Source organism: Actinokineospora sp. NPDC051303, assembly GCF_055586285.1.
In genome coordinates this window covers 1-56884 of the sequence record NZ_JBVJIN010000004.1, presented here as the reverse complement: position 1 = coordinate 56884, position 56884 = coordinate 1, and the positions used below count along the sequence as shown (strand labels likewise).

The 56884-nt window shown below is 70.3% G+C and carries 50 protein-coding genes; 22 read left to right on the top strand and 28 right to left on the bottom strand.

What is annotated here, in order from left to right; translation table 11 throughout:
• The first annotated feature begins 105 nt into the window (after positions 1-105).
• The 9 genes from ACZ6SD_RS04710 to ACZ6SD_RS04670 all read left to right on the top strand — a co-directional run bounded on the left by ACZ6SD_RS04710 (position 106) and on the right by ACZ6SD_RS04670 (position 4743).
• Positions 106-948: a helix-turn-helix domain-containing protein gene (locus tag ACZ6SD_RS04710; RefSeq protein WP_465315539.1), complete on the top strand. Its 843-nt coding sequence runs from the start codon at positions 106-108 to the stop codon at positions 946-948.
• 1 nt (position 949) lies between these two features.
• Positions 950-1120 (top strand): DUF397 domain-containing protein, encoded by a 171-nt coding sequence (locus ACZ6SD_RS04705; RefSeq protein WP_465315538.1) that lies wholly within the window; start codon positions 950-952, stop codon positions 1118-1120.
• A gap of 94 nt (positions 1121-1214) precedes the next feature.
• On the top strand, positions 1215-1379 hold the full coding sequence (locus ACZ6SD_RS04700) for a DUF397 domain-containing protein (RefSeq protein ID WP_465315537.1): 165 nt from the start codon (positions 1215-1217) through the stop codon (positions 1377-1379).
• Positions 1380-1848: 469 nt separating this feature from the next.
• Positions 1849-2325 (top strand): YbaB/EbfC family nucleoid-associated protein, encoded by a 477-nt coding sequence (locus tag ACZ6SD_RS04695; RefSeq protein WP_465315536.1) that lies wholly within the window; start codon positions 1849-1851, stop codon positions 2323-2325.
• A gap of 2 nt (positions 2326-2327) precedes the next feature.
• A complete protein-coding gene (locus ACZ6SD_RS04690; RefSeq protein WP_465315535.1) occupies positions 2328-2642 on the top strand; it encodes a type VII secretion target in 315 nt (104 codons plus the stop codon).
• Positions 2639-3340 (top strand): WXG100 family type VII secretion target, encoded by a 702-nt coding sequence (locus ACZ6SD_RS04685; protein WP_465315534.1) that lies wholly within the window; start codon positions 2639-2641, stop codon positions 3338-3340. Before ACZ6SD_RS04690 ends, ACZ6SD_RS04685 begins: the two co-directional genes overlap by 4 nt.
• Positions 3341-3348: 8 nt before the next feature.
• On the top strand, positions 3349-4011 hold the full coding sequence (locus ACZ6SD_RS04680; protein ID WP_465315533.1) for a hypothetical protein: 663 nt from the start codon (positions 3349-3351) through the stop codon (positions 4009-4011).
• Positions 4008-4361: a DUF6086 family protein gene (locus ACZ6SD_RS04675; RefSeq protein WP_465315532.1), complete on the top strand. Its 354-nt coding sequence runs from the start codon at positions 4008-4010 to the stop codon at positions 4359-4361. Before ACZ6SD_RS04680 ends, ACZ6SD_RS04675 begins: the two co-directional genes overlap by 4 nt.
• Before the next feature lie 46 nt (positions 4362-4407).
• Positions 4408-4743, top strand: coding sequence for a hypothetical protein (locus ACZ6SD_RS04670; protein WP_465315531.1), 336 nt, complete (start codon positions 4408-4410; stop codon positions 4741-4743).
• Between the two features lie 40 nt (positions 4744-4783).
• Here ACZ6SD_RS04670 and ACZ6SD_RS04665 read toward each other — a convergent pair whose 3' ends face one another.
• The 14 genes from ACZ6SD_RS04665 to ACZ6SD_RS04600 all read right to left on the bottom strand — a co-directional run bounded on the left by ACZ6SD_RS04665 (position 4784) and on the right by ACZ6SD_RS04600 (position 21097).
• Complete coding sequence (locus ACZ6SD_RS04665; protein WP_465315530.1) at positions 4784-5203, bottom strand: Imm1 family immunity protein; 420 nt, start codon at positions 5201-5203, stop codon at positions 4784-4786.
• Complete coding sequence (locus ACZ6SD_RS04660; RefSeq protein WP_465315529.1) at positions 5203-5652, bottom strand: DddA-like double-stranded DNA deaminase toxin; 450 nt, start codon at positions 5650-5652, stop codon at positions 5203-5205. Before ACZ6SD_RS04660 ends, ACZ6SD_RS04665 begins: the two co-directional genes overlap by 1 nt.
• A gap of 119 nt (positions 5653-5771) precedes the next feature.
• Positions 5772-7112 carry an NtaA/DmoA family FMN-dependent monooxygenase gene (locus ACZ6SD_RS04655; RefSeq protein WP_465315528.1) on the bottom strand — a complete coding sequence of 447 codons (1341 nt, stop codon included), beginning with the start codon at positions 7110-7112 and terminating at the stop codon, positions 5772-5774.
• Entirely contained in the window at positions 7112-8239 is a 1128-nt protein-coding gene (locus tag ACZ6SD_RS04650; RefSeq protein WP_465315527.1) for an LLM class flavin-dependent oxidoreductase, read from the bottom strand. Before ACZ6SD_RS04650 ends, ACZ6SD_RS04655 begins: the two co-directional genes overlap by 1 nt.
• Before the next feature lie 113 nt (positions 8240-8352).
• Positions 8353-10203 carry an FAD/NAD(P)-binding protein gene (locus ACZ6SD_RS04645; RefSeq protein WP_465315526.1) on the bottom strand — a complete coding sequence of 617 codons (1851 nt, stop codon included), beginning with the start codon at positions 10201-10203 and terminating at the stop codon, positions 8353-8355.
• Positions 10204-10330: 127 nt separating this feature from the next.
• A complete protein-coding gene (locus ACZ6SD_RS04640; protein ID WP_465315525.1) occupies positions 10331-11107 on the bottom strand; it encodes an IclR family transcriptional regulator in 777 nt (258 codons plus the stop codon).
• 26 nt (positions 11108-11133) lie between these two features.
• On the bottom strand, positions 11134-11526 hold the full coding sequence (locus ACZ6SD_RS04635; protein ID WP_465315524.1) for a rhodanese-like domain-containing protein: 393 nt from the start codon (positions 11524-11526) through the stop codon (positions 11134-11136).
• A 101-nt stretch (positions 11527-11627) separates the two neighbouring features.
• A complete protein-coding gene (locus ACZ6SD_RS04630; protein WP_465315523.1) occupies positions 11628-12233 on the bottom strand; it encodes a TetR/AcrR family transcriptional regulator in 606 nt (201 codons plus the stop codon).
• A 14-nt stretch (positions 12234-12247) separates the two neighbouring features.
• Positions 12248-13405: an acyl-CoA dehydrogenase family protein gene (locus ACZ6SD_RS04625; protein WP_465315522.1), complete on the bottom strand. Its 1158-nt coding sequence runs from the start codon at positions 13403-13405 to the stop codon at positions 12248-12250.
• A complete protein-coding gene (locus ACZ6SD_RS04620) occupies positions 13402-15378 on the bottom strand; it encodes an acetyl/propionyl/methylcrotonyl-CoA carboxylase subunit alpha (RefSeq protein ID WP_465315521.1) in 1977 nt (658 codons plus the stop codon). Before ACZ6SD_RS04620 ends, ACZ6SD_RS04625 begins: the two co-directional genes overlap by 4 nt.
• A gap of 5 nt (positions 15379-15383) precedes the next feature.
• Positions 15384-16982 (bottom strand): acyl-CoA carboxylase subunit beta, encoded by a 1599-nt coding sequence (locus ACZ6SD_RS04615; RefSeq protein WP_465315520.1) that lies wholly within the window; start codon positions 16980-16982, stop codon positions 15384-15386.
• Positions 16979-18166, bottom strand: coding sequence for an acyl-CoA dehydrogenase family protein (locus ACZ6SD_RS04610; protein WP_465315519.1), 1188 nt, complete (start codon positions 18164-18166; stop codon positions 16979-16981). The genes ACZ6SD_RS04615 and ACZ6SD_RS04610 overlap by 4 nt, the downstream gene beginning before the upstream one ends.
• Entirely contained in the window at positions 18121-19719 is a 1599-nt protein-coding gene (locus ACZ6SD_RS04605; RefSeq protein ID WP_465315697.1) for an acyclic terpene utilization AtuA family protein, read from the bottom strand. The genes ACZ6SD_RS04610 and ACZ6SD_RS04605 overlap by 46 nt, the downstream gene beginning before the upstream one ends.
• A 589-nt stretch (positions 19720-20308) precedes the next feature.
• Positions 20309-21097 (bottom strand): TIGR03084 family metal-binding protein, encoded by a 789-nt coding sequence (locus tag ACZ6SD_RS04600; RefSeq protein WP_465315518.1) that lies wholly within the window; start codon positions 21095-21097, stop codon positions 20309-20311.
• 78 nt (positions 21098-21175) lie between these two features.
• Here ACZ6SD_RS04600 and ACZ6SD_RS04595 point away from each other — a divergent pair, with 78 nt between their 5' ends.
• Positions 21176-21664, top strand: a complete 489-nt coding sequence (locus ACZ6SD_RS04595) for a GNAT family N-acetyltransferase (protein ID WP_465315517.1) — start codon at positions 21176-21178, stop codon at positions 21662-21664.
• A gap of 9 nt (positions 21665-21673) precedes the next feature.
• Here ACZ6SD_RS04595 and ACZ6SD_RS04590 read toward each other — a convergent pair whose 3' ends face one another.
• From ACZ6SD_RS04590 to ACZ6SD_RS04565, 6 genes are all read right to left on the bottom strand, one after another.
• Positions 21674-23026 carry a type I glutamate--ammonia ligase gene (locus ACZ6SD_RS04590; protein ID WP_465315696.1) on the bottom strand — a complete coding sequence of 451 codons (1353 nt, stop codon included), beginning with the start codon at positions 23024-23026 and terminating at the stop codon, positions 21674-21676.
• A gap of 502 nt (positions 23027-23528) precedes the next feature.
• On the bottom strand, positions 23529-25247 hold the full coding sequence (locus ACZ6SD_RS04585) for an IucA/IucC family protein (RefSeq protein ID WP_465315695.1): 1719 nt from the start codon (positions 25245-25247) through the stop codon (positions 23529-23531).
• Positions 25248-25288: 41 nt separating this feature from the next.
• A complete protein-coding gene (locus ACZ6SD_RS04580; protein ID WP_465315516.1) occupies positions 25289-26572 on the bottom strand; it encodes a lysine N(6)-hydroxylase/L-ornithine N(5)-oxygenase family protein in 1284 nt (427 codons plus the stop codon).
• Entirely contained in the window at positions 26569-28038 is a 1470-nt protein-coding gene (locus ACZ6SD_RS04575) for a pyridoxal phosphate-dependent decarboxylase family protein (RefSeq protein WP_465315694.1), read from the bottom strand. The genes ACZ6SD_RS04580 and ACZ6SD_RS04575 overlap by 4 nt, the downstream gene beginning before the upstream one ends.
• A gap of 129 nt (positions 28039-28167) precedes the next feature.
• Entirely contained in the window at positions 28168-29121 is a 954-nt protein-coding gene (locus tag ACZ6SD_RS04570; RefSeq protein ID WP_465315693.1) for an LLM class F420-dependent oxidoreductase, read from the bottom strand.
• A 146-nt stretch (positions 29122-29267) separates the two neighbouring features.
• Positions 29268-31382: a S9 family peptidase gene (locus ACZ6SD_RS04565; protein WP_465315515.1), complete on the bottom strand. Its 2115-nt coding sequence runs from the start codon at positions 31380-31382 to the stop codon at positions 29268-29270.
• A 797-nt stretch (positions 31383-32179) separates the two neighbouring features.
• Between ACZ6SD_RS04565 and ACZ6SD_RS04560 the strand changes: the two genes are divergently transcribed.
• Entirely contained in the window at positions 32180-33019 is an 840-nt protein-coding gene (locus ACZ6SD_RS04560; RefSeq protein ID WP_465315514.1) for a S1C family serine protease, read from the top strand.
• Positions 33020-33086: 67 nt separating this feature from the next.
• On the opposite strand, the gene ACZ6SD_RS04555 is transcribed toward ACZ6SD_RS04560, so the two are convergent.
• The 3 genes from ACZ6SD_RS04555 to ACZ6SD_RS04545 form a co-directional block, all read right to left on the bottom strand.
• A complete protein-coding gene (locus tag ACZ6SD_RS04555) occupies positions 33087-33551 on the bottom strand; it encodes a hypothetical protein (protein WP_465315513.1) in 465 nt (154 codons plus the stop codon).
• Positions 33552-33757: 206 nt separating this feature from the next.
• Positions 33758-35236: a CoA-acylating methylmalonate-semialdehyde dehydrogenase gene (locus ACZ6SD_RS04550; protein ID WP_465315512.1), complete on the bottom strand. Its 1479-nt coding sequence runs from the start codon at positions 35234-35236 to the stop codon at positions 33758-33760.
• On the bottom strand, positions 35233-36522 hold the full coding sequence (locus tag ACZ6SD_RS04545; protein ID WP_465315511.1) for an aspartate aminotransferase family protein: 1290 nt from the start codon (positions 36520-36522) through the stop codon (positions 35233-35235). Before ACZ6SD_RS04545 ends, ACZ6SD_RS04550 begins: the two co-directional genes overlap by 4 nt.
• 96 nt (positions 36523-36618) lie before the next feature.
• Here ACZ6SD_RS04545 and ACZ6SD_RS04540 point away from each other — a divergent pair, with 96 nt between their 5' ends.
• Both ACZ6SD_RS04540 and ACZ6SD_RS04535 read left to right on the top strand, forming a co-directional pair.
• The gene (locus tag ACZ6SD_RS04540) at positions 36619-38214 is read left to right on the top strand and encodes a PucR family transcriptional regulator (protein WP_465315510.1); all 1596 of its coding nucleotides are present in this window, start codon (positions 36619-36621) and stop codon (positions 38212-38214) included.
• A 29-nt stretch (positions 38215-38243) separates the two neighbouring features.
• Positions 38244-39167: an aldo/keto reductase gene (locus ACZ6SD_RS04535; RefSeq protein WP_465315509.1), complete on the top strand. Its 924-nt coding sequence runs from the start codon at positions 38244-38246 to the stop codon at positions 39165-39167.
• On the opposite strand, the gene ACZ6SD_RS04530 is transcribed toward ACZ6SD_RS04535, so the two are convergent.
• The gene (locus ACZ6SD_RS04530; protein ID WP_465315508.1) at positions 39164-39775 is read right to left on the bottom strand and encodes a TetR/AcrR family transcriptional regulator; all 612 of its coding nucleotides are present in this window, start codon (positions 39773-39775) and stop codon (positions 39164-39166) included. The genes ACZ6SD_RS04535 and ACZ6SD_RS04530 overlap by 4 nt on opposite strands.
• Positions 39776-39892: 117 nt before the next feature.
• On the opposite strand from ACZ6SD_RS04530, the gene ACZ6SD_RS04525 reads away from it, so the two are divergent.
• The 6 genes from ACZ6SD_RS04525 (at position 39893) to ACZ6SD_RS04500 (ending at position 46468) form a co-directional block, all read left to right on the top strand.
• Complete coding sequence (locus ACZ6SD_RS04525) at positions 39893-40507, top strand: flavodoxin family protein (protein ID WP_465315507.1); 615 nt, start codon at positions 39893-39895, stop codon at positions 40505-40507.
• The gene (locus ACZ6SD_RS04520) at positions 40504-41529 is read left to right on the top strand and encodes an NAD(P)H-dependent flavin oxidoreductase (RefSeq protein ID WP_465315506.1); all 1026 of its coding nucleotides are present in this window, start codon (positions 40504-40506) and stop codon (positions 41527-41529) included. Before ACZ6SD_RS04525 ends, ACZ6SD_RS04520 begins: the two co-directional genes overlap by 4 nt.
• A gap of 148 nt (positions 41530-41677) precedes the next feature.
• On the top strand, positions 41678-43240 hold the full coding sequence (locus ACZ6SD_RS04515; RefSeq protein ID WP_465315505.1) for an NCS1 family nucleobase:cation symporter-1: 1563 nt from the start codon (positions 41678-41680) through the stop codon (positions 43238-43240).
• Positions 43233-44075: a nitrilase-related carbon-nitrogen hydrolase gene (locus tag ACZ6SD_RS04510; protein ID WP_465315504.1), complete on the top strand. Its 843-nt coding sequence runs from the start codon at positions 43233-43235 to the stop codon at positions 44073-44075. Before ACZ6SD_RS04515 ends, ACZ6SD_RS04510 begins: the two co-directional genes overlap by 8 nt.
• 1 nt (position 44076) lies before the next feature.
• Positions 44077-45462: a dihydropyrimidinase gene (gene hydA, locus ACZ6SD_RS04505; protein ID WP_465315503.1), complete on the top strand. Its 1386-nt coding sequence runs from the start codon at positions 44077-44079 to the stop codon at positions 45460-45462.
• A 10-nt stretch (positions 45463-45472) separates the two neighbouring features.
• Positions 45473-46468, top strand: coding sequence for a TIGR03842 family LLM class F420-dependent oxidoreductase (locus ACZ6SD_RS04500; RefSeq protein ID WP_465315502.1), 996 nt, complete (start codon positions 45473-45475; stop codon positions 46466-46468).
• Here ACZ6SD_RS04500 and ACZ6SD_RS04495 read toward each other — a convergent pair.
• Positions 46465-47316 carry a PPK2 family polyphosphate kinase gene (locus tag ACZ6SD_RS04495; RefSeq protein ID WP_465315501.1) on the bottom strand — a complete coding sequence of 284 codons (852 nt, stop codon included), beginning with the start codon at positions 47314-47316 and terminating at the stop codon, positions 46465-46467. The genes ACZ6SD_RS04500 and ACZ6SD_RS04495 overlap by 4 nt on opposite strands.
• Positions 47317-47456: 140 nt before the next feature.
• Between ACZ6SD_RS04495 and rocD the strand changes: the two genes are divergently transcribed.
• The gene (gene rocD, locus ACZ6SD_RS04490; RefSeq protein ID WP_465315500.1) at positions 47457-48686 is read left to right on the top strand and encodes an ornithine--oxo-acid transaminase; all 1230 of its coding nucleotides are present in this window, start codon (positions 47457-47459) and stop codon (positions 48684-48686) included.
• 406 nt (positions 48687-49092) lie between these two features.
• On the opposite strand, the gene ACZ6SD_RS04485 is transcribed toward rocD, so the two are convergent.
• The 3 genes from ACZ6SD_RS04485 to ACZ6SD_RS04475 form a co-directional block, all read right to left on the bottom strand.
• Positions 49093-51972, bottom strand: a complete 2880-nt coding sequence (locus ACZ6SD_RS04485) for a helix-turn-helix transcriptional regulator (RefSeq protein WP_465315499.1) — start codon at positions 51970-51972, stop codon at positions 49093-49095.
• 197 nt (positions 51973-52169) lie between these two features.
• Positions 52170-52574, bottom strand: coding sequence for a hypothetical protein (locus ACZ6SD_RS04480; protein WP_465315498.1), 405 nt, complete (start codon positions 52572-52574; stop codon positions 52170-52172).
• Positions 52567-52953 carry a hypothetical protein gene (locus tag ACZ6SD_RS04475; protein ID WP_465315497.1) on the bottom strand — a complete coding sequence of 129 codons (387 nt, stop codon included), beginning with the start codon at positions 52951-52953 and terminating at the stop codon, positions 52567-52569. The genes ACZ6SD_RS04480 and ACZ6SD_RS04475 overlap by 8 nt, the downstream gene beginning before the upstream one ends.
• Before the next feature lie 150 nt (positions 52954-53103).
• Here ACZ6SD_RS04475 and ACZ6SD_RS04470 point away from each other — a divergent pair, with 150 nt between their 5' ends.
• Both ACZ6SD_RS04470 and ACZ6SD_RS04465 read left to right on the top strand, forming a co-directional pair.
• Positions 53104-55248, top strand: coding sequence for a CHAT domain-containing protein (locus tag ACZ6SD_RS04470; protein WP_465315496.1), 2145 nt, complete (start codon positions 53104-53106; stop codon positions 55246-55248).
• Positions 55241-56713 (top strand): esterase/lipase family protein, encoded by a 1473-nt coding sequence (locus ACZ6SD_RS04465; protein ID WP_465315495.1) that lies wholly within the window; start codon positions 55241-55243, stop codon positions 56711-56713. Before ACZ6SD_RS04470 ends, ACZ6SD_RS04465 begins: the two co-directional genes overlap by 8 nt.
• Positions 56714-56884: the final 171 nt, after the last annotated feature.

Below are 56884 nucleotides of genomic sequence, written 5' to 3'. Positions count from 1 at the left end.
TCCGGTAGTCTTTGCTCTGGTGTTACGGGGTTGCCCGCCCGATGCGACCAAAGCTAGGCCCTTGTCCGCAGTGACAGAAAGCGCGAAACGGGAGAGTGCATCGACATGGGTGGAAAACACCGGCCAGGAAACCCGAGAGACCGGGCTCTGGGGTCCGATCTGCGGGCCATCAGGGAGCGGCTTGGGCTCAGCTTGTCGCAGGTCGGCGGCAGGTTGAAGATGCATGAGGCGACGCTGAGCAGGTTGGAGCGCGGCCAGCGGCATATTTCATCCGAAACGGTGATGGCCTTGGCCATCATCTACGACCTCCCCTTGGAGAAGCGGGAGGAACTGGTGTCGCGCGCCAAGCAGCCGTCGACCCTGGGATGGTGGGACCGCCCACCAGCAGGCGTGTCGACTGAGCTAGGAGCACTGGCCTCATACGAACACGAGGCCACCCGGATGACCGACTGGAGCCCTGGCATCATCCCCGGACTACTCCAGACTCCGGAGTACGCCGAAGCGGTCATGCGCGAGTGGGGAGTGCCGGAGAACGCCCTCCATGTCCGTCTTGGCGCCCGCAGGCAGCGGCAAGAGTTGCTTGCCCGCCGCCACGTCGACTACACAGCGCTCATCGGACTCGCTGCGCTGTCCAACCAACTGTGCGACAGGGAAGCCTTCGCCACCCAACTACGCCACTTGGTGCGCATGTCCCGCCAAGAAGGCGTCGAAGTGCGGATAGTCGAACAACCGACCGCTCTGGCCATGGGCGGCTGGTACCTCATGACGTTCGAGCAAGCAGGACCCGCAGTGCTTGTCGAGCACCACGAGTCATCGACCTTCCTCTTCGATGAGGAGACCGCCCCCTACATCGCGGCCAAGCGCAGACTGACCAGTCTGGCTCTGTCAGTGCGGGCAACGCAAGATAGGCTCGAAGCCGAGATCGAACGAGTGCTCATCGGAGGATGAAGTGCAGCACGACCCCTTGCGCTACAAGAAGTCCAGCCGCTCCGGCGGCAACTCCAACTGCGTCGAAGTAGCGCACACCCTCACCCACCTACGCGACAGCAAAAACCCCACAGGCCCCGCGCTGCGCGCTGACGCCCACCGCCTGATCCACCACATCCGCACCACCCACTAACCCCCGAATGCCCGCTCCCCAGCGAAGGCCGCCTCCACTACGTTCAACGCGGTGAAGGCGGCCTTCACTGACTTCCACACCTCCAGGAGCCTCCATGCCCCCCTTGCGCTACAAGAAATCCACCCACTCCGGCGTCAACTCCGACTGCGTCGAAGTAGCCCACACCCTCACCCACCTCCGCGACAGCAAAAACCCCACCGGCCCCACCCTCCGCGCCGACGCCCGCCACCTGATCCACCACCTCCGCACCACCAGGTAACCCTCACCGCGAAGTCGGCGCGGACTCACGGGGCAGTCGCGGGTTGGATATCGCAGTAGGGGTAAAGCGCGGTACGCGCGTTGTCAGCGGCCTCGGGCAGGTGCCACCGCGCGGTGACCCAGTTTTCCCTGCCGGGATTCGCGCACCCGCCCCCCAGGGTGCCGCTGCTGTCCCGAAACAACGCGACCGGAGCCCACCCCACCAGCGGACGACAACTTGTCGACGCCGTCACGAAGCGAATCTGATCTTCGTCTGACAGTCATCGGCCAAGGCGTGAACCGCCTCAGTGCCCGGCCCGCGAACTCATACTCATCCACCTCGCGCACCGTGCCCGAAGCTCTACCTATCTCGATGTTTCGGGAGCCTCGAACCCGCGTTTCGTCCTGCCGCGTTTTGCTGTCAGCGGTGTCCTTGGCCCGCTACACCCCCTGCTCGACGCAGGGCAGACCGTGAGGTGAAGCGGGGGGACATGGGCGGGGACATCCTTGATCCGGAGGGCGCCCGTGAGCGTTTGGCGGCGTGGCAGGGGCGGATCGACAAGTTGGCCTCGGACACCCAGGCGATGAGTGATCGGTTGCGGGAAGTGCGGGTCACGGTGGGTGATCCGGGCGGGTTGGTCGAGGTCACGGTGGATTCGACTGGCTCGTTGGTGGATTTGCGGTTGACCGATCGGATCGGGCGAGCGGCTCCGTCCGTGGTCGCGGGGACGATCATGGCCACGCTGGGCGAGGCACGGAGTCGGGTGGCGGACCGGTCGCAGGAGATCGTGGCGGAGACGGTGGGCGCGGAGTCTCCGGCGGGGCGGGCGATCGCGGAGAGTTTCGGGCGGTTGCGCGGCGGGCAAGCCCCGGAACCCTTCTCCAGCCCCGTTTCTGATTCTGGCGGCTCTGCTGACGGTGCGGACGACGAGGGTTATGACGTGCGGTCGGATCTGGGGCGGTGGTGAGTGTGGCTGAGGGGTTCGACGTCGATGTCGAGCAGATGCGGGCGCATGCGGGCAACCTGGACGCGATCAAGGCCCGGTTCGGGGCGGTGCGGTCGGCCAGTGCGCATATCGCGGGGGACGAGCGGGCTTATGGGGTGTTGTGCGGGTGGATTTCCGGTGTGTTGGAGGACAAGCACGCCCGGCAGGACGAGTTGATCGCGTACGTGGAGGAGAACCTGGCGTTGGCCGCGGAGTCGTTGCGCGCTGGCGCTGAGGCGTACGCGGCGGTGGAGGACACCAACACCGGGTTGATCGGCTCGGCGGGTGGTGGGCTGTGACTGACGGCTCGTTGGTGGCCCCGGTTGAGTCGTCGCGGGAGGCGTGGACGGGCTCGGGGCTCGCGGACAGCATCGAGGGGCTGGTCGACGCGATCAAGTCCGAGGGCTGGGTCGATGACGTGTTGGCCGGGGCGGGATTGGCCGTGGAGGTCGCCGCGTCGGCGCTGGACCCGATCAGCGCGTTGCTGGCCAACGGGCTCGGTTGGGCGATGGAGTACTTCGACCCGCTGCGCGAGATGCTCGACGAGTTGACCGGGATGCCCGACGTGGTCGCCTCCCACGCCGCGACATGGAACAACATGGCCACCGAGTTGCACGCCATGGCCACCGACCTGGGCGCCAGCCTGGCCGAGGACCTGCCCGACTGGAACGGTCGGGCAGCGGAGGCCTACCAGGCGATGATGGCCCACAACGTCGAGGCCATCGGCGGGTTGGCGGCGATCTCCGCGGCGATGTCCGCGGCCACCGAGGGCGCCGGGGGCCTGGTCGAGATGACCCGCGAGATCGTGCGGGACCTGATCGCGGACCTGGTGGCACGGGTGATCGTGTGGGCGGCCGAAGCGATCTTCGTGGTCACCATCCCGGTGGTCGCCGCCCAAATCGTCGCCGCGGTCGTCAAGTGGGCTGGACGCATCCTCACCTACACCACGGCCCTGGTCACCAGCCTGACCAACCTCACCAAACTCCTCAACGGATAGCGGCGACCATGGCGAAACTCCTCGCGATCCTCGCGCTCCTCATCCGCTTCGCCCTACACAACAAGAAGCCCGGTGGCGACAGCCCCGGCAACGCCGCCAAGCCCGGCGGCAAGCCTGTGCAACCCGCCACCGGGGTGACGAGCGCCCTGGATAACACTCAAGGCATCGCCGAGCGCGGCAGGTCGGGCAGCGCTGGAGGCCGCGGCGGCGGGCATGGGGGCGACCGCGAGGGCGGGCAACCTCAACCGCACAACCCGGCCGAGCCGCCACCGGGTGTCACGTTTGACGACCCGAGGCGCCCGAACCTTGGCAGTGACGGCAAGTACTACATCAGGGACGGCGTGGATCACGATGTCCCCATCGATGAGCCGGGCAATGTCTCGCGGACGATCACGGACATCGACCGGCCCGAGGACGGCGTGCTGTGGGAAGAGAAGTCCGCGACCACCGCGGGCGACGTCGACAAGTGGGTGAGCAAGCAGGTCACCAAAAAGATCGAGTCGTACATCGAGGCGCGCCAGCACATCGCGGGCTACGAGCAGGCGCCGGTCGGCATCGAGTTCACCAAGGCGGGGGCCGACCCGGCGTTCCGGGCCGCCGTGGAGAAGGCGATCGCAGACCTTCGGGTCAAGCATCCAGACGTGACCATCTTGGTAAAGTGGGCAGAATGAGCTACGTATTCGATATCGGCGACGACACGGTGTGGAGCCCCTCGCTGCAAGTGGGCGACCTCTATGTTCGTTTTCTGCGAGAAGCCGCGGAGACGCTGGGGCTTCCGACCGGTCTGACGGCGATCGCGTCGGACATGTACGAGATCGACATCGATCTGTACGAGAACCTCGTGAAGAAGCTGTTCACGACCTATTTCTCCAGCGGCCACCCGGTGCTGCGCGGCCTGGTCGGAGCCATCCTGGCCCCGTCAGTGGTGGTCCTTGAGCGCGGCGGAAGGCCACTGAGCCCCGGTTCACTGGAGGAAAGGGAGTACATCGATCAGGCACGCGGCTTGTCGATGGCCAGATGACCGCGCAAGTCAGCCGCTGCTCCGGCGTTCTCGTCATTGCTCCGATATGAGGTACTCAGAACCCGAGCCGATCAGCCCCGAGGAGTTCCAAGCGGTTCTTAAGTCCGGCCAAGGACAGGCGATCGCCAAGGCGCTTGTGGGGTTGGCGTGCTATTCGCCGGACTGGCGATGGGTGCAGGAAACCTGCCTCACCCTCCTTGATCACCCCGACCCCGGTGTTCGGGCGGTCGCCATAACGTGTCTGGGGCATGTGGCACGTATTCACGGCGAACTAGACAAGACCCGAGTCGTCCCGCGGTTGCAAGCACTCGTCCAGGACCCAAACCTCGGCGGCAGGGCTGAGGACGCCCTTGAAGACATCGCCACTTTCGCCGGGCGCTGAACCGGGCCGCCAGGCCGACGAACGCGACCAGGGTAGATACTCACTCGAACATCGACTCGATTTCCGCGGCACCCTTCCACCGAAGACAAGCGGGACGCTCACCGGTCGCCATAAACTCGGCAAGGGCCGCGTAAACAGTTTCCACATGAACTTCCGCACCCGGAGGCACCGGCGTGTCGTGCAGTCCAGCCAGATGGTAGGTCTGCCAAGCGGCATTACCCCCTTCCGCGGGCACCAACCGCGCAGACTCGTCCACCCACATCAACGCACCGATTTCGTTGTGCACCCCCACCTTCAACGTCCTCTCCCCACCCGGCGAGTCGACAGAACCCGCGCTGACCGCCCACATCCAGGGGATTTCAACACCGTCCTCGTTCAACTGCCGAATCGCCGCCACCAAGTCGACGTCAGCGGGAATCCGGTCAACATGCAGGAATGGAAGCTCAATAATAACGCTCATCACACCGCCTTACCCTGATAGACTCTCTTGAAGGGATTTCCACCCGCGTCCGTTCCTAGCACCGTCAGCGTAGACCCACAGGGAATAAAGTCGGAAAGAACCCAATGACACCCCTTTGCCATTCCCGGTTCCGACCCACAAGGCGCGTGATTGATCGTGACTTTCGCGGACCTTCCGCCGGATTTGACCATCATGACGACGGCTTTCATCTCGACGTGGTTGAGCACGAACTCGGCATCCCTTTCGATCTTCAACAGCCTGGCTCGCTTGGCGACCTCCATCGTCCACGGGTCCTGGGTCGTCGCCGACATCTCACCGTAGGACCTCCCATCGATCTCCACCACGCCCGTCATCGGCGAGTTGCGCTTGCCCCGGCGCACCCTGGGCGAAAGATCATCGGAGTACGGCAGCGCGTCCTCGGGGTAGCGGTCACCATGCCGGTTCACCACTTCCGGCAAACCCCGCCGACACTGGTGGCCGCGCCTGCGGCGCCGACAAGCTCCCAGTGATCGTCAGCGTCGTGGCCAGTTCGACCATCTGGACAAGCCGCCGGTTGGGTGGAAACGGCTCAGTCGACGGAATCCAATCCCAAGTGATCCCGCAGTGTCGTCCCGGTGTAGTCCGTCCGGAAAGCGCCGCGTTCCTGTAGCAATGGCACAACACTATCCACGAACTCGTCCAAGCCTGCGGGCACGATATGCGGGACCAGGATGAAACCGTCCGCCGCGTCCCGTTGCACAAGGTCGTCAATGGTGTCCGCCACGGTCTTCGGCGATCCCACAAACGTTTGCCGCGCGGTGACCTCAATAGCCAAATCACGGATCGACAGGTTCTTCGCCTCCGCCAGTTCCCGCCAGCCCCGCACAGTCGCCACCGGGTCCCCGTACATGCGCACGCTGGCCCGGCCCCGGGCGATAGCAGGTTCCCCCACGATCGGATCGACGTCGGGCAGTGGCCCGTCCGGGTCATAAGCGCTCAGGTCGCGGTTCCAGACCTGTTCCAGCAAAACCAAGGCCGTCGCGCCGCTCACCTGCTGGCGTCGCACCTCGTAGGCCCGGTCCGCAGCCTCGGCGTCGGTGTCACCCAGCACGAAAGTGGCGGCGGGCATCACCACCAACTGGTCGGGCCTGCGGCCGTAGCGCGGCAGCCGGGACTTCACGTCGGCGTGGAAGGCTTGGCCCGCTTCCAAAGTCGCGTGTCGGCTGAAGATGGCGTCGGCGGTGGCCGCGGCGAACTCGCGGCCCTCGTCGGAGTCGCCCGCCTGGAAGATCACCGGCCTACCCTGGGGAGAACGTGGGACGGCGAAGCGGCCAGAGATGTCGAAGTGCTCGTCGGTCACCGAGAACGCGCCAGCGTTGGGGGAAGCCAAAAAGGCGCCGCTCTCCTTGTCGGCCAAGACCGTCCCCGCGGGCCAGGAGTCGAACAAAGTGCTTGCGGCGTCGAGGAAAGCGCGGGCGCGTGAGTAGCGCTGGTCCTCGGGCAAAAACCCGCCGCGGCGGAAGTTCTCGCCGGTGAAGGCGTCCCAGGAGGTGACGACGTTCCACGCGGCGCGGCCCGCCGAGAGGTGGTCGAGGGTGGCGAACTGGCGGGCGACCTCGTAGGGCTCGTTGAACGTGGAGTTGATGGTGCCCGCGAGACCGAGCCGGTCAGTCACCGCCGCCAGCGCCGCCAGCACGGTGAAGGTGTCCGGCCTGCCGACGACGTCGAGGTCGTGCAGGCGCCCGTTCTGCTCCCGCAGGCGCAGACCCTCGGCCAGGAAAAGGAAGTCGAGCTTGCCGCGCTCAGCCGTGCGCGCGAAATGGGTGAACGAGGAGAACTCGATCTGGCTGCCGGACGCCGGGTCGCTCCAGACCGTGGTGTTGTTGACGCCGGGGAAATGCGCGGCGAGGTGGATCGGCTTGCGGGGCATCAGGCTCCCTCCGAGCGGGCATACCGGTTCGCGGGCCGGGGCAGGCCCAGGAGTTCGCGCAGCGAGCCGGGCTCGCCGGTGGCCGCGGGGCGCAGCGGGGCCAGCGCCTCGGTGATCGCGGTCAGGTCGTGCGGGATCGCGGCCGGACGCAGGCGCACGCCGTCGATTCCGGCGGCGTGCCAGTCGAGGATGAGGGCGGCCAGGTTGTCCGGGGTGCCGGTGAAGATCGCGGCGTCGGAGGTGATGGCGGCGCCCGCCACCTCGTCCAAACGGGCTTTGCGGGCCTCGGCCGCCGCGGTGGTGTCATCGAGGAACACCACCAGGTCGGCGAAAACCAGCGGAGACCGCACCGCCGTGGCCAGCGTCGCGGCCTCGCCGACGTCCCTCGGTGTGACGAAAGCCAGGTCGGCGACCTCCCCCGCGAGCCGGTGCGACTGCTCGGTGTGGCTGAGCACGGCCACCAGCGGCTGCCCCTGCGGCGGGCGCGGCGTGATCGACGGGCCCTTGACGGCGAAGAAGCGGCCCCGGAAGTCGATGTGGTGCAGCTTGTCGCGGTCGATGAAGCGGCCGGTGGCGGTGTCGCGGATCTCCGCGTCGTCCTCCCAGCTGTCCCACAGCGCGCGGATGACCTCGACGTACTCGCCCGCCTCCGCGAACAACTCGGCCAGGTCGTCGGGCGCGGCCCGCCTGCCGAACAGCCGGGCGTCGGCCGCGCTCGGCGCGACCCGCACCCGCACGCCCGCCCGGCCGCCGGTCACGTAGTCCAGGGTCGCGATGGCCTTGGACGCGTGGAACGGCTCGGTGTGCGTGGTGACCACGGTGGGCAGCAGCCCGATCCGGCGGGTGAGCGGGCCGACCCGCGCGGCGATCAGCACCGAGTCGAGCCGTCCCCGCACCTGGTCCACCCTGTCGTCGGGCTCGCCGTCGCGCGAGGTGGTCTGGATGCCAAGCGAATCCTCGATGGTGACCAGGTCCAGCCCGGCCCGGTCGGCCGCGGTCACCAGGTCCGCCCAGTACGCGGCGGTGAACAACTCACTCGGCCGCGCGTCGGGCTCCCGCCACGCCGCCGGATGCCACCCGGCCCCGTCCAACGCGAGAGCCAAATGCGGCCACTGGATGATGGTCATAGGACGCCTTTCCACTCAGGTCAAGCACGAGTGCGCCGCGGCCGACGCGTCCACCTCGAACCTCGCCGCGCTGACCGGCGCCCGCCGGGCGAACAGCGCGCGCAGGTAGGCGATCACCGGGACGCTCCGAGGATGTGGCGGGCGAGCGCGTCGTTGCGGCGCAGGGCGATGGCGTTGGTCTTCGGGCGGGAGAACGCGGCGGCGCCGCGGGCGCTGGTGTGCGGGCCGACGGCGTGGCGGCGGGGGTGCGGGCGGCCCTGGGCGTCGACCAGGCGCAGGTCTTCGGTCACCTGAATGCGGCCGGTGGAGCGCCCGCCCGGCAGGATCTCGGCGACGAGGTCGCCGCGGTCGCGCAGCGCCCGGACGAGCGGGTCGGTGGCGCGCTCGACGCCGGGTTCCGGCAGCCGGGCCTCCACCAGCGCGGTCGCGGTCACCCGCTCAGGAAGGGCGGGGCTGCCCGCGACGAACCGGCCGGTGTCGGTGTCGGCGCGCACCCACAGGTCGGGGCCCGCGAAGTCCACGACGCCCGCTTCCGAGAGCGCCAGAAGTTGCCGCAGGCGGGGACCGGGCGGACCGCTGGCGTAGTAGCTGAAGAAGCCGAACCACCAGCCGTCCACCTCGCTGATGAACTCGTCCGTGGCGCCACCCGCGGCCACGACGGCGGCGAGTTGACCGAACGCGGACAGCATCGCCAGGAAAGCGCCCAGGTCCGCGCTGAACCGCTGGTCGGCGCGGCGGTCGAGGTCGGCGCGAATGTGGGCGCGCAGGTGCGCGGTGAACGCGGCCCGGTCACCGAAGGCCAGGCCGCGCAGCGGGCGGTCCAGCGCGGCGAGGTCCAGCCGGTCCTCGACGGCGGGGACGGCTTCGGCGACCAGGTCCCGGGGGTCGTCGGCGGCGGCGTACCGGCGCTCGAACTCGGCGAAGGGCATTCGGACGCGGTCGGGGTGGCCGGTGAACAGCTCGGTGTAGTAGCCCCAGCCGATGTCCTTGGCCATGAGCGGCCAGACGTCCCGCCGGAAATCCAACGGCTCGGCACGCGAAAGCAGGTCTCTTATCTCGTCTTGCCCGAAGAAGCGCGGCAGTTGGGCGCGCTCTCCACGCAGCGGATACTCCGGTTTGGCGCGGTAAGGCACGCCTCTACGCGAACCGACAATCAATTTCGGCTCCTTACCGGACGGCCGGTAAGCGAGACTGCCGCTCGGGCCGGTCTCGTACCGGCCGCCGCGGCCCTCGGTGAGTAGGACCATGAGGTCGATGAACGCCAGGCCGAAGCCGCGCACGAGCACGTCTTCGCCCGGTGCGAGCGCGGAAAGGTCGAGATCGGCGGTGTAACCGGGCGGCACATAGCGCAATCCGTTGGCCACGGCGAACTCCGCGAGCACGTCCTGTCCCCGGTCCGGCGTGGTGTCGAGGTGCCCCAGGGCGAGCACGACCCGGTCGACCACCAGCGGCTCGGCGCGGCCCGCGAGCCACACCGCCTGCCTGCCGCCCTCGGTGTCGGTGACGTCGAGCGCGGGCACGTCGTGCACCCGCAGCAGCACGGACGGCGGCAGGCCAGCCACCACATGCCGGAAAACCCAGTCCAGATAAGCGCTTTGCAGCCTGCGGGTCGGAAACGACGTCGGGGTGACCAGGCGCAACTCAGCGCGCAGCGCCTCGTCGGCGGTCGCCAACGCCTCCGGCGACGCGGCCCACTCGGCCAGCGAGGGGCCGGGCCGGATGGGGCCGTCGCTGGTCACCGACTCGTCGGTGAACATGGTGACGTCCTCGGGCATGGAGTTCATCCACAGCAACGGGGACTGATCGTGCCGCCACACCCGCCCAGGGCCCGCCGGATACGGGTCGATCAGGTGCACTACTAGTTCACCGGAAAACTCGGCGGCATTGGCCGAGAGCCGTTCGAGAAGCCCGATGCCGGACGGACCCGCGCCGATCACCGCGAGGGACCGTGTTTCTGCGGCCATGACGACCCTCCCCGGCAGCCCGCTGTCGCGTCTCTCTCTTCGACGTTAGGCACACTCGGGCCGCGACGGTCAGGCGTCCACTCCGTGGACTCTTACCACGGTAAGTCCACTGTGGAATAAGAGCGATTCAACGGTTCTGTAACAAGGGCGCAATCTTGGCGGCGGTAAGCGTAGATAGTTCGACCACTTGCTCGAAGCGGTCTTCGGTCAGCCGCACGGTAGGCCCTTGCACCGCGATCGCCGCCAAGACCCGCTCACCGGAATCCCGCACCGGCACCGCGACAGCGCGGACACCCGGCACGCGTTCCTCGTCGTTGAGCGCCCACCCGCGCTCGCGGACCGCCCGGAGTTCGGCGTGCAGCTCATCGGGCGAGGTGATGGTGTTCTGGGTGAGGCGCGCGAGGTCGCCGAGGTGCGCGATGGTCGCGGGCAGGTCGTCGTCGCCCGCGAGCAGGCACTTGCCCATGGCCGAGGTGTGCAGCGGCACCCGGGTGCCGCGCGCCTGGTCGAACCGCAGCGGCTGGCTGGAGGCCACGTCGAGCACCACCTGCACGTCCCGGCCCGCGCGGATGCCGAGGTTGACCGACTCGCCGGTAGCGGCGGCCAGCTCCTGCAACACCGGCAGCACCTGGTCGTAGCCAAGCTGTTCGGCGGCCCGCATCCCCAGCACGAGCAGCTCGGGGCCGAGCTGGTAGCGGTCGCCCCGGGGCGCCCGCATGAGCAGGCCGCCGTCTGTCAGCGCGCGGGTAAGCCGGTGCGTGGTGCTTACCGACAAGCCGGTAAGCCGGGCGATCTCGCTGACGCCCTTGGTGACCTCGCCGGTCTCGAAGCACCGCAGCACCGCCAACGCGCGCTCGATCGCCTGGGCGCCCGTCCGGCCGTTCTGCTCCCGCAGGTCAGACACCGGCGGATTCTGACACACCCACCCGGTCAGGTGATGCCGGGCAGCCCGCCGTCGGCGACCGGGAGCCCCTCGGCGTCCCAGGCGCGAAATCCCCCGATCAGGTCGATCGCGTTGCGCAGGCCCAGGTCGCGCAGGTCGCGCACGGCGAGGCTGGACGCGTAGCCCTCGTTGCAGTACACGATGACCACGCTGTCCTCGGTGATCTCCTTGATGCGGTCCGGGCACTTCGGGTCGAGCCGCCATTCCAGCACTATCCGCTCGACCGGTAGCGCGCCCAGGATCTCGCCCTCGGCCAGCCGGTTGTAGTACGGGCGGATGTCCACCATGAGGGCACCCTCCCGTTGCAGCCGGTAGGCCTTGACCGGATCGACGCGGTCGATCCGCGAACGCGCCTCGGCAAGCACGGCTTCGATGGACATCACACCTCCGGAGCGCCATCGCTGTCGTCGTTACCCCCTGATGGTGGCACGCTCCGGACCGTCACACTGCGCTTTCCACTTTGTGGAATGCCATGCCAACTTCAGCCGTCGTCCACGATCGCGGCCAGGGTGACGGCCCACTGGTCCAGGACCCGGCGGCGACGCTTGCCGTCGTCGGTGAGCAGGTTGGCCAGGCCCAGGCCGCGGGCCATGTCCAGGGTCGCCTGCACCAACTCCCGCACGCCGGGGCGGGTCTCATCGACGCCGAGCGCCGCGACGGTGAGCCGGTGCGCCTCGCGGCCGAGCTGCGCCTCCAGCGGGACGACCTGGGCGCGCAACTGGTCGTCCGACGACGCGGCGACCCACAGGTGCAGCGCGGCCCGGAACAGCTTGCTGGAGTACATCTCGCCGATGGCCCGCACGACGCACTCGATGCGGTCGCGGCCCGGCGGCAGGTTCGGCAGGCCGTCGCGCATGTGCGCCAGCCGCTCCTCGGTGACGTACTCGATGGCGGCGGTGAACAGGTCTTCCCGGGTCGGGAAGTGGTGCTGCGCCGCGCCCCGGGACACCCCCGCGCGCTCGGCGACCACGGAGACCGTGCTGCCCGACCAGCCGACGTCGGCGAGGCAGTCGACCGCCGCCGCCAGCAGCCGGGCCCGAGTGGCCCGGCTGCGGTCCTGACGGGGCTCCCGAACGGCCTCACTCACCGCGCTCTCACCTCTTAGTACGACTTGGGCAGCCCCAGGCTGAACTGGGCCACGAAGTTCAGAATCATCTCCCGGCTCACCGGGGCGATCCGGGTCAGCCGGGACGCCGCGACGAGGGCACCGAGACCGTACTCGCTCGCCAGACCGTTGCCGCCATGCGTCTGCACCGCCGCGTCGACCGCCTTCACCACGGCCTCGCCCGCCGCGTACTTCGCCATGTTCGCCGCCTCGCCCGCGGCCATGTCGTCGCCGCCGTCATAGAGCGCGGCGGCCTTCTGCGTCATCAGCTTGGCCAGCTCCAGCTCGATCTTGGCCTGCGCCAGCGGGTGCGCCACGGCCTGGTGCGCGCCGATCGGCTCCTTCCACACCGTGCGGGTCTTGGCGTAGTCGACGGCCTTCTCCAGCGCGAACCGGCCCATGCCCACCGCGAACGACGCGGCGAGGATGCGCTCCGGGTTCAGGCCTGCGAACAGCTGCATGAGCGCGGCGTCCTCGGAGCCCACGAGCGCGTCGGCGGGCAGCCGCACGTCATCGATGAACAGGGAAAACTGGTAGTCCGCCGAGACGATGTCCATTTCGATGCGCTGGTAAGTGAACCCGGGGGCGTCGGTGGGGACGATGAACAACGCGGGCTTGAGCTTGCCGGTCTTGGCGTCCTCGGTGCGGCTGACCACCAGCACCGCCTGCGACTCGTCCACGCAGGAGATGAAAACCTTGCGGCCGTTGAGAACCCAGGTGTCGCCGTCCCGGCTGGCCGTGGTGGTGAGGCGGTGCGCGTTGGACCCGGCGTCCGGCTCGGTGATGGCGAACGCCATCCGGACCGTGCCGTCGGCGAACCCGGGCAGCCAGCGCCGCTTCTGCTCGTCGGTGCCGTAGCGGGCGATGATCGTGGCGCAGATCGCGGGCGAGACGACCATCTGCAGCAGGCCCGTGCCCGCCGCGCCCAGTTCCTCGCAGACCGCGGCGAGGTCCCCGATGCCGCCCCCGCCGCCGCCGAACTCCTCCGGGACGTTGACGCCGAGGTAGCCGAGCCTGCCCGCCTCATCCCACAGCTCGGTGGTGTGGCCGCCGGACTTCGCGGCCTTGAGCGTGTACTCGTGGCCATACTTGCGGCCCAGTTCGGCCACGGCCTTGCGCAGCGCCTGACGCTCGTCGGACTCGGTAAAGCTCACGACTCCTCCTCGGCCCGCACGACGGCGAGCACTCGACCCACGTCCACCTGGTCCCCGGCGGCGACCGGCAACTCCGCGACCACGCCGTCGACGGGCGCATCGACGCGGTGCTCCATCTTCATGGCCTCCAGCCACAGCAGCGCCTGGCCCGCCGTCACCCGCTCCCCCGCCGCGACCGCGATCCGCACGACCGTGCCGGGCATCGGTGCCAACAGCGAGCCCGCCGCCACCTGCGCGGCCGGGTCGGGGAACCGCTCGGCGACGGCCAGCTCCACCGCGCCGAACGCCGAGTCCACACAGGACACTCCGGGATAGCGGGACACCGCGAAGCGGCGCAGCACCCCGCCGACTTCCAGCCGCACCTCACCCGGGTCAGCCGACACCAGCCGCACCCCATCGAAGCCCTCGGCGACCAGGCCCGCCCGGCTGACCCGGTAGCGGATCTCGTGGTCGCCGAACGTCTTCACCTGCGGCTGCGACACGACATTGCGCCAGCCGCCAGGAATGCGGCCGAGCACCCGCGCCGCCGCCCGGTTCGCCTCCGCGTCGGCCAAGGCGGCGGCCAACGCGGACAGCGCCTCGGCCTCCTTGTCCACCAAGGGTTCCGCGAGCACGGGCAGGCCGTGGCGGTCGAAGAACGCGGTGTCGGTGTCGCCCGCGAGGAAGGCGGGGTGCCGCAGCACGCGGACGAGCAGGTCGCGGTTGGTGCGGACGCCGTGGATTCGGGCCCGGGTCAGCGCGCCCGCCAGCGCGCGGGCGGCGGTGGCGCGCTCGGGCGCCCAGGCGATGACCTTGGCCAGCATCGGGTCGTAGTGCACGCCGACGACCGAGCCCGACTCGACGCCGGAATCCAGCCGCAGCCCCGAATCGCCTTCGCAGGCGAAGGCAGCCGTGACGCCGGGAACCTCGAACCGGTGCAGCGTGCCGCTTTGCGGGCGCCAGTCGTGCGCGGGGTCCTCAGCGTAGAGGCGGACCTCGATAGCGTGCCCCCGGCTTGCGGGCGGCTCAGCGGGCAGCGCGGCGCCCTCGGCCACCGCAAGCTGCCACCGCACCAAATCCAGTCCCGTGACGCACTCGGTGACCGGGTGCTCGACTTGCAGGCGGGTGTTCATCTCCAGGAAGTAGAACCGGCCCGACTCGTCGGCCAGGAACTCCACCGTGCCCGCGCCTTCGTAGCCGATCGCGGCGGCGGCCGTGCGGGCCGCGTCGAACAGCCGCTCCCGCATCCCTTCCGTCCGCTCCACCAGCGGCGACGGCGCCTCTTCCACGACTTTCTGGTGCCTGCGCTGGATCGAGCACTCCCGCTCGCCGACCGCCCAGACCGTGCCGTGCCGGTCGGCCATGACCTGCACCTCGATGTGCCGCCCGGTCTCCAGGTACGGCTCGCAGAACACGGTCGGGTCGCCGAACGCCGACGCCGCCTCCGACCGCGCCGCCGCCAACTCGCCTTCCAGGTCTTCGAGCCCGCGCACGACGCGCATCCCGCGCCCGCCGCCGCCTGCCGAAGCCTTGACCAGGACCGGGAGATCAGCCTCGGTCACCTCGTCTACTTGAGACAGAACGGGCACGCCAGCGTCGGCCATCAGCCGCTTGGACTCGATCTTGGAGCCCATCCGCTCGATCGCCTCGGCGGGCGGGCCGATCCAGGTGAGCCCGGCATCGATCACCGCGCGGGCGAAATCCGCGTTCTCCGACAGGAAGCCGTAACCGGGGTGGATGGCGTCGGCGCCCGCGTCGAGCGCGGCGCGGATCAGCAGGTCCGGCCGCAAGTACGTCTCACCGGGGGTGTTTCCGGGCAGCCGGACGGCGGTGTCGGCCTCACGCACGTGCGGGGAGTCCGCGTCCGCGTCGGAGAACACCGCCACTGTGGCCAAACCGAGGTCGCGGGCCGTGCGAAACACCCGCCGCGCGATCTCGCCGCGGTTGGCGACCAGCACGCTCCCGATCTGGTCCATCTGGGGAATCTGGCTCATGTCACTCACATCCGGAAGACGCCGAAGCCCTTGGCGCCCTCGATCGGTCCACTGTGGATGGCGGACAAGGAGATGCCGAGCACCGTGCGGGTGTCGCGCGGGTCGATGATGCCGTCGTCGTAGACCATGCCGGACAGGAACATCGGCAGCGACTCGGCCTCGATCTGGCCCTCGACCATCGCGCGCATCGCGGCGTCGTGCTCCTCGTTGTAGACCTGCCCCCGGCTTTCCGCGCCCTGGCGCATGACGATCGAGAGCACCCCGGCGAGCTGGGCCGGGCCCATGACCGCGGATTTCGCGCTGGGCCAGGCGAACAGGAAGCGCGGGTCGTAGGCGCGCCCGCACATGCCGTAGTGGCCCGCGCCGTAGGAGGCGCCCATGAGCACCGAGATGTGCGGGACCGTCGAGTTGGACACCGCGTTGATCATCATCGCGCCGTGCTTGATGATGCCGCCCTGCTCGTACTCCTTGCCCACCATGTAGCCGGTGGTGTTGTGCAGGAACAGCAGAGGTGTGTTCGTCTGGTTGGCGAGCTGGATGAACTGGGTGGCCTTCTGCGACTCCTCGCTGAACAGCACGCCGCGCGCGTTGGCGAGGATGCCGACCGGGTAGCCGTGGATCTGCGCCCAGCCGGTGACCAGACTGCTGCCGTAGAGCGGCTTGAACTCATCGAAGTCGGAGCCGTCCACCACGCGGGCAATGACCTCGCGCGGGTCGAACGGGACCTTGAGGTCGCTGGGCACGATGCCGAGCAGGTCTTCTGGGTCGTGCTCCGGCTCGGCGTAGTCGGCTTGCGGCGCTGGCCCCTGCTTCTTCCAGTTCAGCCGCGCCACGACGCGCCTGCCGAGCCGGATCGCGTCCCGCTCGTCCACGGCGAGATAGTCGGCCAGGCCGGACACCCGGGCGTGCATCTCCGCGCCGCCAAGGGATTCGTCGTCGGACTCCTCACCGGTCGCCATCTTCACCAGCGGCGGCCCGCCAAGGAAGACCTTCGCGCGTTCCTTGACCATCACCACGTGGTCGGACATGCCCGGCAAGTAGGCGCCGCCCGCCGTGGAGTTGCCGAAGACGACCGCGACCGTGGGCACGCCCGCAGCCGAGGCCCGGGTGAGGTCGCGGAACGTGCGCCCGCCCGGGATGAAGATTTCCTTCTGCGTCGGCAGATCCGCGCCGCCCGACTCGACCAGGTTGATGGTCGGCAGCCGGTTCTGCGCGGCGATGTCGGCGGCGCGGAAGCCCTTCTTCATGCCCCACGGGTTGATCGCCCCGCCCTTGACCGTGGGGTCGCTGGCGTTCACCAGGCACTCGACGCCTTCCACGACGCCGATGCCGGTGACCAGGCTGCCGCCGACCTGGTAGTCGGTGCCCCACGCGGTCAGCGGGGACAGCTCAAGGAACGGCGAGTCCGGGTCGAGCAACAGCTCGACCCGTTCGCGGGCCAGCAGTTTGCCCCGATCGCGGTGCCTGTTGACGTACTTCTCGCCGCCGCCCGCCACCGCCTTGGCGTGCTCGGCGTCCAGCTCGGCGAGCTTGTCCAGCATGGCGTCGCGATTGGCTTGGAAGTCGGGGCTGCCCGCGTCCACAGTAGACCGAATAACTGTCATGAGGTGTACCCCAATCGCTTGGCGGCGAGGCCGGTCATGATCTCGTTCGTGCCGCCGCCGATGCCGAGGATGCGCATGTCCCGGTAATGTCGCTCCACTTCGGACTCCCGCATGTACCCGATGCCGCCGTGCAACTGCACCGCCTGGTGCGCCACCCATTCGCCCGCCTCGACGGCGGTGTTCTTGGCGAAGCACACCTGGGCGATGACGTCCTCGCCCGCGAGGTGCCGCACGGCGACGTCGCGGGTGTAGGCGCGGGCGACGTCGATCTTGCGGGCCATCTCGGTCAGCGTCGTCTGCACCGACTGCCGGGAGATCAGCGGACGCCCAAAGGTCTCCCGCAGTCTGCACCACGCCAGGGTCAGGTCCAGCGCGCGCTGCGCCGCCGCGTACGCCTGCACGGCCAGCGTCAGCCGCTCGGCGACGAAGTTCATCGTGATCTGGACGAACCCGGTGTTCTCCTGCCCCACCAGGTTCGCCACCGGCACTCGGCAGTCCACAAAGGAGAGTTCGGCGGTGTCGGAGCAGTGCCAGCCCATCTTCTCCAGCCGCCGGGTCACCGTGAACCCGGGCATGCCCTTCTCGATGACCAGCAGGGAAATCCCGTGCGCGCCCGCGTCCCCGGTCCGCACCGCCGTGGTGACGTAGTCCGCCCGCACGCCCGAGGTGATGAACGTCTTGGCGCCGTTGACAACGAACTCGTCACCGTCGCGCTTGGCCGTGGCGCGCAGGCCCGCGACGTCCGACCCGCCGTCCGGCTCGGTGATCGCCAGCGCGCCGATCAGCTCGCCCGCCAGGGTCGGGCGCACCCACCGGTCGATCTGCGCGGGGTCACCGGCGGCGGCCAGGTGCGGAACCGCGATGCCGCAGGTCATCAGGGACGCGATCAGCCCGCCGGACGCACCGACGTAATGCATTTCCTCCACCACGACCATCGCGTCGATCAGATCGCCGCCCCCGCCGCCGACCGCTTCGGGGAAGCCGACGCCGAGCAGACCGAGCGCGGCGGCGGAGCGGTGCAGCGAGCGCGGCAGCTCGCCCGCGCGCTCCCAGTCGTCCAGGTGCGGCAGGACTTCCGCGGCCATGAACGCGCGCACGGTTTCGCGCAGCGCGCGGCGCTCGGGGGTGTCGAACGGGCTCACAGGAAGACCTCCGGGATGTGGGCGTGCCGGGCGCGCAGCCATTCGCCCAGCGCCTTGGCCTGCGGGTCGAACCGGGTCGCCGCCGCGACACCCAGGCCGAGCAGGCCGCGCACGATGAAGTTGACCGCGCCCAGGTTCGGCAGCGGGTGCCGCTCGATGTCGAGGTCTCGGGTTTCCGGCAGCAGCTCGCGCAGTCGCTCGACGGTGATTTCGCTTATCAGCCAGTCAAACGCTTCCGGGCGGCGCGCCCAGACGCCCAGGTTCGCGTCGCCGCCCTTGTCCCCGGACCGGGCGCCGAGCACCGCGCCGAGCGGAGCCCACCGCACCGGCCCGAAGTCCTGCCGCGCTGTCACCTCGACCCACCGGGGCGGCACCGGAGCCGCGGGCGGCCAGGGGATGATTCGGCGCTCACCGTCCGGCAGCACGGCGACGTGCTCGACGGCCGACCGTTCGACGTATTCCGGCCGGTAGACGCCCACCGGCGTGCCGTCCGCGGGCGGCGCGGTGAGGGTGAACCCGGGGTAGCTGCCGAGCGCGAGTTCCACGGTGGCCCGGGAGAAAGCCTTGGCCCGCGCCGGATCGGTGGTCTTGACCGTGGCGTGCAGCAGCGCGCTGGCCGCTTCTTCGGTGTCGGCGTCCTCGTGGTCAGTGCGCGCCAGTGTCCACGTGAGACCGTCCGCGCCGATCGCGGCTTCGAGCTGGCGACGGGCAAGCGTCGCCTTAGCCTCGATGTCAAGTCCACAGAGGACGAACGTCGCGCTGTTCCGGAAGCCCGCCAGGGTGTTGACGCATACCTTGACCGTCTCCGGCGGCGACCCACCGCGCACCCCGCTGATCCGCACCCGGTCGGCCCCGTCGTCGGCGAGGGTGATCGTGTCGAGCCGGGTCGTGACGTCCGGCCCCAGGTAGTCGGGGCCTTGGATCTCGTAGAGCAGTTGCGCCGTCACAGTTTCCCGCGTCACCGCGCCGCCGGTGCCCGGGTGCTTGGTGATCACCGCGGACCCGTCCGAGTGGATTTCCGCGATCGGGGACCCCGGGTGGCCAAGGTCGGCGATCTCGGTGAAAAAGGCGAAGTTGCCCCCCGTCGCCTGCGTCCCACACTCGATGACGTGCCCCGCCACGGTCGCCCCCGCGAGCGCGTCATACTCCGTCGCCCCCCACCCGAAGTGCGCCGCGGCGGGCCCGACCACCAACGAGGCATCGGTGACCCGCCCCGTCACCACAACGTCGGCCCCAGCTTTCAGGCACTCAGCGATCCCCCACGCCCCAAGGTAAGCGTTGGCCGTGAGCGCCCCATCAAACCCAAGCGGCAGCAGATCGTCCCCCTCGACATGCGCCACCCGCACCTCCAGCCCCAACCGCCCCGCAAGCCCCCGCACCGCGTCGGCGAGCCCGGCCGGATTAAGCCCACCCGCATTGGCGACGATCTTGACCCCCTTGTCGACCGCCACCCCCAACGTGTCCTCCAACTGACGCAGGAACGTCTTGGCATAACCGCCGCCCGGGTCCTTGAACCGCTGGCGCCCAAGAATGAGCATGGTCAACTCAGCGAGATAGTCACCGGTCAGCACATCGAGATCCCCACCGGTCAGCATCTCGCGCACAGCACTGAGCCGATCCCCATAGAACCCGGAAGCGTTCCCAATACGAATCACGCCGCCCACCCGCCACCCACCTCGCGCCGGTCAGCACACCAACCAACAACACCCCCAGCGCGAATCACATCCACCACCGCCCACCGCACACTTCCGCGCCTGCCACCACACCAACCAACGACCACCCCGGCACAAATCACGCCCACCACCGCCAACCAACCCACCCACCACACACATCACGCCCACCACCACACCAACCAGCAACGTCCCCGGCGTGAATCACGTCCACCACCGCCGACCGCACACTTCCGCGCCAGTCAGCACACCAACCAGCAACGCCCCCGGCGCGAATCACGCCCACCACAACCCACCAACCCACCCACCACACACATCACGCCCACCACCACACCAACCAACGAGGTCCCTGGCGCGAATCACGCCCACCACCGCCGACCAACCGGCCCACCCCACACAACACGCCACTCAGCACACCAACCAGCGACGCCCTCAGAGCGAATCAGGTCCCCCACCGACCACCGCGCACTTCCGCGCCTGCCACCACAGCAGCCAGCGACCTCTCCGATGCGGCTCATGCCCGCTCCCGCCCGCCGCCAGGCGGCCCGGCAAACGCTTGCGCGATGCCCAGCCACTCCTCCGCGTCGGAGCCTTCGGCCACCAGTCCGGTGTCGGCCCGGTGAATCCGCTGAGTGACCAGTAGACAGAAGTCCAGCGCCGGACCGGAGACCCGCTGCCCGGCGTCCGAGGGCCCCCACGTCCACAAGCCCCCATCCGGCCCGGTCAACTCGACCCGGAACGGCTCGACCGGCGGCGTCTTACCGTTGACCAGGAAAGCGAAGTCCCGCGTGCGCACCCCCAGATGCGCCACATGCCGAAGCCGCCCCGTCGCCACCCGCGCCACCCCCAGCGCCGCCGCGACGTCCCCCGCGTGCGCCCAGGTCTCCATCAGCCTGGCCGTCGCCATGGACACCGCGCTCATCGGCGGCCCGTACCAGGGCAACTTCACCTCCGCCGGAACCTCGGCCAGCGCCGCCGCCAGCCCGTCCCGCGACCGCCGCCACCGCGCGAGCAAATCCCCGGGCGGCAACGCCGCCCCTTCGGCAGCCCCCTCGTCCACGAACCGCTGCGGATTCCCCGAAGCCAGCGCCTGCGCCAACTCCGCCTGAAACCCCTCGGCGTCGGTCACCGCCAACAACGCCCGCTCATCCGTCCACGCCAAATGCGCGATCTGATGCGCCACCGTCCACCCCGCCGCGGGCGTCGGCATCGCCCACCCCGCGTCGGGAAGATCAGCCACCCACGAATCCAACTCGCCGCCTTCGGCCCGCAGATCGGCGAGCAGCGCTGTCAGGTCGATCACGCCTCAACCGTCGCACGGGCCGCGCAACTTTTCAAGCATTCGTGCTTGATTGTTTTTGGGTCTGCCAGACTCCCCCTAGTGACCGTCGATCTGGTACCCGTGCGCGAACCGGACAAGCCAGTCCTCGCGAACCTGGTGCAGCTCTACCTGCACGACTTCGCCGAGATCCGGCCCGCCACGCTGACACCGCACGGCACGTTCGCCTACCACTACCTCGACAGCTACTTCACCGAACCCGCCCGCGCGGCCTACCTCATCACCGTCGCGAACACCCTCGCTGGCTTCGCCATGGCCCGCGGCGACGTCGACCCGGGCTGCTGGAATGTCGCCGAGTTCTTCATCGCCCGCACCCACCGCCGCTCCGGCGTCGGCCACCACGCCGCGCGGCGACTCTTCTCCCGGCACCCGGGCGAGTGGACGCTGTCCATCGACCACACCAACGCCCCGGCGCTGCGCTTCTGGCCGAAGACCGTCGCCAGCGCGGCCATCGGCCCGGTGACCCGCACCGACCAGCACCCGCCCGAGGTCGACCACGCCCGCACCCGGCTCCGGTTCCGGGTGCGCTAGTGCCCGCGCTCAGGCCCGCAGGTCGCCCCGGGTGCGGTGCCAGGGGGTGACGGTGTCCAGGGCGGTGTCGAGTTCCTCGCCGAGCATGGCGGCGCGGTGTTCGACAACGGCCTCGCCGAGCAGCGGCACGGCCAGCTTCGATGTGGTCAGGCGGTGCAGCGCTTCCCACGGGGTCCTGGCGAGATCGCCGACCAGCCTGCCTTCTGCGGGCAGCGGAAGGCGCTCATCGATGCCGGAGAGACCCGCGGCCAGCAGGGCGGCGACGACCAGGTGCGGCTGGGCGTCCGCACCGGCGAACCGGGCTTCCATCCGCAGGGAGGGGCCGTGTCCCGCGAGGCGCACCGCGGCGGTGCGGTCGTCGGTGGCCCAGCGCAGTGTGCGCGGCGAGAACGGGGCGGTGCGCAGGCGGACGTAGGAGTTCCAGGTTGGGGCCCAGAACGCGGTCAGGTCAGGGGCGGCGCGCAGAACGCCCGCAAGGAAGTGGCCAAACAGGGTGGACGGCTCGGTCGGCTGCGCGCCCGCGACCAGCGGCAGGCCCGCGGGGTCGGCCAAGGACAGGTGGATGTGACAGGAACTGCCCGCCCCCGACTTCTCGGCCGCGAGGTACCCCGCACGCACCCCCGCCGCCGCGGCGGCCTGACGAACGGCGAGTTGGTGCAACATGGCGTCGTCGCAGGCGGCCAGGGCGTCGCGGTGACGCAGCACGATCTCGTACTGACCCGGGTGGCATTCCCCGCGGGCCGACTCCATCCCCAGCCCCAGGCTGTCCACGGCGCGGTTCACCTGGTCGAGCACAGCGGTCAACGGCGACAGGCCGCCCACGGCGTAGTCCAGCCCGGAAGTGGTGAGCGGCACGCCGTCCGGGCTGGTGAAGGTCACCTCATGCTCCACCCCCACCGACGGCACCAACCCAACTTTCTCCGCCGCCACGAGCTGGTCACGCAGAGTGGTCCGCGGCGCCTCCGGAACCGGCCGGCCATCCGGCCACTCGACATCGCAGACCACCAGCCAAGTCGCGGCGTCGGCCGGCGACGGCACCAAGGTGGCCAGGTCCGGACGCATCCGCAGATCGCCGTAGCCACCAAGAAACTGGTCCACCGCAGGCGCGTTGACCGCCTCCCGCTCCGGATTCCAGCCGAACACATAGGAGCAAAGCCCGTACCCAGACGAGAGCACAGTGTCCACAAAGAACTCCGCACCCAACTCCACCGCAGCGAACCGAGCGTGCGGATCAGGCACCAGACACACCACCCGCCGCACACTGCCCGCCGCGACCGCTGCGCGCAACGCCCCCGACAACGCCGTAGCCGCCTGCGCACGAGCAGCAAGAGTGCGCGCCCCAACCGGACGCCGGTGGTCAATCCCGCCCGACACCCCAAAGCTCGACGCAGTCACCCAACACCACCCGCCCCAAACAACCCGCCAACCACCCGCGCGGGGACAGCGACCCCGCCCAAGCCAACCGGGCGCCGGCCGGTTCCGCCCAACACCCCAAAGCACGACGCGATCACCCAACACCACCCGCCCCAGACAACCCTCCGACCACCCGCACCGGGACAGCGAAAGCACCCAAGCCAACCGGGCGGCGGTCGCAGGCCCCGCCTGCCAGCCCAAAGTTCAACGCGGTCACCGAACACCACCCGCCCAGGACGAACTCGGTAGCCATCCGCGCGGGGGCAGCGAAAGCGCCAAAGCCAACCGGACAGCGGTAACCGACCCGCCCGACACCCCAAAGCCCGACGCGGTCACCCGACACCACCCGCCCAGGACAACCCGCCCACCACCCGCACCGGGGCAGCGAAGGCTCCCGAGCTGGCCGGGCCGCAGTCACCGATTCCGCCCGGCAGGCCCGAGTTTCGCGTGGTCACCAGGCGCCGTCCGGGTCGGGGCCTGCCAGGGGGTTGGCTGCGCGGCCGAAGCGGACGTCGAACTCGTCGTCGCGGTCTATTTTGTCGAAGCCTTGGCCTGCTAGGTGTTCGCGGTTGAGGCAGACGCGTTCGACGTCTGGGGCGAAGAGGCGGCAGGCGTCGAAACGGGCCGCGGTCTCGGGGTGGGTGTCGCGGTAGGCGGCGACGATCTCGCGGACCAGGGCCCACAGGCGGGGGCGCGGGTAGTCGAGTTCGTCTTGCAGGATCTCGGCCAGGAAGCGGAGCTGCCCGGCGAACACGGAACTGAACAGCGACTGCGCGAGCAGGTGCGCGGGCCAGCGCAGCATGTCCGCCTTCGCCGCCGGGCCGAGCAGGTCGTAGGCGGCGACCGGCTCGTCCAGCAGGTCGACGCCCTGGGCGAAGTCCTTGATCGCCACCCGGTGCGGGACGCCGCGGGTGTCGGTGACCAGGATGAGGTTCTGGCCGTGCGGGCAGAACCCGACACCGTGCGCGAGCAGCCAGTGCAGCAGCGGCGTGAGCAGCAGATCCAGTGTGCGGCGCAACCAGTCCTCGGTGTCCATTTCAGACCCGCGGATCAGCCGGGCGATCACCGACTCCCCATCCGGGCCGCGATAGGGCAGCGCGGCGAAGGAGATCGCCCGCTCCTCGGGCATGACCCGGGTGCGGATCGGCTCCCGCCACAACGCGCCCAACGTCTCGTGGAACCGGTACGGCAATTCCTCGATCGCGCCGAACAGCGGATGCCGCACGGACACGCTGGCGACCTCGCCAAGCAGGTCGAACCGGTACCGGTCGCGCAGCAACTCGTCGTCCTCGTGCACCGCGCGCAGCCACGTGGTGACCTCCGGCGCGGCCAGCGTCGCCGCGGAAGCCAGGCCGCGGTAGACCAGCGTGTTGCGCACCGACACCGCGGTCTTCACGTCGAACCGCGTCGGGTGCGAGGCGTTGGCCAGCGTCCGCACTGTCTGATGTGGACGGTACCGGTCGGTGCTGTAGCCGACCGGAACCACCGTGCCCTTGGCGAGTTCCGCGGCGTAGAGGGTGCCGACGATCTCATCGAGCTGCCACGGGTGCACCGGCATCAGCACATAGCTGTCCGGATCAGACAGATGCGACCGGAACTCGGCGACCTTGGTCGCCCCCAGTTCCTCTGTGAGCAGCCGTTCCTCGGAAAGCGTTGCCACACAACGGAACTGCGCGTAGTCACGGTGCACGGCCAGCCACGGCAACGCGAACCCGGCGCCCGCCTCCGGCGCGTAGCGGGCCCGGTCGCTCGCGGAGAAGCCGACCCGCCCCTTGTTCAGCACCAGGCGGGGATGCCCGGTGAGGCAGCCGTCCGCCGCGTCGTAGTCCACAGTGACCAGTTCGGCCGCGGTCGGCGGGTCGGCGAGCCGGGCCGCCTCGTTGGCCACCGTCGCGGTCAGCTCGGCCAGCACGTCGGCCAGGCGCAATCCCGTCAGCCCAAGCTCTTTGCGCGCGTCGACCACCAGCGTGCGCGGGTCGTCGGCGGGCTCGCCGTCGCGGGTCGCCGTGCCCGCGCGCACCGCCCACGACTCGAACGCCCCGCGCCGCGCCGCGAACCGGTACACCGCGCCGCCGACCAGCTCCAGCCGCCACGGCCGGTATCCGTCCGTCGAATCAACGCCGTCCGGCTCTGGCCGCAGCAGGCCCTCGTAGCTCAGCTCGCCCAGCATCTTGTGCACCACCAGCGCACCCGCGTCCCGCCACGCAGCCGTCACGTCGCCCTCCGTCCCTGCTCCGCCAACCCGAACGTGGTGAACGCGGTGCGCTCGGCGAGCGGGTGGACCGCCCGGCCGCACACCGCGTTGAGGATCGTCGCCGCCCGCCACGCCGCCAGCCCCAGATCCGGCGCGCCCACGCCGTGGGTGTGCCGCTCGGCGTTCTGGACGAACACCGGCCCGGTGATCTCCGGCCGCAGCCGGACCCGGAAGTCCGCGTCGACCACGACCCGCCCGGACCCGTCCCGCTCCCCGGCCAGCGGGCCGAGCAGGACGTCGAGGTCGCGCTCGACGTAACCGGTCGCGCAGACCACCGCGTCGGTGCGCAGCGTCGCGGTCGCGCCCTGCTGCTCATGCCGGACGGTCAGCTCGACACCGCTTCCCGCCCGCTCGGCCGCGACCACGGTCACGCCGGGGGTGAGGGTCACGTCCGGCCAGCCGCCGCCGATGGTCCGCTGGTAAAGCTCGTCGTGGATCGCGCTGATCGTGTCCGCGCTGATTCCCTTGTAGAGCTGCCATTGCGCGGGCACCAGCGCGTCGCGGGTCGCCTCGGGCAGGCCGTGGAAGAACCGGGTGTAGTCGGGGGTGAACTGCTCAAGCCCGAGTTTCGAGTACTCCATCGGCGCGAACGCGGGCGTCCGCGCGATCCACCGCAGCCCGCTTTCCTTGCGGCGCAACAGATCCAAGAACACCTCAGCGCCGGACTGCCCGGAGCCCACGACGGTGACGTCCGGCAACGCCAGCAGATCATCCCGCGCGCCAAGGTAATCCGCGGAGTGCAGCACATTCGGCAAGCCCCGCAACGGTTCCGGCAGCACCGGCTCGGTGCCGACGCCGAACACCACGGCGCGGCTGAGCACGGTTCCCGAGGGCAGCACGTCCACCTCGAACGCGCCGTGCTCGGCCGACCAGCGCACTTCCTTGACGTCGTGGCCGAACCGGCACGACGGCAGCCGTTCGCTGGCCCAGCGGCAGTAGTCGTCGTACTCCGCGCGCGGGATGTGGAAGCGCTCGGCGAAGTAGAACGGAAACAGCCTGCCGCGCTCGCGCAGATAGTTGAGGAACGACAGCGGGTGCGTGGGCTCGACCAGCGAGACCAGGTCGGCGAGGAACGGGACTTGGAGGTTCGCGCCGTCGATCAGCAGTCCGGGATGCCAGCGGAACTCCGGCCTGCGTTCGTAGAACCGCGCGCGCAGCCCCTCGACCGACGACGCGAGCGCCGCGAGCGAGAGGTTGAACGGGCCGATGCCGACGCCGACGAGGTCTAACGGGACGCTCACCGCGCCGCCAGTTCTTGCCGCGCGCGCGAAGCGATCAGGTCCAGCAGCGGCAGGTAGTCGCTCTCCTGGGCGTGCGGGTGCAGGAGGGTCAGCTTGAGCCACAGGCGGTCCCGGCCGTCCCAGCCCTCTTCGCTGAACGGGGCCAGGGTCGCCCGGCCGAGCACCGCGGCGCCGTCGTCCAGCAGGCCGCGCCGCACGGCCGCGACGAGCGCGTCGCCAGCGTCGGGACCGAGTTCGGCCTCCAGTTCGTCGGCGGCCAGCGGGCGCAGAAGCACGGTCGAGAGCGTCGGCTCCGCCCACAGCCGCAGGTCGGGGTGGGCGGTGACCGCGCTCGCGACCCGGGCGGCGGTGTCGCGGCAGCGGTCGACCAGCTCGCCAAGACCCGCGCGGCCGAGCGCGCGGACGGTGACGGCGATCTTGAACGCGTCCGGTCTGCGCGAGGTGCGCAGCGAGCGGCCGAGCAGGTCGGGCAGGCCCGCTTCGGTGTCGTCGTCGGCGTTGAGGTAGTCGGCGCGGACGTCCAGGACCCGCAGCAGCTCCGCGTCCCGGCAGGCGAGTACCCCGGCCGCGATCGGCTGCCAGCCCAGTTTGTGCAGGTCGAGGGCGATGGAGTCGGCGCGGTCGAGCCCGGCGAGCGGGCTCGGGCTCCGGTCGCTGAGCAGGAGGGCGCCGCCGTAGGCCGCGTCGACGTGCAACCACGCGCCGACCGCGCGGGCGAGGTCGGCGATCTCTTCCAGCGGGTCGATGGCGCCGCTGTTGGTGGTGCCCGCGGTGGCCACGACGACGGCGGGCGCGGCGAGCCCGGACAGGACTTCGGCCAGCGCGACGGGATTCATCCGGTCGCCGACGCAGTCGACCGGGATGGGCGCGGGCAGCCCGAGGACCCACGCGGCGCGGGCGACGCTGTGGTGCGAGTTGCGCCCGCAGACCGGCACGACTGGGCCGCGCGCGGCGGCGGCCTGGCGGGCGAGCAGCAGACCGGACAGGTTGGACTCGGTGCCGCCGGTGGTCACCAGCGCGTCGGGCCGTTCCGCGTTCGGGTAGCAGAGCCGGGCGAGTCCTTCGGTGAGCCCCTGCTCGATGGCGCTGGCCGCGGGCGCCTGGTCCCAGGAGTCCATCGACGGGTTGAGCACGCTCGCGACCAGGTCCGCCGCGGCGGCGACGGCCAGCGGCGGGCAGTGCAGGTGCGCGGCGCACCACGGGTCGACCGGGTCGGCCGACCCGGCGGCGAGGACGGTGCTGAGTTCGGTGATCGCGGTCTCCGCGCCGACTCCGGCCGACGCCCACGGGTCCAGTCGCGCGACCGCTTCCCCGACCGCGGCGGGACCGCCCGCAGGCACCGGCCCGCCCCGCGCCCGGACGCCTTCGACCAGCGCGTCGAGCGCGATGGACACCAGCTCGCGCACGGCGTTGGCGCCGGCGAGCGCCGCGGGCCCCGGGTCCCCGCCCAGCGCGGCAACCCGCATGGGCGCGTCCTGCGCGGCGCTCTGCGAAAACGTCATTCCCAGCCTTTCTTAGGGTTGCCTTACCTGTCGAGGATAGGCGTCCTCGGTCGCCCGCCCCCACCGGGTGACACCCTGGGGATCTTGCTGGGCCTACCGCTTCGGCGCCAGGGCACGGACCAGGTCGGCGGGGTCCGCGCCGGTGGGGAGAACCGCGATCGCCGGGGTGGTGAGCCCGGCGTCCACATAGGACTGTATCCGCTCACGGCAGGCGTCCGGGGAGCCGTGGATGATCAGGTCGTCCACGACGTCGTCCGGGATGGCCGCGTTCGCGGCCCGCCGGTCGCCCGCCGCCCACGCCTCGTGCATCGGGCGCAGCAGGTCGCCGCGGCCGAGCCAGTCGTGGAAGGCCGCGTAGACCGGCACGGTGAGATAACTGCTGATCAACAGCCTGCCCAGCCCCCGCGCGGCCTCCGCGTCCTCGGTGGGGCAGACGAAGATCCGGGCGACCAGCTCGGCGTCCGCGCCGATCTCGGCGCGCACCTTGGGCACGTCGGACGCGCCGAGCCAGTTGGTGATCGCCCCGTCCGCCTCGCGCGCGGCCAGCCGCAGCATCCCGGGGCGCAGCGCGGCGAGCATGATCTCCGGCGGGGCCGAGGGCGGGCGCTCCAGCCGGAACTTGGACACCGCGAAGGTGTCGTAGGTCTCGCTCACCTTCTCCCCGGCCAGCGCGGCGCGCAGGAACCGCAGCGTGTCCCGGGTCCGTTTGACCGGCTCGGTGAACTCGCCGCCGTTCCACCCTTCCACGATCGCGGGCGAGGACGTCCCGATGCCCAGCGCGAACCGCCCCGGCGCGAGTTCGGCGATCGTCGCCGCGCTCATCGCCAGCAGGCCGGGCCCACGGGTGAACACCGGCACGATCGCCGTGCCCAGCCGCAGCGTCGGCGCCCACTCGGCGACCAGGGCGAGCGGGGTGAACGCGTCCGTGCCCGCGGTCTCGGCCGTCCACACGTCGGTGTAGCCGAGATCGGGCAACTCCCGAACCAGCTCCCGGTGCGCGGCCAGGGGAACCCCGGTCAGCGGCAATGTGATGCCCCACCTGGACACACCCTGGCTTGACATGCGACCTCCCTGATCTCTGCTTCGGCGACCCTACCCGCGCGCGGACCGTGAACCCGAAGCGCGTTTCACAACTGGCCTGCTGGGCGGAATCGCCCTGCCTGCGGGGAATCGCCCCGCCCAGCGCACCGCGCTCACGGCTCCGTCATACCGAGCGCGGACTTGAGCCAGCGCGTCTGGAGCAGCATGAAGTTCTCGGCCACGTCGTCGGTTTGCGGCGTCATGTGGGTCACGCCGGGCAGCGGCAGCAGGGCGTGCGGGCGGCCCGCCGCCGTCAGCGCGCTGGACAGCCGCAGCGAGTGGGCGACCACGACGTTGTCGTCGGCCAGGCCATGGATGATCAGCAGCGGCCGGTCGAGCTTCGGCGCGTCGTCGATGAGCGAGTTGCGGTCGTAGACCTCCGGGCGCTCGTCGGGATGGCCGAGATAGCGCTCGCTGTAGTGCGTGTCGTAGAGGCGCCAGTCGGTGACCGGCGCGCCCGCGATGGCGGCGTGGAACACCTCGGGGGCGCGCAGCACGGCCAGGGCGGCCAGATAGCCGCCGTAGGACCAGCCGCGGATGGCGACCCGGTCCAGGTCGAGGTCGGGGTGCTCGGCGGCGACCGCGTGCAGGGCGTCCACCTGGTCGGCGAGGGTCACCCCGGCGGGGTCGAACGCGATCTCGCGTTCCCAGTCCGGCCCGCGCCCCGGGGTGCCCCGGCCATCGGCGATGAGGACGGCGAAGCCCTGGTCGGCGAGCCACTGCGGGAGCAGGTAGGCGTTGCGGGTGGACAGCACGCGCTGGGCGTGCGGGCCGCCGTACGGGTCGAGGAGCACGGGCAGCTTCCCGCTGCCCGGCACGTGTCCGCGCGGGTAGAGCAGCGCGGCCCGCAGGCCCCGCTCCCCCACCGAGAGCAGCCGCACGTCCGGGGTCAGCGGCGGCTCCACGGCCAGGCTCCGCACCTCGCCGACCTGCTCGTCGCCGCGCAGCACCGCGACCTTCGGACCGGCCCAGTCCAGCGACCACGACGTCAGCACCGTGATGTCGCCGCCCCGGGTCGCCGAGTGCACACCATCCACAGTGGACACTTGGTGGACCCCGTCGTCGTCCGCGACGTACACGTGGACCTGCGTCGGGTCGTCGGCCGACGCGGTGAACAGCACGTCGTCGCCCACGTCGAGCACCGAGCGGACCTGGAGGTCGCCGCTGACCTCGGCGTGGCCGACGACGAGCCGGTTGGCCCCGTCACGCGCGGTGATCCGGACCAGCCTGCCATCGGTGGTCCACGCGGGCACGCCGGGCGCGATCTCGACCCAGGTGTCGTCGGTCTCGGTGTGCAGGACCTCGGTGGCCCCGGTGTCCGGGTCGAACGCGCGAATCTCCACCGTGCGCTGGTCGCGCGACTGCACGGCGATCAGCGGCCTGCCGTTGCCGGACCAGTGCGCGGTGACCAGGTACGGCAGGTCGACCCCGTCCCAGTCCAGATCGACCCGCCCGCCGTCGAGCCCCACCACGGCCAGGCTGACCTTCACATTCGGCGTGCCCGCGGCCGGGTAGGCGATCGTGGTGGGCGCGGCGGCCGGGTTGGCCGGGTCGGCGATGTGCCAGCGCTGCACGTCACGCCGGTCGGTGAACGCGACCAGCAGCCGGTCGCCGTCCGGCGACCACCAGTACCCCCGCGTGCGCCCCATCTCCTCGGCGGCGATGAACTCGGCCAGCCCGCAAGCCCGGTCTTCCCCGTCCGGCTCGGCCAGCACCCGGTCCCCCGAGCCGTCCACCCCGACCACCCGCAACGCGTCGCCCGCCACATAGGCGACCAACGTGCCGGTCGGATCAGGCCGCGGATCGACAACCGGCGTCGCCGTCGCCACCTCACGCGACTCCCCCGTCAGCGCGTCGGCCACGAACAACCGCCCCGACAACGCGAACGCCGCCACCCGCACAGCGCCATCGGTCGCGTTGCCCACCACGCCAGCGCCCTGCTCCCGGGCCCGCTCCCGCCGCGCCCGCTCCTGCTCGGAAAGCTCCTCCGCCCCGCCGAGCAGCACCGCAGGATCGCCCAGCCGCGTCTCCTGCCCGGAGGCAAGGTCCTGCTGCCACAGCACATGCGTCCGGTCCTCCCCGGAGGCAGAGCGCACGAACAGCAAATGACTGCCATCCGGGGCGATCCGGAATTCCCTCGGCGTGCCGAGGGTGAAGCGCTGCGTCCTGGCCTGTAGGCGCAGGAACGAGGTCTCGCTGGTGGGGGTCTCACTGGTCACACTGGACAACTTATCCGGGATCACCAACTCCCGGCAGGTCGTGGCGGCCAGCCTGTGGATAACTCACAAACCCGCAGGTCAGCACCTCGCCAAACCCGGCCACCTTGCCAAGCTGCCGCCACCCCAACCCGAACCTCGACCGATCACCCCCAAGCCCTAAGCTCGACAGAAGTGAAGGAAAAACACCGTTCCGATTCGTGAACCCGCAGGTCAACAAGTGTCGTCCCGCGCATGCGGGGGTGTTCCCGGCTGCCACCCGTCCGGATCGGCCAAGCGGTAATTCGTCCCCCGCGCATGCGGGGGTGTTCCGGTGCGCGACACGAACGGCTACACCGAGATCGCGTCGTCCCCGCGCACGCGGGGGTGTTCCCGGCGCCACCTTGTCGCCCCGGCTCAGCCCCACGTCTTCCCCGCACACGCGGGGGTGTTCCGATCGGGGCGACGATGTCGTCGTCCTGCCACTTGTCTTCCCTGCACACGCGGGGGTGTTCCGACCTCGGCGCGGCGTCGGTGACGCGGCAAGTGGTCTTCCCCGCGCACGCGGGGCTGTTCCGGTCTCGACACCGGGACCATGCCGCCCCACACGAGTGCCCGACGCTGACGCCCCCCGGCCCACAACAAAACCCCGCCCACCCTGGGGGCCGAGCCCTGCTCCAGTCTATCGGGCCAGGCCGACAATCCAGGCAAAAATGATCTTGCCTGTGGATAACTCGCCGGAGCCGTGCTCAGGAACTCATTACCCGATTCTTGGTCTATCCGAGGTTGGCTCACAGGTGGCTCTCAAAGTCACGTCGCACTCTTGAGGCATGAACTCCTACCCCCCTCCACAGCAGCACCAAGTCCCCTATCCGCCCTATCCGCCGCCGCGGCGCAAGTCCCGGCGCGGGCTGGTCGCGCTGGTGGCCGCGTCCGTGCTCGGCGCGGGGCTGGTCGGTGGCGCGGCGGGCGCGGCGCTCGGGTCGGACGGCTCGACCACCGTGGGCGCGCGGAGTGCGTCCGCCGCCCCGGCCTCGGCGAACACGCCGACCGATGTGAGCGCGATCGCGGCCAAGGCGCTGCCGAGTGTCGTGCAGGTCAATGTGCGCACGGCCACCGCCGAAGGTGTCGGCTCCGGGGTGGTCTTGTCCTCGGACGGCCGCATTCTGACCAACAACCACGTCGTCCAGGGCGCCCGCGAGATCCAGATCGTCTTCTCGGACGGCAAGACCGCCGCCGCCGAGGTCGTGGGAACCGACGCCGCCACCGACCTCGCGGTCGTCCAGGCCGAGGGCGTCACTGGGCTCACCCCGGCCGAACTGGGCGACTCTTCCCAGGTGCGGGTGGGTGACGAGGTCATCGCCATCGGCTCGCCCGCCGGATTGCAGGGGACCGTGACCACCGGCATCGTCAGCGCGCTCGACAGGGACGTGACCATCCCGTCCGGCCGGGGATCGCGCGGGGTGTCGTACAAGGCGATCCAGACCGACGCGTCGATCAACCAGGGCAACTCCGGGGGACCGCTGTTCGACACCGCGGGCCGGGTGATCGGCATCAACTCGGCGATCTACTCGCCGGTGTCGAGCCCGGACGGGGCCGCGGGCAGTGTCGGCATCGGGTTCAGCATCCCGGTCGACGCGGCCAAAGAGGTGATCGACCGCATCAGCTGACCTGTCGAGGGGGAGGATGAGGGCCGTCCCGCGCCGCACGGCGAGGGACGGCCCTCATCGGCTGAAGTCAGCGGGCAGTGGTCGGAACGTGTGGCGGGTAACAAAGGGTGATGGGAAGGTCGGGCAGGCCGAGTTCGCGGCGGACGACCTCGGTGAACTGCTCGGCCGCGTGTTCGGCGCCTGCCCGTGCGACGCGCCAGTCCTCCCACGAGTACTTGCGCTCCCGCGCCAGGACGGTCAACTCGTTGACCTTCACATCGACTTGGTGCGCGGCGGTGGCGACGTCCGCTGTGCCGTGGAACCACACGGCGACCACCGACCGGTTGAAGTCCACGGCCAGGTCCAGTGCCTGCGCGAAGGCTTCTTCCGCCTCCGGTGTGTCGACCTCCAGCAACGCCAGCTTGCGGTACGCCTCACGGGAGGCGTAGTAGGCGCCGATGAACTCTTCATAGATCCGGACTCGCTGATCGCGATGCCACCGGCTTGCCTCGTTTCGATTGTCCCAGTATCGCCCGACGACAATGCCGAGCAACGCGGCGAGGGCGGCGATGATCGCTGACTGCGTGTTCCGATCTCCTGCTGTCGGGAAGCGGTGCGAAGTGACGCGCCGAACCGAGGCGGACCGAGCCTCGGAAGCCGTGGTCGAACATCGTCATCACGTGAAGATCGTCGTGCGCGGCAGTCGGATCGCTACACAAGAGGGCGTCCGGGGCCGATTTGTCACGGAGGGCAGGCCGCTCAGGTGTTGCGCGGGAAGCCCAGGTTGACTCCGCCGTGGGACGGGTCGAGCCAGCGGCTGGTGACGACCTTGGTTCGGGTGAAGAAGTGGACGCCGTCGGGGCCGTAGGCGTGCGTGTCGCCGAACAGGGAGTCCTTCCAGCCGCCGAACGAGTAGTAGCCGACCGGGACGGGGATGGGGACGTTCACCCCGACCATGCCCACCTCGACCTCGTTCTGGAACCGCCGCGCGGCGCCGCCGTCGTTGGTGAAGATGGCCGTGCCGTTGCCGTAAGGGTTGGCGTTGACCAATTCCAATGCGTCTGAATAGGACGGTGAACGCACGACGGAGAGCACGGGACCGAAGATCTCGTCCGTGTAGAGGGACATGTCGGGGGTGACATGGTCGAACAGGGTCGGACCGAGCCAGAACCCGCCCTCGGCGCCGTCGATCTCGTGGTCGCGGCCGTCGACCACCAGCTCGGCCGCCCCGTTCTCCACATAGGACAGAACCCGGTCACGGTGGGCCGCGGTGACTAGCGGGCCCATGTCGCACCCGGGACGGCCGCCCACCTTGATTTTGGCTATCCGGTCGCGGATCCGGGCCACCAGCTCGTCCCCGACCGGGTCGACGGCGACGACGACCGACACCGCCATGCACCGCTCCCCCGCCGACCCGAAGCCTGCCGACACCGCGGCGTCGGCCGCCAGGTCGAGGTCCGCGTCCGGCAGCACCACCATGTGGTTCTTAGCACCGCCCAGCGCCTGCACGCGCTTGCCGTGCCGCGTCCCGGTCTCGTAGACGTAGCGGGCGATCGGAGTGGAGCCGACGAAGGAGATCGCCCGCACGTCCGGGTGCTCCAACAGCCCGTCGACAGCAGCCTTGTCCCCGTGCAGCACGTTGAGCACGCCATCGGGCAAACCGGCTTCGGCGAACAGCTCCGCGATGAACACCGACGCTGACGGGTCCTTCTCACTCGGCTTGAGCACCACACAGTTGCCGCACGCCACCGCGTTCGGCACAAACCATAGCGGCACCATCGCCGGGAAGTTGAACGGCGAGACCACCCCGACCACGCCGAGCGGCTGCCGGATCGAGTACACGTCCACCCGGCCGCTGACGTTCTCGCTGTAGCCGCCCTTGAGCAGCGCGGGCACCCCGCAGGCGAACTCCACCGCCTCCAGCGCGCGCTGCACCTCGCCCGCCGCGTCGTCGGCCACCTTGCCGTGCTCGGCGGTGATGATATCGACCAGATCCGCCTTGCGGGCGTTGAGAAGTTCGCGGAATCCGAACAGGACAGACGACCGCTTGGCCAGCGAGGCATCGCGCCACGCCGGGAAAGCCGCCCGGGCGGCGGCGACGGCGGCGGCGATCTCCGTGGGACCGGCGAAGTCGACCGTGGCCGCGACCTGCCCGGTGGCGGGGTCGAACACGTCGCCGGTCCGAGCCGACGCGCCCGCCCAAGGCTTGCCGTCGATCCAGTGCGCGATGGTCTTCATCGGCCCGCCTCGATGGCGCGCGCGAGAATGTCCAGCGCCTCCTCGGCCTCGTCCTCGGTCAGCGTCATTGGCGGGGCGAGGCGGATGACGTTGTTGTGCAGTCCGCCCTTCCCCACGAGCAGCCCGAGTTCGCGGGTCTTCTCCAGCACGGTGACCGCCGCCTCCTGGTTGGGTTCCTTGCCGCCGGGTCGCACGAACTCGACGCCGATCATCAGTCCCTTGCCCCGCACGTCGCCGATTGTCGGCTGCCCGTGCGCGATCTCGCGCAGCCCCGCGATGAGCCTGCCGCCGAGCTTCGCCGCGTTGGCCTGCAAGTCGTTGTCCAGCAGGTAATCCAGCGCGGCGTTGGCCCCGGCCGCGGCCACCGGGTTGCCGCCGAAGGTGGAGATCGAGTTCGCCGTCAGGCAGTCCATCACGTCCCCGCGCGCGACCAGGCCGCCGATCGCCAAGCCGTTGCCCAACCCCTTGGCGAAGGTCATGACATCGGCGGTCACCCCGTGCGCGGCCATGCCCCAGAAGTGCTCCCCGGTGCGGCCCCAGCCCGTCTGCACCTCGTCGGACACCAGCAGGATGCCGTGCTCGTCCAACACCTCTTTGACCGCGCCGAAAAACCCGTCCGGGGGATAGCAGAAGCCGCCGACACCTTGAATGGGCTCGGCGATCAGGCAGGCGACGTCACCGGACGTGGTGGTCTGCAACACGTCCCGCAGATCGTCCACGCACGCGCGAATGTAGTCCACATCGGACAGATGGCCGAACGGGCTGCGGTAGCGGTAGCCGCCGTGCACGTGGCTGACCTTGACCGGAGACAGCGAACTCGCCGACCAGCCCCGATTTCCGGTGATCCCAAGCGCGCCGAACGCGCGGCCGTGGTAAGAGTTGCGCAGCGCCAGAACCTGGTTGCTGCGCCGGAACTGGGTGGCCAGCAGCAGCGCGGTCTCGTTGGCCTCGGTGCCGGAGTTGGTGAAGAACACCTTGGCGTCGGGGATGTTCGACAGCTTCGCGATCTTCTCGGCCAGCTCGACCTGCCCTCGGATCAGGTACAGCGTCGAGGTGTGCAGCACCCCGCTGTCGACCTGGCGGCGGATCGCGTCGCTGATCTCGGCGATGTCGTAGCCGATGGCGTTGGTGAGGATGCCCGCGAAGAAGTCCAGATAGGTTTTGCCGGTCGCGTCGGTGACGCGCCTGCCTTCGGCGCGGACGATCTCGATGGGGTCGGCGTAGTAGAGGGCCAGCCAGGAGGGCAGCACGGCCCGGTGGCGGTCGATCAGCGGTGTGTCGGCCATGGGCCGAGTGTGACCGGCCGGTGACCCGGACGCCATGGACGATGTGTATCGGCGAAGCCGGTTTCACTTTGCAGTATGTATTCCTACACTGTGTAGATGTATCCCACGGTTTCGGAGGTGCTGGCCCTGCCGGTGGTCCGGCACGGCGCCCCTCGGGTCGTCGCGGGCGCGGCCGGGCTGGCGAACCGGGTGCGCTGGGTGCACGCGGCCGAGGTCGCCGACATCGCCGCGTTGCTGCGCGGCGGCGAACTGGTGCTCACCACCGGCATCGCGCTGCCCGACGACGCCGAGGCGCTGACCCGGTATGTGGACGAGCTGGCGGGCGTCGGGGCGGCCGGGCTGGTGGTGGAGCTGGTGCGGCACTGGAGCGAGGCCGTGCCCGCCGCGCTGGCCGCCGCGGCCGAGCGGCGGGGGCTGCCGCTGATCACCCTGGCCCGGGAGACCCGGTTCGTGGCGGTGACCGAGGCCGTGGTGGGGCTGATCGTGGACGCGCAGGTGGCCGAGCTGCGCGCGGCCGAGCAGGTGCACGAGACGTTCACCGCGCTGACCGTGGCCGGGGCCGAGCCAGCCGAGGTGCTGCGGGAGGTGGCGCGGGCGTCCGGGCTGCCGGTCGTGCTGGAGACGCTGGGCCACGACGTGCTCGCCTACGACACCGCAGGGGCCGCCCCGGGCGAGCTGCTGACCGACTGGGCGGCGCGCTCGCGGGCGGTGACCGTGCCCGAGCGGACCGCCTACCACGCCGACGCGGGCTGGCTGGTGACCGTCGTCGGGGCGCGCGGCAACGACTGGGGGCGGCTGGTGCTGCTGTGCCCGGCGCCGCCCGACCACCGGCAGGTGGTGATCGTGGAGCGGGCCGCTTCCGCGCTGGCCGTGCACCGGCTGGCCGCCCGGGAGCGCGAGGGCCTGGAGCGGCACGCGCACCGGACGCTGCTGACCGAGCTGCTGGCGTCGCCGACCCCGCCCGCCGACCTGGTGGCGCGGGCGACCGGGCTCGGTGTGCCACTGGAGAACCGCAGGCTGGTCGGCGTGTCGGTGCGGCCTGCCGCGCAGGTGGCGGTCGCGCCCGCGATGGCGACCCAGGCTGTGCTGCGCGACCTGGCCGAGGCGACCGCGCTGGCCGCGCGCCGGGCCAGGGTCGCGGCGCTGGTCGGCATCGTGGACGACACCAGCGTCCGCGCGCTGCTGTCGCTGACCCCGCAGGCCGAGGTCACCGGCATCCTGCGCAGGCTCGCCCGGGAGATCCACCAGCCGGTGGTGCTCGCGGTCGGCACCACGGTCGACGCGGTGTCGCAGGCCCGGCGGAGCCTGGTCGAGGCGGCGCACGTGGCGCGGGCGGCCACCCGGTCGACAGCGGCGAAACCCTTCCACCGCTTAGAAGACGTGCGGCTGCGCGGGCTGCTGCACCTGTTGGCCGACGACGACCGGGTGACCGCGTTCGCCGACCGGGAGCTGGGCGCGCTCATCGCCCGCGACGCCGCGCACGACAGCAAGCTGCTGGACACATTGCGCCACTACTGCGCGCACGGCGGCAACAAGTCGGCGGCGGCCGCGGCGGCGCACATGTCGCGCACGGCGTACTACCAGCGGCTGGCGCGGATCGAGCAGATTCTCGGGTTTTCCTTGTCCGATCCCGAATCCGTGCTGTCCCTGCATGTCGCGCTGCTGGCGATGGACGTGCGTCCGCGGGCATAGGATGCGGCCGAGTCGACTCAAGGGGGACCATGCGCTACCGACTGCTGGGCCGGACCGGGCTGCGGATTTCCGAGCTGTTCCTCGGCGCGATGCGGTTCACCACGGTGGACGAGAGCCGCCGTGTGCTGGACCGGTACGCCGACGCGGGCGGCAACGTCATCGACACCGCGAACGCCTACCGCGACAGCGAAGCCATCGTCGGCGAGATCCTCGCGGGCCGCCGCGACCGCTTCGTGCTGGCGACGAAGTACACCATGAGCCGCGACGGCTCCGACCCGAACGCGGCGGGCAACCACCGCAAGAATCTGGTGCTGTCGCTGGAATCCAGCCTCCGGCTGCTGCGCACGGACTACATCGACCTGTATTGGGCGCACATCTGGGACCCGCTCACGCCGATCGAGGAGACCATGCGCGCCCTCGACGACGCCGTGCGCGCCGGGAAGATCCTGCACGTCGGCATCTCCGACGCGCCCGCCTGGGTGACCGCCCGCGCCAACACCCTCGCCGAGTGCCGGAACTGGACGCCGTTCGCGGCCGTGCAGGTGCCCTACAGCCTGGTGCAGCGCGACATCGAGCGCGAGATCCTGCCGATGGCCGAGGGCATGGGACTGACCGTCGCCACGTGGAACGCGCTCGGCCACGGCTCCCTCACCCGCGAGCCGGGCCCCACCGCCGACGCGCTGCGGGCGGTCGCGGCCGAGCTGGGCGCGACGCCCGCGCAGGTGGCGATGGCCTGGATTCGCACGCGGTCCCGAGCGATCCACCCGATATTGGGCGCGCGGACCGACGAGCAGCTGGCCGACAGCCTGGGCGTCCTCGACCTCACCCTGCCCGAGGACGCCGCCCGGCGGCTGGAGGCCACCGCCGAGTTCACCCCGGGCTTCCCGGCGGACTTCGTCGGCGCTACGGCGGCGGCCGTGTACGGGGAAGCAGGCGCCCGGGGCGACGGCTAACCGCTTTCCGCGCTGTCGATCCTGAGCAGCAGGGCGGTCTGCGGCCAGAGGTTGTCGAGCACGCCGGGGTCGTTGGCGAGCTTGGCGAACAGGACCATGCCCTCGATCTGGGCGACCACGGAGCGCGCCGTGGCGGGCGTGGCGGTTCCGGGCGGGATCGAGCCCTCGGCTTCGGCGTCCCGCAGGGCTTCGGTGAGCAGGGCGATCTGCGCGTCGAACACCTCGGCGACCCGGGCGCGCACAACCTCGTCGGAATTGCTCAGCTCAAGGGCGAGATTGCCGAACAGGCAGCCCTGCACGGCGCCGAGGTCGCGCTTGTCGGCCCGCTGACTGTCCACTTGGGCCTGAACCAGCCGCTCAATCCGTTGCACGGCCGGAAGATCGCCGCCGAGGCATTCCAGCCATTCCGAACGCCGACGGTGCCACTGCACCTCGACAGCCTCGACGGTGAGCGCCTGCTTGGACTCGAAGAAGTGGTAGAAGCTGCCCTTGCGCACGTCGGCCCGCGCGCAGATCTCGGCGACGCCGAGCGCGGCGTAGCCCCGGTCGCCCATCAGCGTGCCCGCCGCGTCGATCAGCCGCTCCCGGGCGGTGCTCGTCCGTCCCACCCGCCCAGTATACGGGCGGTCAACTATTCACTCTTGCGCGATAGTTGACCGGTCGTCTAGCGTTCGTCGCGGCGCTCAGGGCACCCGCCCGCGCCGACCGGAACGAGAGGGGTTCCCATGTCCACGTCCAGCGAGGTGTCCGTCGCGGTCGCCTTCCACAGCGGGTTCGGGCACACCGCCCGCCAGGCCGCGGCCGTCGCGGCGGGCGTCGAGACCGTGCCGGGCGCGCGGGCGACCCTGCTCGACGTCTCCGTCCTCGATGACGCGCTCTGGGCCGCGTTGGACTCGGCCGACGCGATCATCTTCGGCTCCCCCACCTACATGGGCAGCCAGTCCGCGGTGTTCCAGACCTTCGCCGAGGCCACCGGCGCGGTCTGGACGGAGCGGCGCTGGCAGGGCAAGCTCGCCGCCGGGTTCACCAACTCGGCGAGCCTCAACGGCGACAAGCTGGCCGTGCTGACCTCGCTGTCGCTGTTCGCCGCCCAGCACGGCATGACCTGGGTGCCGCTGGGCCTGCCGCCGGGCTGGCTGTACCGCGCCGACGGCTCGGCCGCCGACCTCAACCGGCTCGGCTCGTTCCTCGGCGCGATGGCGCAGTCGCCGTCGGACCTCGGCCCGGACGCCGCGCCCGCCGACGCCGACCTGCGCACCGCAGAGCACCTGGGCGCGCGGGTCGCGACGGCGGCACTGGAGGTGGCGCACGGTCGGCGCGCGCTGGCTGGCGCGCGATGAGGGCGCTGTTCGGCATCGAGCACCCGATCGTGCAGGGGCCCTTCGGCGGCGGGCTGTCGTCGGTGGCGCTGGCCGCCGCGGTGTCGGCGGCGGGCGGGCTGGGCTCGTTCGGCGCGCACCTGCTCGACCCGGAGCGGATCACCGCCCTGGTCGCCGACCTGCGCGCGGCCACGGCGAAGCCGTTCGCGGTCAACCTATGGGTGCCCCATCCCGGGGAGGACGCGGTCCCCGACGCCGCGGAGTTCGCCCGGCACGTCGACCGCGTCCGGCCCTACCTGACCGAGGTCGGCGCGCCCGAACCCACCGGCACGGGCCCGTTCCTGCCCGCCTTCGACGCCCAACTCGCCGCCCTGCTGGCCGCGGCGCCCCCCGTGATCAGCTTCGTCATGGGCGTCCCGCCCGAAGCCGCGATCGCCGAGGCCCGCGATCGCGGCATCCGCACCATCGGCACCGCCACCACCGTTGACGAAGCGGTCGCCCTCGCCGCGGCGGGCGTGGACGCGGTCGTCGCCTCCGGCAGCGACGCGGGCGGCCACCGCGGCGCGTTCCTGCGCCCGGTAAGCGAATCCCTGGTCGGCACCTTCTCCCTGGTGCCGCAGGTCGCCGACGCGGTGCCGGTCCCGGTCATCGCCGCGGGCGGCATAGCCGACGCCCGCGGTGTCGCGGCGGCGCTGGCCCTGGGCGCGGACGGCGTCCAGATCGGCACCGGCTTCCTGGCCACCGAGGAGTCCGGCGCGACCGCCGCGCACAAGGCGGCCCTGCACAGCGCGGACGCCAAGGTCACCACCCTGACCCGCCTGTTCACCGGCCGCCACGCCCGCACCATCCTGAACCGGATAACCCGGGAACTCGCGGACCAAGAGGACTCCGTGCCCCCATACCCGGTGCAAAGCGCCGTGATGTCCCCGATCCGCCAAGCGGGCGAACCCGACCTGATGAGCCTGTGGGCGGGCCAGAGCGCGCCCCTCACCCGACCGAGATCCGCGAAGGACTATTTCGACTCACTGCTGGCCGGACTCTGAGAACCGCCGAACACAGCCCGCCCGCTGCCGCAACGGGCACTGTGTTCGGCGTGCGGGGCAACACCGAACACAGTGACACTGCCGGGTGAGTCCGGCTGCCCCAAGGATGCCGGAAGGGAACTCTGATCCACGAGCATCGGAGTAGGCGATGGCGGAACCGGCCCAGCAGACCAGCCAGACCGGCCAGACGACCCGGCCGGACGGGCGGGTCGACCTGCCCGACCACGGTCCGATCCGGGACAGCCCGTACTACAACCCCGAACTCGCCCCGGTGCCGGTCGAGAAGCGCACGTGGACGACCTACAACTACTTCGCGCTGTGGATGGGGATGGCGCACAACATTCCCAGCTACACCCTGGCCGCGTCGCTGATCGCGCTGGGCATGGACTGGGTCCAGGCGTTCATGACGATCACCGTGGGCAACCTGATCGTGCTGGTCCCGATGCTGCTCAACAGCCACGCGGGCACCAAGTACGGCATCCCGTTCCCGGTGTTCGCCCGCGCCTTCTACGGGGTGCGCGGGGCCAACCTGGCCGCCCTGCTGCGCGGGTTCATCGCCTGCGGGTGGTTCGGCATCCAGACCTGGGTCGGCGGGCAGGCGCTGTATGTCATCGTCGGCAAACTCGCGGGTCCGGGGTGGACGGACGCGGCCGTGGTGGGCGGGCAGCACTGGACGCTGTGGCTGAGCTTCGGGCTGTTCTGGGTGGTGCAGATGCTGATCATCTGGCGCGGCATGGAGGCGATCCGCCGGTTCGAGAACTGGACCGCGCCGCTGGTGTCGGTAGGTTTCCTGATCCTGCTGGGCTACGTGCTCGTCAAGGCGGGCGGGCTCGGGCCGATCCTGTCCGCGCCGTCGAAACTGGGCTGGGGCGCGGGCTTCTGGGCGGTGTTCGCGCCCGCGCTGATGGCGATGATCGCGTTCTGGGCGACGCTCTCGCTCAACATGCCCGACTTCACCCGGTTCGGCGGCAGCCAGCGCACCCAGATCCGCGGCCAGATCCTCGGGCTGCCGACCACGATGTCGTTCATCGCGCTGGTGGCGATCCTGACCACCTCGGGCGGGCAGGTGCTCTACGGGGAGGCCATCTGGGACCCGGCGCTGCTGGCCGCCCGGTTCGACAGCCCGGTTGTGGTGGTGGTCGCGCTGGTCGCGCTGGTGCTGGCCACGGTGTCGTGCAACCTCGCGGCGAACGTGGTGAGCCCGTCCTACGACTTCTCCAACGCCTTCCCCAAAAAGATCACCTTCGCGATGGGCGGGCTGGTCACCGGGGTCATCGGCGTGGCGATCATGCCGTGGCGGCTGATCTCGGACCCGGAGATTTACATCTTCGCCTGGCTCGGCTTCTACGGCGGCGTCCTGGCAGCGGTGGCGGGCGTGCTCGTGGCGGGGTACTGGTTGGTGGTGCGCACCGAACTCGACGTCGCCGACCTCTACCGCGCGGGCGGGCGGTACTGGTTCGACGGCGGCTGGAATTACCGCGCCCTGGCGGCCACGGTGGTCGGCGCGGTGCTCGCCGTGGGCGGGGCGTACACCGCCGAGGGCGCGTCGGGGCCGTTCCCGGTCGACGGGCTGATCCCGTTCCTCAAGCCGCTCTACGACTACGGCTGGGTCGTCGGCACGGTGGCCGCGTTCGCCGCCTACGCCGTGCTGTCTCGTCCAACGCTGTCCCTGCCGAGGTCCCGTGCACGAGAAGGAGAGGCACGTGTCTGAGATCATCCGCGCCGGACTGGTGCAACAGCGCTGGACCGGCGACAAGGAGTCCATGATCGCCAACGCGGTCGACGCGGTCGCCACGGCCGCGTCCCAGGGCGCGCAGGTCGTGTGCCTGCAAGAGCTGTTCTACGGCCCGTATTTCTGCCAGGTGCAGGACGCCGACTACTACTCCTACACCGAGGGCATCCCGGACGGGCCGACCACGCGGCTGATGTGCGAGGTGGCCGAGCGGCACGGCGTGGTGCTCATCGTGCCGATGTACGAGCAGGAGCAGCCCGGCGTCTACTTCAACACCGCCGCCGTGATCGACGCGGACGGCACCTACCTGGGCAAGCACCGCAAGAACCACATCCCCCAGGTGAAGGGATTCTGGGAGAAGTTCTACTTCCGGCCGGGGAACCTGGGCTACCCGGTGTTCGACACCGCCGTGGGCCGCATCGGGGTCTACATCTGCTACGAGCGGCACTTCCCGGAGGGCTGGCGGGCGCTGGGCCTGGCGGGCGCGCGGATCGTGTTCAACCCGTCCGCGACCAGCCGCGGCCTGTCGGAGTACCTGTGGCGGCTGGAGCAGCCCGCCGCGGCGGTCGCCAACGAGTACTTCGTCGGCACGATCAACCGGGTCGGCGTGGAACCGCTGGGCGACAACGACTTCTACGGCCAGTCCTACTTCGCCGACCCGCGCGGCCAACTCGTCGGCGACGCCGCGTCGGACACCGAAGAGGAAATCGTCGTGCGCGATCTGGACATGGGCCTGCTCGCCGAGGTGCGCGACCTGTGGGCGTTCTACCGCGACCGCAGGCCAGACACCTACGAGTCCCTGACGAGGCCGTGACATGCGCACGCTCATCCGCGGCGGCACCGTCGTCAACGCCACCGGCCGGGCGGTCGCCGACGTGCTGGTCGACGGCGAGACCATCGCCGCGGTCACCGCGCCGGGACTGTTCACCGAAGCCGACAAAGTCATCGACGCCACCGGCAAATACGTGATCCCCGGCGGCATTGACGCGCACACGCACATGGAGATGCCCTTCGGCGGCACATCCTCCAACGACACCTTCGCCACCGGCACCACCGCGGCGGCCTGGGGCGGCACGACCACGATCATCGACTTCGCCGTCCAGGCCAAGGGAACCTCTCTACTGTCCACTTTGGACAAGTGGCACGCGAAGGCGGACGGCCACTGCGCGGTCGACTACGGGTTCCACATGATCATCTCTGAGGTGGACGACAGCTCCCTCAAGGAGATGCGGCCGTGCATCGACGCGGGAGTCAACAGCTTCAAGATGTTCATGGCCTACCCCGGCGTCTTCTACTCCACCGACGGCGAAATCCTGCGCGCCATGCAGCGGGCGCACGAGACCGGCTCGATGATCATGATGCACGCCGAGAACGGCATCGCCATCGACCAACTCGTCGCGCAGGCGCTCGCCGCGGGCCGCACCGATCCGGTCCACCACGGCCTGACCCGCCCACCCGAGCTGGAAGGCGAGGCGACCGCGCGCGCCATCGCGCTGGCCAAGGTCACCGGCGCGCCGCTCTACATCGTGCACCTGTCCGCCCGGCATGCGCTGGCCGCGGTCGCCGAAGCGCGGAACACCGGGCAGAACGTGTTCGCCGAGACCTGCCCGCAGTATCTCTATCTGTCCATTGAGGACATGGCCAAACCGGGTTTCGAGGGCGCCAAGTACGTCGCCTCGCCGCCGTTGCGCCCCAAAGACCACCAGGCCGACCTGTGGCGCGGCCTGCGCACCAACGACCTGTCGGTGGTGTCCACCGACCACTGCCCGTTCTGCTTCAAGGACCAGAAAGAGCTGGGCCGCGACGACTTCAGCAAGATCCCCAACGGAATGCCCGGCGTCGAGCACCGGATGGACCTGCTGCACCAAGGCGTCGTCGCGGGCGAGATCAGCCTGGAACGCTGGGTCGAGATCAGCTCCACCACGCCCGCGCGGATGTTCGGCCTGCACGGCCGCAAAGGCACGGTTTCCGCGGGCGCCGACGCCGACATCGTGGTCTACGACCCGGCCGCCAAGCAGACGATCTCCGCGCTGACCCACCACATGAACGTCGACTACTCCGCTTACGAGGGAATGGAAATCACCGGCAAGGTCGACACCGTGCTCTCCCGCGGGGCCGTCGTGATCGCCGATGGCGCTTTCCACGGCCGCGAGGGCCACGGGAAGTTCCTCAAGCGCGACCTGTCCAGTTACCTGATCTGAGGAGACCACAATGGACTTCGGGGTGGTGCTGCAGACCGACCCGCCCGCGAGCGAGGTCGTGCGGCTCATGGTCGACGCCGAGGAACGCGGGTTCGGCTATGGGTGGACGTTCGACTCGGTGGTGCTCTGGCAGGAGCCGTTCGTCATCTACTCGCAGATCCTGGCGAACACCCGCTCGCTGGTCGTCGGGCCGATGGTGACCAACCCGAGCACCCGCGACTGGTCGGTCACCGCGTCGCTGTTCGCCACGCTCAACGACATGTTCGGCAACCGCACGGTGTGCGGCATCGGCCGCGGCGACTCCGCGCGCCGGGTCATCGGCCAGAAACCGGCCACCCTGGCGCTGGTGCGCGAGGCCATGCACGTGATCCGCGAACTCGCCGAGGGCCGCGAGGTCGAGCACCACGGCGCGCCCGTGCGCATCCCGTGGGTGCGCGAAGGGCGGCTGGAGGTGTGGATGGCCGCCTACGGCCCGAAAGCGCTGCGGATGGTCGGCGAGCACGCCGACGGGTTCATCCTGCAAACCGCCGACCCGGCGATCGCGAAGTGGACGATCGACGCGGTGCGCGCCGCCGCGCGCGCCGCGGGCCGCGACCCGGGCGGGATCACCGTGTGCGTGGCCGCGCCCGCCTACGTCGGCGACGACCTGGCCCACCAGCGCGACCAGCTCCGCTGGTTCGGCGGCATGGTCGGCAACCACGTCGCCGACCTCGTCGCCCGCTACGGCGAGTCCGGCCCGGTGCCGCGCGAGCTGACCGACTACATCCGGGGCCGCGCGGACTACGACTACGCCCACCATGGAAAGGCGGGCAACCCATCGACCGATTTCGTGCCGGACGACATCATCGACCGCTTCTGCCTGCTCGGCCCCGCCGCGGCGCACGTCGACCGGCTCGCCGAACTCGCCGACCTCGGCGTCGACCAGTTCGCCCTCTACCTCATGCACGACCAGCGGGAGAAAACCCTCGCCGCGTACGGCGACGAGGTGATCCCGCACTTCCGCTAGCCCAGCGGATCGGCGGTGGTGATCCGGCACAGCTCGGTCGCGACGTCGTAGTCCGGCTCGGGCCGCCGGGGGTCGAGGTCGGTCAGGGCCTCCAGGAGCAGGTGGGCGACGGCCCAGTTGCGGTACCACTTGCGGTCGGCCGGGACCACATGCCAGGGCACATCCGCGCAGCGGTCCAGGGCGTCGGCGTACGCGCGCTGGTAGTCGCTCCACTTGGCCCGCGCCCGCAGGTCCGCCGGGTCGTACTTCCACTGCTTCGCCGGGTTCCCCAGGCGCGCGATCAGCCGCTCACGCTGCCTCTCGGCGGAGATGTGCAGGAAGCACTTCACGATCGTCGTGCCCCGCTCGGTCAGCTCGGCCTCGAACCGATTGATCGCGTCGTAGCGCGCCTCCCAGGTGTCCCGGGGAACCAGCTCGTCGACCCGGGCGATCAGCACGTCCTCGTAGTGCGAGCGGTCGAACACGCCGATGTAGCCGGGGCTGGGCGCCTGTTTGCGCACCCGCCACAGGAAGTCGTGGCGCGACTCCGCGCGCGTCGGCTTGCCGAAGGAGGCGATCCGCAGCCCCTGCGGGTTGACCAGTCCGCAGACGTGCTTGATCGTGCCGCCCTTGCCGGAGGTGTCCATGCCCTGCAACACCAGCAGCACACTGCGCGAGCCACCGCCGACGACGCCTTCCCCCCACAGCGCCTCCTGGCAGATGGCGAGCCGCTTGCCGGTCTCGGCGAGGTCGGCGGCGGCCTCGGCCTTCCCGGTCGGCCCGACCGGGAAGTCCCCCGGGTCGAGGTGGACGCCTTGGCCCGGGGTGGCCCGCAGCGCGTCGCGCACCGACAGACTCTTCTTGCCCATTCACCGAGCGTAAGGCCGTGGCCCCGATCACGCCCCACACAACGAACCGCCGGGGAGGCGGCCCATCAGCGCAACGAACCAGCGCCAGAAGCAACACTCTCCGGATGAATCGGACGCGAACGACCCCTTAGCCTGTGCCCATGTCCGCGACCGTCCCACCCGCCGCCGCCCGCACCGCAGCCGACTACATCGCCTTGGACGAGCGCTGGAGCACCCACAACTACCACCCGCTCCCGGTAGTGATCTCCGAGGCGGACGGCGCGTGGGTCACCGACGTGCACGGCCGCCGCTACCTGGACTTCCTGGCCGGTTACTCCGCCCTCAACTTCGGCCACCGCCACCCGGCTTTGATTGCCGCGGCCGTCGAGCAACTGAGCAAAGTAACCCTCACCAGCCGCGCTTTCCACCACGACCAACTGGGCCTGTTCTGCCAAGAACTGGCCACGCTCACCGGAACCGACTTGGTCCTGCCCATGAACTCCGGCGCGGAAGCAGTGGAATCGGCGATCAAGGTAGCCCGAAAATGGGCCTACCAAATCAAAGGCGTCCCCGCGAACACAGCGGAAATCATCGTCGCGGGCGACAATTTCCACGGCCGCACCACCACAATAATCTCGTTCTCCACCGACCCCACCGCCCGCCGCGACTTCGGCCCCTACACCCCCGGTTTCACGGTGGTGAAATACGGTGACGCGGAAGCCTTGGCCACCGCCATCACCGACCGAACCGCCGCCGTGCTGATAGAACCAATCCAGGGCGAAGCAGGAGTCCTCACCCCACCCCCCGGCTACCTCCACGAAGTCCGCCGCCTCTGCGACGACCACAACGTCCTTCTCATAGCCGACGAAATCCAATCCGGCCTGGCCCGCACCGGCACCCTCTTCGCCCTAGACCACGAAAACATCCGCGCCGACCTCTACACCCTAGGCAAGGCCCTAGGCGGCGGCATCCTCCCCGTCTCAGCCGTAGTAGGCCGAGCAGACGTCCTAGGCATCCTCAAACCAGGCGAACACGGCTCCACCTTCGGCGGCAACCCCCTGGCCTGCGCGGTAGCCCGAGCAGTAATCCGCCTACTAACCACCGGCGAATACCAAGAACGCGCCACCACCCTAGGCGCCCACCTACACCAAAAACTGGCCGAACTAGTAGGAAACGGCGCCACCGAAATCCGAGGCCGAGGCCTCTGGGCAGGAATAGAAATAACCCCAGAAACCCTACCCGGCCGCACAGCCTCCGAAGCCCTCATGGCCCAGGGAGTCCTCTGCAAGGAAACCCACGACAACACCCTCCGCGTAGCCCCACCCCTAGTCATCACCGAGGAAGAAATCGACAAGGGAGTAGCCGCGATCGCCACAGTCCTCGCCCCCTAGCCCCCCAAACCGCGAGTTATCCACAGGCACGGAGTTATCCACAGGCAAGATCGTTCTCGCCCAGATTGTCGGCCCACCCCGGTAGACTGGAACAGGGCTCGGCCCCCAGGGTGGGCGGGGTTTGTTGTGGCGCCGGTGGGGGCTGCGCTGAACCGAGCCTGCGGGGTGCTAGAAGGGGCAGAACGAACCACATACCCGAGCATCTGCCAGGCTGAACCGAGGCTCGCCCAGTGCTCGATGGGGTGGAGTGGTTTCTTTGGGGGAGAAGGAAGATCCCTAAACTCGCCGTGGTCGTGGGGCCGAAGGCACCCCACCCGTCTTTCCCACGACGGGATCTTCCTTCGTAGGGGCCCCAAAGAAACCACTCCACCCCATCGAGCAACCCCCACAACCCAGGCACCCCAGCTCAGCGTTCGTCCGCAGCCGCCAAGAGCTGGCGGGGCAGTCCCGCTGGAAGATCAGTGCGCCGAGTGACCTTCAACTTCCGATAGACACGGGTCAGATGCTGCTCAACAGTGCTGACCGTGATGTAAAGCTTGCCGCCGATTTCGCGGTTGGTGTGCCCCAGGGCCGCCAAGACCGCTACCCGGCGCTCAGCTTCGCTGAGGATGGACAGGCCCGCGTCGTGGTCTGAGCGTTCAGGGAGGGCGGGACGGGAGAGGGCCGCGCGGGAGACCAGGTCGCGGTTGGCGGGGCCTGCTCCGCAGGATTTGGCGAGTTGGAGTGCGCGGCGGGCGAGGGTGCGGGCTTTTTCTCCGTCGCCGGTGGTGGTGTGGGCTTGGCTCAGGTCCAGGAGGGCGCGGGCCAGTTCGCAGCGGTCGCCGCTGGCGCGGAGCAGGTCCACCGCCTCCATCAGCAGGGCCACCCGGCGGTCCGGTGGTGACGCGGCGGCCAGGACGCGTAGGGACAGGCCGCGGGTGCGGGCGCCGTCGTTGCCGGGGCGGGTGAGCTGCTCGGCGGCCAGCGCCCGCGCGTCGTCGCGGTGGCCCAGGGCCAGCCGCGCCTGGGCGGCGCCCGACCGCCACGGGACCAGGGTGGGCAGGTCGAGGTCCCAGCCGGTCATCAGCTCGCCGCAGCGTTGGAAGTCGCCGAGGGCGGCGTGCGGCTTATCCGTTGCCAAGTAGTGCATGCCGCGTGCGTACAGGTAGTGCAGACCGAACTGGGTTTGGAACATCGCGTCCGGAACCGGGGTTCGCAGTAGCGCGGCGGCGTCGTCGTGTTTGCCCATGGCGGTGGCCGCGGCGACCCGGGTCGACAGCGGCACCCCGACCGCGACGCCCCAACCCGGCCCGGTCAACCGGTCGAACGCGACCCGGGCGTGCTCAGCCGCCGCGGGCAGATCACCTTGGCGCAGCGCGATTTCGGCGCGCAGGGCGCCGAGGACAGCCTGCCAGGTCAAGGCGCCGCGCGCGGTCGCGTCGGCCAGCAGCGCGGCGCACCAGTGCGCGGCGCGGTCGTTGCGGTCGGCGTGCACCAGCGCGGCTAGCGCGGAAAGCTGCGAGCCCAGCGTCTGCTCGCCGAGCCTGCAACTCTGCAGGATGTGCTCGGCCGCGGTGACGATCTCCTCGCGCGCGCCGCCGACCCGGACGCGGTCGAGCATCGCCGAGGCCCGGGTCCACGGGTCGGCCAGGACCGGGGCCTGTTGGTCGGGCAGCGGCGCGAGCACGCCCGCCACGACCGGCGGGTACAGGAACGCGAGCCAGTGGAAGACCAGGCTGAACTGTCCCGCCGCGGGCAACTCGCTCGCGGCGGCCAGCCCGGCGAGGGTGCCCGCGAGTTCTTCGGTGTGGCCGTACCAGAGCAGGAACTTGGCCAGGTGCACGGCGTTGTGGTCCGACAGCCTGCCCGCCGAACGGGCGGCGCGCAGCGGAGCCAGGTGCCGGGCGGCCGAGGACGGGTCGCGCCGCCACTCCACCCGCAGCAGCAAAGTGGTGATGTCGGCGCGCTCGGCGTCGTCGGCGCACGCGCGCGCGGCCAGTTCCAGCCTGCGCACCGCGAGTTCCACCCGGTCCGCGACGAGGTCTTCGCGCGCGGCGTGCCGCAGCACCGCCACCGCCCACGGACCACCCAGGTCACCGGAGTCGGAGAACTCGCCGCGGTCGTCAAGTTCGGCAGGTTCCCCGCCTTCGGCGCGGTCGCCTGTGGCGCGGCCGTAAGCGGCGTCGGCGGCGGTGAGGTGGCTCGCGACCGCGTCCGCCGCCGCGCCCTGGTGGTAGAGCAGGTGGGCGGCGCGCAGGTGCGCGGTGCGGCGTTCGGCCGGGGTGAGGGTGTCCAGGACGGTGGTGGTCGCCACCGGGTGGCGGAAGCGTTTGTCGTCGTCCAGCAGGCCCGCGTTCACCAGCACGTCGAGGGCCTGCGCCGCCGAGTCGGGGGTGATTTCTAGCAGCGCGCCGACCAGGTCGGGGGTGGCTGCGGCGCCGAGCAGGGCGATGGCGTGGGCGGCGGCGGGCAGCACGGGTTCCCAGCGGTGCAGGCAGGCCAGGACACCCTGGGCGAACTCCCGGCCGACGGCGACGCGCGCGCGGCGGTCGGAGTCGGCCGCGGCGAGCTGGTCGTCAATGAGCGCCTTGACCAGCAATGGGTTCCCGCCGCTCACCGTGTGCAGCGCCGGGGCCATGGCGCGCGCGGCGGCCGGGTCGAGCCGGGTGGCGAGCAGGTCGGCGACACCTGCCCGGGTCAGTGGGGCGAGCCGCAGGTGGGTGGTGTTGGGCTGGCGGGTCACTTCGGCGCGGAAGGCCGCCTGGGTGGGCCGGGGCAGGGCCCATTCGGTGAGGATCACCAGGACGCGGGCGAAGCGCATCCGCCGGTGCAGGTAGAGCAGGGCCTGCTGGGACGGCCCGTCGGCGAACTGGACGTCGTCCACCTCGATGACCACCGGACGGTCCTTGGCCAGGTCGAGCAGGGCGGCGCACACGCCGTCGAGGACGCGCGCGCCCGCGCGGCCGATCGCGACCGGGTCGGCCGTGGCCGAGGTGGCTTCGATCGCCGCGCTGCCGTCGCCGCTCAGCAGGTCGCTGATGTGGTCGGCGACGGCCCTGGGTAACGCGGGGCTCTGGGCGAGCTGGGTCACCACGCCGAAGGGCACGGCGTGCTCAGCGCGGGCGCCGGTCGCGGTGAGCAGGATCGCGCCGTCAGCGACCACGTGCTCGGCGAACTCGGCGAGCAGCGCGGTCTTGCCGCAGGCGACGCCGCCGCTGACGAGCGCCACCCGGCCCCTGGCGCGCACGCTGTCGGCGTAGAGCCGAGTCAGAGTTGTCAATTCCCGGTGTCTTTCGATCAGCGCCATGCGTCGCCCTCGTCGTGTGCTCACAATTCCCCGTTACCAGAATCTATCGGCAGCGTCCGCACGTGTGGAAGTTTTGCCAATTGACAGAGTGAACAGTGTGGAACAATCAGGTGAGCAAGCGCCCGAATGGAGCAAGGAAAATGGCACGAATGCCGCACCAATTCCCCGACCGTCGAATCAGCGGCGGGAAATAGGCGTCAATGCCCTCGGGCGCTGTGCCGGAGCCAGGCCAGCCCGAGGACCGGCAGCGCCAGCGGCACGAACCCGTAGCCGCGGCCGAACGCCGACCACACGGTGGCGTCCGGGAACGCCTCCGGCACGACCAGACTCGCCGTGCCGACGGCCAGCACCCCCGCCAACTCGACCGCACAGGACACGACCGCGACCAGCCGCGACGCCCGGCTGCCCTTGGCCAGGCCGACCGTGGCGACGACGTAGACCACGGCGGCGACAGCGGAGAGCAGATAGGCCAGCGGCGCCCGGTCGAACCGGGTCGCGATCTGCACGGCCGACCGAGCGCAGGCGGCGAGCGCGAAGACCGCGTACACCGCGATCAGGAGCCTGCCGGGGCCGCCTCGGGTGGCGGCGCGCAGGTCAGCCACGGCCCGCCGCCGTCCAGATTTGGTCGAGCCGCACGATCATGACCGGCACCACGAGCGCCCCGACGACGAGCACCGCCGTGCCCCACCGGGTGCGCTCGGCCAGCGACCAGAACAGCGCGACGGGCAGGATCAGCAGCGCGCCCAGCAGGTAGCCCGCGAACGACAGCCCCGCCACCTCGTGCTCGGCCCCGGCCAGGTTCACGAACCCGGCGACCGCCTGCCCGAGCAGCCCGAGTTCCAGCAGGCCGAGCAGCCCCAGGTAAAGCTGCCCGTCGCGGCGGTCAAGCGGCAGCGGCCGGTTGAGCAGCACCAGCACCAGCGCCCAGAGCGCGGCGCCCACGGCCACCCAGATCAGGGCGGTGGACAGCGGTTCGATCATCGCGGTGGACCTCGTGCGGGTGCGGTGGCGGCTGCCAGAAAGCGTCGCACGCCGCGCCGCCCGCCACCCGATCGGGGCCACGACGCCGTCACGCGGGCCGTGGCGTTGACGACGTATCGATCAGACGCGTCGGATTCAGATGAGGTGACGATGCTGCCCGACGAGGTGCGCGGCCATCTGCTCGACTGCCTGACGGCTCCCGACCGGCTGCCGGAGGCGGTGCGGGCGCTGCGCGAGGCCGCCGCCGCGCTGCCAGTCGATGAACTCGCCGACGATCCCGAGCGGGCCGCGAACCAGGCCCGGATTCTGGCGCTGTTCGGCGACCTGCTCGACCACCCGGACCGAGACTCGGGCGAAGACCTGTTCTACGACCTGCTCGACCTCGCCGACGAACTCGGCCCCTCCAGCATCCCGGTCGGTGCTGTCGCCTCAGCCTGGTTGGACAGCGACGGCCGGGTCGACCAGGAGTGGGTCGCGCAAGTGCTCGCGGACGCCGGGGACGGGCCGTTGCTCATCGGCTTCACGCCCCTGGTCGAACAGCGGGGCGCCCCGGCCGCCGCCCTGCTGGCCGAAACGCTGACTTGGCACGGCTACGCGGGCGTGCTCCGCAATGGCGAGGGGCGCTTCGACCCGCACCCGGCGCCGCCCGGTTTCGAGGCCGACTTCGACGGCTGGTTCGGCTACGCGCCGCCCGCCGATGTCGACGAGGTCACCGCGCCGATCGCCGAGACCCGCTCGGCGTGGCCGAAGCTGTCGTTCCCGGCGAGCGTCGCGGCGGACACCGAGTTCGACGTGGAGGTGGGCCTGTCCGGCGCCCAGGACCTCGCCCTGATCGGCACGGGCGCGCTGCGCCTGCCCGGCGGGGACGTCGACGTCGAGGTCACATTGATGTACGACCCGGCCGGGTTCACGCCCCTCGGCTGGGCCAACCCGCTGCGGCTGACGGTGACCGGGGACGACCCGACGCCCGTGGTCACCGTGCGGATGGCGGCGCGCGCGGGCGCGGACCTCAAGGCGCGCCGCAACATCGGCGCGTCGTACTTCGTGCGCGGCGCCCTGTGCGGCTACGCCTCCCGGGAGATCGAGGTCACCGGGTCGCCCTCGGACACGGTGCCGCTGTTCGACGGCGGCGAACTCGACCTCGGCCCGCTGCTCGACCAGGACGCGCCGGACCTGGTGATCGTGGTGGAGCGCGGCGAGGACCGGCGCGGGCAGACGCTGCTGTGGAGCACCCGGGCCCGGACGCCGGGCGTGCCCGCTGCCCCCGGCCCGTACCGCAGTGAGATCGGCGAAGACCCGGCCGCGTTCGCGCGCCGCGTGCGGCTCGACGTCGGCGCGTACGGCGGCGACGCGCGGGGCAGCACGCTCAAGCTCATCGGGCTCGGCCGCGACATCGCCGACCGGGTGCCCGACGAGGTGTGCGCGGCGCTGCACGCGGTCGCCGCGGCCCGCGCGCCCGAGCCCGCGACGGTGCTGCTGCTCAGCGCGGAGCCGCACGTGCCGTGGGAGTTGGCGGTGCTCGACCCGCCGCTGCCGGGCACGCGGTCGCCGTTCCTCGGCGCGGCGGTGGCGCTGGGCCGGTGGGTGCTGGCCCGCAAGCGCCCGCGCCCGACTCCGCCCGCGCGGACGCCCGCCGAACGGCATTTGGTTGTCACCGCCCGGTATGAGGGGGTGGTCGGATGGAACCGGCTGCCCGCTGCGGAGGCGGAAGCGGAACGCCTGCTGGCCCAGTACCAGCCGAGCACAGCGGTGGAACCCTTGCACGCCGCCGTTTTGGACTACCTGGAGGCCGGGCCCGCGGCCGATGTGCTGCATTTCGCGCTGCACGGCAAGTTCGACCCGGACAACGCGCAGGACGGCCTGGTGCTGCTCGCGCCGTCCGAGGCGAACCCGAACCGGTTGCAGGCGCGGTTCCTTGGCCCGGACCACGTTTCGGCGCTGGCGTTCACCGGCACGCCGTTCGTGTTCCTCAACGCCTGCCAGGTCGGCGCCGCGGGCGAGGTGCTCGGCGACTACTCCGGCCTGGCGAAGTCCTTTCTGGCGGCCGGGGCGTCGGGCGTGATCGCTCCACTGTGGAACGTCAACGACGACGCGGCGAGCGCCGTTGCCGACGCCTTCTACCGACTGGCCTACGCGCAACCCGCCCGGACGCCAGCGGAAATCCTGCGCGGACTGCGCGCGGAGGTCACCCGCGAGACCCGGACCGGTTGGCCCACAACGACTTTGGCGTACCAGTTCTTCGGCCATCCCAGGCTGCTGCTGCGCCGCGACGGAGGGGAGCACGACGATGGCTGAGCGACTGCGGCCGGACGGCGGCGAGGTGCGGGTGGGCGAGGTGGTGATCGTCTCGCCCGGGCTCATCGGCGAGGTCGAGGTGCATCCGCCGGGGACGGCGGGGATGCGCGGGGCTGAGGAGGCAAGCGCCGCGCTACTGGATTCGTTGGCGCGCTGCGATTTCCTCGAACAGCTCAGTGTTCAGCTCATCGATCCAGTCGAGGCGCCGGATCTGGCGGCTGGGGCGAGCCGGTCCACGGCCCGGGGCGAGCCCGGGCTCACGGTTCGGGTTCCCGGCCCCGGCAGCGGGTTCGGGCAGATCGTGCTGGCCAAGGACGAGGAAGGGGTGCTGAGTTGGCACCTCCCGGACGACATCGCCCCGGCCGAGGTCCCCGCTCGCGGTGGGGACAGCCGCACTTACACGATTCCGCGCCGGGTCGCGCCCGCCGCGCGGCCGGGCGCTTCCCGTGGGCTATTGGGGGCACTGGGGTCGAAACTGCTCAAGGTGTTGGTGTTTCCGCTGGTGGACCCGGTGTTGGGGCAGGTGGGCGACTTCTTCGCGGGCCGGTGGGAGAACCGGAATCGGACTGTCCGATTGCGACGGTTCACGCCGGACGATTACGCTCTTTCTGAGCCTGCTTCCGAGGTGGATTGGGTCGAGCTCGGTCGGGGACCGGTGCTGTTGTTCGTGCATGGGACCGCTAGTGCCAGCCATTCCGGGTTTGGGGGCATTACTCGGGGGGTGCTGAGTGAGCTGCACCAGCGTTATGAGGGGCGAGTTTTGGCTTATGACCATCACACGCTTGCTGTTGATCCGGTGCATAACGCCCGTTGGCTGATTTCTCAGGTTCCTGCTGATGCTGGTCTGGTTGTGGATGTTGTCGCGCATTCGCGTGGTGGGCTGGTGGGTCGGGTTTTGTGTGAGCTTGCCGGTGAGATTGGTCTTGCGGCGGAGCGGATGCGGGTGCGGAAGGTGGTGATGGTGGCTACGCCCAATGCTGGGACGGCGTTGGCTGATCCGGTCAATGTGGGGGCTTGGTTGGATCGGATGACTAATTTGCTACAGCTTGTGGCGAGCTTTGCTGATGTGTTGGATGTGGTGCTTACGGTGGCCAAGCAGGTGGCTTTGGGGGCATTCAAAGGGTTGGATGGGTTGATGTCGATGAATCCTTCTGGATCGTTTTTGGCTCGGTTGAATCAGGCTTCGTCACATGATGCTGTTTATTATGCTGTTGCTTCTGATTATGAGCCGCCGGAGGGGTCTGCGTTGCTTCGTAGCGTTCGGGATAGTGCTACGGATGTTGTGTTTGGGTCTGTTCGTAATGATCTGGTGGTGCCTACTGAGGGGGTTTATGGGGGGAATGGGGGTAGTGGGTTTCCGGTTGGGGAGGTTGAGGTTTTCGATGCTGCGCATGGGGTTGATCACAGTGGGTATTGGGGGGAGGGGCGGGTTCGGGAGGCGTTTGGGCGGTGGTTGACTGGGTGAGGCTCGTGTGGGTTGCTCGGGGCTTTCGTGGGGCGTGGGTTGGTGGGGTTGCTCGATGGGGTGGAGTGGTTTCTTCGGGGCCCCTACGAAGGAAGATCCCGTCGTGGGAAAGACGGGTGGGGAGCCTTCGGCCCCACGACCACGGCGAGTTTAGGGATCTTCCTTCACCCC

Coding starts and splice junctions, on each gene's coding strand:
- ACZ6SD_RS04610 (WP_465315519.1), bottom strand. CDS start 18,166: ATGGCTGCGCGCCCGGCACGCCCACATCCCGGAGGTCTTCCTGTGAGC.
- ACZ6SD_RS04545 (WP_465315511.1), bottom strand. CDS start 36,522: ATGGCCGACACACCGCTGATCGACCGCCACCGGGCCGTGCTGCCCTCC.
- ACZ6SD_RS04540 (WP_465315510.1), top strand. CDS start 36,619: ATGTATCCCACGGTTTCGGAGGTGCTGGCCCTGCCGGTGGTCCGGCAC.
- ACZ6SD_RS04655 (WP_465315528.1), bottom strand. CDS start 7,112: ATGCCCCGCAAGCCGATCCACCTCGCCGCGCATTTCCCCGGCGTCAAC.
- ACZ6SD_RS04560 (WP_465315514.1), top strand. CDS start 32,180: ATGAACTCCTACCCCCCTCCACAGCAGCACCAAGTCCCCTATCCGCCC.
- ACZ6SD_RS04500 (WP_465315502.1), top strand. CDS start 45,473: ATGGACTTCGGGGTGGTGCTGCAGACCGACCCGCCCGCGAGCGAGGTC.
- ACZ6SD_RS04470 (WP_465315496.1), top strand. CDS start 53,104: ATGCTGCCCGACGAGGTGCGCGGCCATCTGCTCGACTGCCTGACGGCT.
- ACZ6SD_RS04475 (WP_465315497.1), bottom strand. CDS start 52,953: ATGATCGAACCGCTGTCCACCGCCCTGATCTGGGTGGCCGTGGGCGCC.
- ACZ6SD_RS04535 (WP_465315509.1), top strand. CDS start 38,244: ATGCGCTACCGACTGCTGGGCCGGACCGGGCTGCGGATTTCCGAGCTG.
- ACZ6SD_RS04645 (WP_465315526.1), bottom strand. CDS start 10,203: ATGGCCGCAGAAACACGGTCCCTCGCGGTGATCGGCGCGGGTCCGTCC.
- ACZ6SD_RS04465 (WP_465315495.1), top strand. CDS start 55,241: ATGGCTGAGCGACTGCGGCCGGACGGCGGCGAGGTGCGGGTGGGCGAG.
- hydA (WP_465315503.1), top strand. CDS start 44,077: ATGCGCACGCTCATCCGCGGCGGCACCGTCGTCAACGCCACCGGCCGG.
- ACZ6SD_RS04665 (WP_465315530.1), bottom strand. CDS start 5,203: ATGAGCGTTATTATTGAGCTTCCATTCCTGCATGTTGACCGGATTCCC.
- ACZ6SD_RS04585 (WP_465315695.1), bottom strand. CDS start 25,247: ATGCTGGGCGAGCTGAGCTACGAGGGCCTGCTGCGGCCAGAGCCGGAC.
- ACZ6SD_RS04515 (WP_465315505.1), top strand. CDS start 41,678: ATGGCGGAACCGGCCCAGCAGACCAGCCAGACCGGCCAGACGACCCGG.
- ACZ6SD_RS04710 (WP_465315539.1), top strand. CDS start 106: ATGGGTGGAAAACACCGGCCAGGAAACCCGAGAGACCGGGCTCTGGGG.
- ACZ6SD_RS04550 (WP_465315512.1), bottom strand. CDS start 35,236: ATGAAGACCATCGCGCACTGGATCGACGGCAAGCCTTGGGCGGGCGCG.
- ACZ6SD_RS04680 (WP_465315533.1), top strand. CDS start 3,349: ATGGCGAAACTCCTCGCGATCCTCGCGCTCCTCATCCGCTTCGCCCTA.
- ACZ6SD_RS04495 (WP_465315501.1), bottom strand. CDS start 47,316: ATGGGCAAGAAGAGTCTGTCGGTGCGCGACGCGCTGCGGGCCACCCCG.
- ACZ6SD_RS04605 (WP_465315697.1), bottom strand. CDS start 19,719: ATGCTGACCGGTGGGGATCTCGATGTGCTGACCGGTGACTATCTCGCT.
- ACZ6SD_RS04650 (WP_465315527.1), bottom strand. CDS start 8,239: ATGACCATCATCCAGTGGCCGCATTTGGCTCTCGCGTTGGACGGGGCC.
- ACZ6SD_RS04575 (WP_465315694.1), bottom strand. CDS start 28,038: ATGCGGGTTGCCGCGCTGGGCGGGGACCCGGGGCCCGCGGCGCTCGCC.
- ACZ6SD_RS04635 (WP_465315524.1), bottom strand. CDS start 11,526: ATGTCCATCGAAGCCGTGCTTGCCGAGGCGCGTTCGCGGATCGACCGC.
- ACZ6SD_RS04615 (WP_465315520.1), bottom strand. CDS start 16,982: ATGACAGTTATTCGGTCTACTGTGGACGCGGGCAGCCCCGACTTCCAA.
- ACZ6SD_RS04675 (WP_465315532.1), top strand. CDS start 4,008: ATGAGCTACGTATTCGATATCGGCGACGACACGGTGTGGAGCCCCTCG.
- ACZ6SD_RS04620 (WP_465315521.1), bottom strand. CDS start 15,378: ATGAGCCAGATTCCCCAGATGGACCAGATCGGGAGCGTGCTGGTCGCC.
- ACZ6SD_RS04525 (WP_465315507.1), top strand. CDS start 39,893: ATGTCCACGTCCAGCGAGGTGTCCGTCGCGGTCGCCTTCCACAGCGGG.
- ACZ6SD_RS04700 (WP_465315537.1), top strand. CDS start 1,215: ATGCCCCCCTTGCGCTACAAGAAATCCACCCACTCCGGCGTCAACTCC.
- ACZ6SD_RS04670 (WP_465315531.1), top strand. CDS start 4,408: ATGAGGTACTCAGAACCCGAGCCGATCAGCCCCGAGGAGTTCCAAGCG.
- ACZ6SD_RS04520 (WP_465315506.1), top strand. CDS start 40,504: ATGAGGGCGCTGTTCGGCATCGAGCACCCGATCGTGCAGGGGCCCTTC.
- ACZ6SD_RS04485 (WP_465315499.1), bottom strand. CDS start 51,972: ATGGCGCTGATCGAAAGACACCGGGAATTGACAACTCTGACTCGGCTC.
- ACZ6SD_RS04695 (WP_465315536.1), top strand. CDS start 1,849: ATGGGCGGGGACATCCTTGATCCGGAGGGCGCCCGTGAGCGTTTGGCG.
- rocD (WP_465315500.1), top strand. CDS start 47,457: ATGTCCGCGACCGTCCCACCCGCCGCCGCCCGCACCGCAGCCGACTAC.